General features: G+C 34.9%; 48 protein-coding genes and 2 tRNA genes (1 of these 50 running past the window's edge). 41 read left to right on the top strand and 9 right to left on the bottom strand.

What is annotated here, in order from left to right:
- The 7 genes from thrC to G634_RS0101940 form a co-directional block, all read left to right on the top strand.
- On the top strand, nucleotides 1-504 hold the final stretch of the coding sequence (gene thrC, locus G634_RS0101970) for a threonine synthase (RefSeq protein ID WP_026503884.1). It extends 993 nt beyond the left edge of the window; the window shows 504 of its 1,497 coding nt (coding positions 994-1,497); its start codon lies beyond the left edge, outside the window; its stop codon occupies nucleotides 502-504.
- A gap of 25 nt (nucleotides 505-529) precedes the next feature.
- Nucleotides 530-1,903, top strand: coding sequence for a citrate/2-methylcitrate synthase (locus tag G634_RS0101965; protein ID WP_330364731.1), 1,374 nt, complete (start codon nucleotides 530-532; stop codon nucleotides 1,901-1,903).
- Nucleotides 1,904-2,059: 156 nt separating this feature from the next.
- On the top strand, nucleotides 2,060-2,719 hold the full coding sequence (deoC, locus tag G634_RS0101960; RefSeq protein WP_026503882.1) for a deoxyribose-phosphate aldolase: 660 nt from the start codon (nucleotides 2,060-2,062) through the stop codon (nucleotides 2,717-2,719).
- 55 nt (nucleotides 2,720-2,774) lie between these two features.
- Nucleotides 2,775-4,595: an aminopeptidase P family protein gene (locus G634_RS0101955; RefSeq protein ID WP_026503881.1), complete on the top strand. Its 1,821-nt coding sequence runs from the start codon at nucleotides 2,775-2,777 to the stop codon at nucleotides 4,593-4,595.
- A 233-nt stretch (nucleotides 4,596-4,828) separates the two neighbouring features.
- Complete coding sequence (locus G634_RS0101950; protein ID WP_026503880.1) at nucleotides 4,829-6,412, top strand: zinc ribbon domain-containing protein; 1,584 nt, start codon at nucleotides 4,829-4,831, stop codon at nucleotides 6,410-6,412.
- Between the two features lie 577 nt (nucleotides 6,413-6,989).
- Nucleotides 6,990-7,063 (top strand) — tRNA-Met (locus G634_RS0101945).
- A 298-nt stretch (nucleotides 7,064-7,361) separates the two neighbouring features.
- Nucleotides 7,362-8,243 (top strand): patatin-like phospholipase family protein, encoded by an 882-nt coding sequence (locus tag G634_RS0101940; protein ID WP_026503879.1) that lies wholly within the window; start codon nucleotides 7,362-7,364, stop codon nucleotides 8,241-8,243.
- On the opposite strand, the gene G634_RS0101935 is transcribed toward G634_RS0101940, so the two are convergent.
- Nucleotides 8,218-9,081 (bottom strand): helix-turn-helix domain-containing protein, encoded by an 864-nt coding sequence (locus tag G634_RS0101935; protein WP_026503878.1) that lies wholly within the window; start codon nucleotides 9,079-9,081, stop codon nucleotides 8,218-8,220. The genes G634_RS0101940 and G634_RS0101935 overlap by 26 nt on opposite strands.
- Nucleotides 9,082-9,296: 215 nt before the next feature.
- On the opposite strand from G634_RS0101935, the gene G634_RS0101930 reads away from it, so the two are divergent.
- The 5 genes from G634_RS0101930 to G634_RS0101910 all read left to right on the top strand — a co-directional run bounded on the left by G634_RS0101930 (nucleotide 9,297) and on the right by G634_RS0101910 (nucleotide 13,171).
- Nucleotides 9,297-9,370 (top strand) — tRNA-Met (locus tag G634_RS0101930).
- 239 nt (nucleotides 9,371-9,609) lie between these two features.
- On the top strand, nucleotides 9,610-10,659 hold the full coding sequence (gene hflK / locus G634_RS17615) for an FtsH protease activity modulator HflK (protein WP_081676418.1): 1,050 nt from the start codon (nucleotides 9,610-9,612) through the stop codon (nucleotides 10,657-10,659).
- A 2-nt stretch (nucleotides 10,660-10,661) separates the two neighbouring features.
- Nucleotides 10,662-11,546, top strand: coding sequence for a protease modulator HflC (gene hflC / locus G634_RS0101920; protein WP_026503877.1), 885 nt, complete (start codon nucleotides 10,662-10,664; stop codon nucleotides 11,544-11,546).
- An 18-nt stretch (nucleotides 11,547-11,564) separates the two neighbouring features.
- The gene (locus G634_RS0101915) at nucleotides 11,565-12,464 is read left to right on the top strand and encodes a TIGR01212 family radical SAM protein (RefSeq protein ID WP_026503876.1); all 900 of its coding nucleotides are present in this window, start codon (nucleotides 11,565-11,567) and stop codon (nucleotides 12,462-12,464) included.
- Between the two features lie 116 nt (nucleotides 12,465-12,580).
- Complete coding sequence (locus tag G634_RS0101910; protein WP_026503875.1) at nucleotides 12,581-13,171, top strand: DUF6033 family protein; 591 nt, start codon at nucleotides 12,581-12,583, stop codon at nucleotides 13,169-13,171.
- 85 nt (nucleotides 13,172-13,256) lie between these two features.
- Here G634_RS0101910 and G634_RS20680 read toward each other — a convergent pair whose 3' ends face one another.
- Nucleotides 13,257-13,418, bottom strand: a complete 162-nt coding sequence (locus tag G634_RS20680) for a rubredoxin (protein ID WP_081676416.1) — start codon at nucleotides 13,416-13,418, stop codon at nucleotides 13,257-13,259.
- Nucleotides 13,419-13,604: 186 nt separating this feature from the next.
- Here G634_RS20680 and G634_RS0101900 point away from each other — a divergent pair, with 186 nt between their 5' ends.
- The 3 genes from G634_RS0101900 (at nucleotide 13,605) to proB (ending at nucleotide 16,367) form a co-directional block, all read left to right on the top strand.
- A complete protein-coding gene (locus tag G634_RS0101900; protein ID WP_026503874.1) occupies nucleotides 13,605-13,892 on the top strand; it encodes a hypothetical protein in 288 nt (95 codons plus the stop codon).
- Between the two features lie 125 nt (nucleotides 13,893-14,017).
- Nucleotides 14,018-15,277 carry a flagellar hook protein FlgE gene (locus tag G634_RS0101895; protein WP_026503873.1) on the top strand — a complete coding sequence of 420 codons (1,260 nt, stop codon included), beginning with the start codon at nucleotides 14,018-14,020 and terminating at the stop codon, nucleotides 15,275-15,277.
- 292 nt (nucleotides 15,278-15,569) lie between these two features.
- Nucleotides 15,570-16,367: a glutamate 5-kinase gene (gene proB, locus G634_RS0101890; RefSeq protein WP_026503872.1), complete on the top strand. Its 798-nt coding sequence runs from the start codon at nucleotides 15,570-15,572 to the stop codon at nucleotides 16,365-16,367.
- 87 nt (nucleotides 16,368-16,454) lie between these two features.
- On the opposite strand, the gene G634_RS0101885 is transcribed toward proB, so the two are convergent.
- Nucleotides 16,455-17,030 (bottom strand): hypothetical protein, encoded by a 576-nt coding sequence (locus G634_RS0101885; protein WP_026503871.1) that lies wholly within the window; start codon nucleotides 17,028-17,030, stop codon nucleotides 16,455-16,457.
- A 220-nt stretch (nucleotides 17,031-17,250) separates the two neighbouring features.
- On the opposite strand from G634_RS0101885, the gene G634_RS0101880 reads away from it, so the two are divergent.
- The 16 genes from G634_RS0101880 (at nucleotide 17,251) to G634_RS0101805 (ending at nucleotide 37,492) form a co-directional block, all read left to right on the top strand.
- Entirely contained in the window at nucleotides 17,251-20,493 is a 3,243-nt protein-coding gene (locus tag G634_RS0101880) for an FtsK/SpoIIIE family DNA translocase (protein WP_035798566.1), read from the top strand.
- A 68-nt stretch (nucleotides 20,494-20,561) separates the two neighbouring features.
- Nucleotides 20,562-22,232, top strand: coding sequence for a formate--tetrahydrofolate ligase (locus G634_RS0101875; RefSeq protein WP_026503869.1), 1,671 nt, complete (start codon nucleotides 20,562-20,564; stop codon nucleotides 22,230-22,232).
- Between the two features lie 38 nt (nucleotides 22,233-22,270).
- Nucleotides 22,271-23,611 carry a chitobiase/beta-hexosaminidase C-terminal domain-containing protein gene (locus tag G634_RS0101870; RefSeq protein ID WP_026503868.1) on the top strand — a complete coding sequence of 447 codons (1,341 nt, stop codon included), beginning with the start codon at nucleotides 22,271-22,273 and terminating at the stop codon, nucleotides 23,609-23,611.
- A gap of 147 nt (nucleotides 23,612-23,758) precedes the next feature.
- Entirely contained in the window at nucleotides 23,759-24,637 is an 879-nt protein-coding gene (locus G634_RS0101865; protein ID WP_026503867.1) for a sulfide/dihydroorotate dehydrogenase-like FAD/NAD-binding protein, read from the top strand.
- 39 nt (nucleotides 24,638-24,676) lie between these two features.
- Nucleotides 24,677-26,074, top strand: a complete 1,398-nt coding sequence (gene gltA / locus G634_RS0101860) for an NADPH-dependent glutamate synthase (protein ID WP_035798563.1) — start codon at nucleotides 24,677-24,679, stop codon at nucleotides 26,072-26,074.
- 236 nt (nucleotides 26,075-26,310) lie between these two features.
- Nucleotides 26,311-26,790, top strand: coding sequence for a hypothetical protein (locus G634_RS0101855; protein WP_026503865.1), 480 nt, complete (start codon nucleotides 26,311-26,313; stop codon nucleotides 26,788-26,790).
- 19 nt (nucleotides 26,791-26,809) lie between these two features.
- Complete coding sequence (gene rlmH, locus G634_RS0101850) at nucleotides 26,810-27,289, top strand: 23S rRNA (pseudouridine(1915)-N(3))-methyltransferase RlmH (RefSeq protein WP_026503864.1); 480 nt, start codon at nucleotides 26,810-26,812, stop codon at nucleotides 27,287-27,289.
- The gene (locus G634_RS0101845; RefSeq protein ID WP_026503863.1) at nucleotides 27,286-28,314 is read left to right on the top strand and encodes a PhoH family protein; all 1,029 of its coding nucleotides are present in this window, start codon (nucleotides 27,286-27,288) and stop codon (nucleotides 28,312-28,314) included. The genes rlmH and G634_RS0101845 overlap by 4 nt, the downstream gene beginning before the upstream one ends.
- A 14-nt stretch (nucleotides 28,315-28,328) precedes the next feature.
- Entirely contained in the window at nucleotides 28,329-29,537 is a 1,209-nt protein-coding gene (locus tag G634_RS0101840; RefSeq protein WP_026503862.1) for a hypothetical protein, read from the top strand.
- Nucleotides 29,521-30,024: an rRNA maturation RNase YbeY gene (gene ybeY, locus G634_RS0101835; protein ID WP_026503861.1), complete on the top strand. Its 504-nt coding sequence runs from the start codon at nucleotides 29,521-29,523 to the stop codon at nucleotides 30,022-30,024. Before G634_RS0101840 ends, ybeY begins: the two co-directional genes overlap by 17 nt.
- 46 nt (nucleotides 30,025-30,070) lie before the next feature.
- Entirely contained in the window at nucleotides 30,071-31,696 is a 1,626-nt protein-coding gene (locus G634_RS0101830; RefSeq protein ID WP_026503860.1) for a polysaccharide biosynthesis C-terminal domain-containing protein, read from the top strand.
- Between the two features lie 6 nt (nucleotides 31,697-31,702).
- On the top strand, nucleotides 31,703-32,998 hold the full coding sequence (locus G634_RS0101825; protein ID WP_026503859.1) for an aminoacetone oxidase family FAD-binding enzyme: 1,296 nt from the start codon (nucleotides 31,703-31,705) through the stop codon (nucleotides 32,996-32,998).
- A 37-nt stretch (nucleotides 32,999-33,035) separates the two neighbouring features.
- Nucleotides 33,036-34,727: an NAD(P)/FAD-dependent oxidoreductase gene (locus G634_RS0101820; RefSeq protein WP_026503858.1), complete on the top strand. Its 1,692-nt coding sequence runs from the start codon at nucleotides 33,036-33,038 to the stop codon at nucleotides 34,725-34,727.
- Nucleotides 34,727-35,311, top strand: coding sequence for a 5-formyltetrahydrofolate cyclo-ligase (locus tag G634_RS20050; RefSeq protein ID WP_026503857.1), 585 nt, complete (start codon nucleotides 34,727-34,729; stop codon nucleotides 35,309-35,311). The genes G634_RS0101820 and G634_RS20050 overlap by 1 nt, the downstream gene beginning before the upstream one ends.
- Nucleotides 35,311-36,384: a class II aldolase/adducin family protein gene (locus tag G634_RS20045; RefSeq protein WP_026503856.1), complete on the top strand. Its 1,074-nt coding sequence runs from the start codon at nucleotides 35,311-35,313 to the stop codon at nucleotides 36,382-36,384. The genes G634_RS20050 and G634_RS20045 overlap by 1 nt, the downstream gene beginning before the upstream one ends.
- A 40-nt stretch (nucleotides 36,385-36,424) precedes the next feature.
- Complete coding sequence (locus tag G634_RS0101805; RefSeq protein ID WP_026503855.1) at nucleotides 36,425-37,492, top strand: lactonase family protein; 1,068 nt, start codon at nucleotides 36,425-36,427, stop codon at nucleotides 37,490-37,492.
- A 220-nt stretch (nucleotides 37,493-37,712) separates the two neighbouring features.
- On the opposite strand, the gene aroC is transcribed toward G634_RS0101805, so the two are convergent.
- On the bottom strand, nucleotides 37,713-38,813 hold the full coding sequence (aroC, locus tag G634_RS0101800; protein WP_026503854.1) for a chorismate synthase: 1,101 nt from the start codon (nucleotides 38,811-38,813) through the stop codon (nucleotides 37,713-37,715).
- 190 nt (nucleotides 38,814-39,003) lie between these two features.
- Between aroC and G634_RS20040 the strand changes: the two genes are divergently transcribed.
- The 10 genes from G634_RS20040 (at nucleotide 39,004) to G634_RS0101750 (ending at nucleotide 51,901) form a co-directional block, all read left to right on the top strand.
- A complete protein-coding gene (locus tag G634_RS20040; RefSeq protein ID WP_051233624.1) occupies nucleotides 39,004-40,086 on the top strand; it encodes a M15 family metallopeptidase in 1,083 nt (360 codons plus the stop codon).
- A gap of 172 nt (nucleotides 40,087-40,258) precedes the next feature.
- Nucleotides 40,259-41,443: a tRNA guanosine(34) transglycosylase Tgt gene (tgt, locus tag G634_RS0101790; protein ID WP_026503853.1), complete on the top strand. Its 1,185-nt coding sequence runs from the start codon at nucleotides 40,259-40,261 to the stop codon at nucleotides 41,441-41,443.
- A gap of 91 nt (nucleotides 41,444-41,534) precedes the next feature.
- Entirely contained in the window at nucleotides 41,535-41,894 is a 360-nt protein-coding gene (gene yajC, locus G634_RS0101785) for a preprotein translocase subunit YajC (RefSeq protein WP_026503852.1), read from the top strand.
- Between the two features lie 272 nt (nucleotides 41,895-42,166).
- Nucleotides 42,167-43,261: a 3-isopropylmalate dehydrogenase gene (gene leuB, locus G634_RS0101780; protein WP_026503851.1), complete on the top strand. Its 1,095-nt coding sequence runs from the start codon at nucleotides 42,167-42,169 to the stop codon at nucleotides 43,259-43,261.
- Between the two features lie 35 nt (nucleotides 43,262-43,296).
- A complete protein-coding gene (locus G634_RS0101775; RefSeq protein ID WP_155830488.1) occupies nucleotides 43,297-44,964 on the top strand; it encodes a glycosyltransferase family 39 protein in 1,668 nt (555 codons plus the stop codon).
- Between the two features lie 18 nt (nucleotides 44,965-44,982).
- Complete coding sequence (gene ilvD / locus G634_RS0101770; RefSeq protein ID WP_026503849.1) at nucleotides 44,983-46,647, top strand: dihydroxy-acid dehydratase; 1,665 nt, start codon at nucleotides 44,983-44,985, stop codon at nucleotides 46,645-46,647.
- Nucleotides 46,648-46,669: 22 nt separating this feature from the next.
- Nucleotides 46,670-48,343 (top strand): biosynthetic-type acetolactate synthase large subunit, encoded by a 1,674-nt coding sequence (gene ilvB / locus G634_RS0101765; protein ID WP_026503848.1) that lies wholly within the window; start codon nucleotides 46,670-46,672, stop codon nucleotides 48,341-48,343.
- Nucleotides 48,343-49,836 (top strand): L,D-transpeptidase, encoded by a 1,494-nt coding sequence (locus G634_RS20035; RefSeq protein ID WP_051233623.1) that lies wholly within the window; start codon nucleotides 48,343-48,345, stop codon nucleotides 49,834-49,836. The genes ilvB and G634_RS20035 overlap by 1 nt, the downstream gene beginning before the upstream one ends.
- 106 nt (nucleotides 49,837-49,942) lie before the next feature.
- Nucleotides 49,943-50,293 (top strand): PilZ domain-containing protein, encoded by a 351-nt coding sequence (locus G634_RS0101755; protein WP_026503847.1) that lies wholly within the window; start codon nucleotides 49,943-49,945, stop codon nucleotides 50,291-50,293.
- Nucleotides 50,294-50,686: 393 nt separating this feature from the next.
- The gene (locus tag G634_RS0101750) at nucleotides 50,687-51,901 is read left to right on the top strand and encodes a GGDEF domain-containing protein (RefSeq protein WP_026503846.1); all 1,215 of its coding nucleotides are present in this window, start codon (nucleotides 50,687-50,689) and stop codon (nucleotides 51,899-51,901) included.
- A gap of 4 nt (nucleotides 51,902-51,905) precedes the next feature.
- Here G634_RS0101750 and G634_RS0101745 read toward each other — a convergent pair whose 3' ends face one another.
- The 5 genes from G634_RS0101745 to G634_RS0101725 all read right to left on the bottom strand — a co-directional run bounded on the left by G634_RS0101745 (nucleotide 51,906) and on the right by G634_RS0101725 (nucleotide 56,804).
- Entirely contained in the window at nucleotides 51,906-52,553 is a 648-nt protein-coding gene (locus tag G634_RS0101745) for a response regulator (RefSeq protein WP_035798559.1), read from the bottom strand.
- A 26-nt stretch (nucleotides 52,554-52,579) separates the two neighbouring features.
- Entirely contained in the window at nucleotides 52,580-53,176 is a 597-nt protein-coding gene (locus tag G634_RS21315; protein WP_196805271.1) for a sensor histidine kinase, read from the bottom strand.
- A 391-nt stretch (nucleotides 53,177-53,567) separates the two neighbouring features.
- The gene (locus G634_RS0101735; RefSeq protein WP_026503844.1) at nucleotides 53,568-54,734 is read right to left on the bottom strand and encodes an ABC transporter permease; all 1,167 of its coding nucleotides are present in this window, start codon (nucleotides 54,732-54,734) and stop codon (nucleotides 53,568-53,570) included.
- On the bottom strand, nucleotides 54,721-55,863 hold the full coding sequence (locus G634_RS0101730) for an ABC transporter permease (protein ID WP_026503843.1): 1,143 nt from the start codon (nucleotides 55,861-55,863) through the stop codon (nucleotides 54,721-54,723). Before G634_RS0101730 ends, G634_RS0101735 begins: the two co-directional genes overlap by 14 nt.
- Complete coding sequence (locus G634_RS0101725; protein ID WP_026503842.1) at nucleotides 55,863-56,804, bottom strand: ABC transporter ATP-binding protein; 942 nt, start codon at nucleotides 56,802-56,804, stop codon at nucleotides 55,863-55,865. The genes G634_RS0101730 and G634_RS0101725 overlap by 1 nt, the downstream gene beginning before the upstream one ends.
- Nucleotides 56,805-57,671: the final 867 nt, after the last annotated feature.

Genomic DNA, 57,671 nt, shown 5'->3' with positions numbered 1-57,671 from the left:
AGACTTATTTATCATATTGCAGGAAATGATGCAAAGAAGGATTCTGAGCTGATGACTAGTCTTAGTCAAGACGGTAAGTATTCTATTACAGATAGCATGAGAAGCCAGCTTGTAGATTTTTATGGAAACTACGCAACAGAAGAAGAAACAAAAGATGCTATTAAATCTTTGTATGAATCTACAGGTTATGTAATTGATACACATACTGCAGTAGCAAGTAAAGTATATGAAAAGTACAGAAAAGAAACAGGAGATGAAACTCTTACTGTTATAGCTTCTACAGCCAGCCCGTTCAAATTTACTCGTTCCGTTATGGAAGCTATTGACAAGGCAGACGATAACGCTGATGACTTTGAACTTGCTGATATTCTTTCACAAAAAGCTAATATCATGATTCCTGAGGCTGTAACATCTATTAGAAACGCTGAAGTTCGTCATGATAAAGTTGTAGAAACTCAAGATATGGAAAAAGCAGTTAAGGAGTTTTTGGGTATTTGCGACTAAGATTACATTGAGAAAGGAGAGTATATTGGCAGAAGACAAGAACATTTATTCAGAAATCACACCGGAACTTGAAAAATTATCTAATCTTTGTAGGAATTCAGACTATATTGAACCTGAACTATATACTAAGTTTGCTGTAAAAAGAGGACTTCGAGACCTTAATGGTAAAGGTGTTCTTACAGGACTTACTCATGTCTCTGATATTGTCGCAACAAAAGAGGTGAACGGTGAGTCAGTACCAGCAGATGGACAACTATTTTACAGGGGATATAATGTTGAAGACTTGATTAAAGGATGTGTAAGCGATGATCATTTTGGGTATGAAGAAGTGACTTATCTTCTTTTGTTTGGAAATTTACCCAATAGTGAGGAACTTGAAAACTTCAATAAGAGCTTGTATTTTTATCGTAGTCTACCTACTAGCTTTGTTAGAGATATAATAATGAAAGCTCCTAGTAGAGATATGATGAATACGCTGTCTCGCTCAGTTCTCACACTATATTCGTATGATGATAATCCTGATGATACCAGTCTTCCTAATGTTTTGAGACAATGCATGTCGCTGATATCTTTGTTTCCACTATTAGCTATATATGGATATCAGGCATATAATCATTATCATGAAGGAAATAGCTTATTTATCCATCCACCGAGAACCGATTTGTCTACAGCTGAACATATTTTGTACCTGCTTAGACCAGATTCACAGTATACAAAACTTGAAGCAAGACTTTTAGATATATGTCTTATTCTTCATATGGAGCATGGCGGTGGTAATAACTCGACTTTTACAACACATCTTCTTTCATCTAGTATGACGGATACTTATTCTGTCATGGCTGCAGCAATTGGCTCGTTAAAGGGTCCAAGACATGGCGGAGCAAATATTAAGGTTATGCGCATGTTTGATGATATGGAAAAAAATCTTAAGAATTGGGAAGATGAAGATGAAATATGCGACTATCTTGAAAAACTATTGAATGGTGAAGCTTTTGACAAGGCAGGACTTATCTATGGTGTAGGACATGCGGTTTATTCTAAATCTGATCCAAGAGCAAGAGTATTCAAGAAATTCGTTGAACAGATGGCTCATGAAAAAGGATTTGACAAAGAGTACGCATTATATGACAAAGTTTCGAGGCTTGCTCCTTTAGTTATTGCTAAACGTCGAAAGATGTATAAAGGAGTCAGTGTAAACGTGGACTTTTATTCCGGTTTCGTATACAAGATGCTTGGACTTCCGATGGAGTTATATACACCTTTGTTTGCAATGGCACGTATTGTTGGCTGGAGTGCACATAGAATTGAAGAGCTTGCAAATAATGGCAAGATTATTCGTCCTGCATATAAGTCGGTAGGACCACATCTTCACTATAAAGCGCTTGACGAAAGAATGTAAATTTCATTACTTTTATCCTGATTTAGAAAAAGAACCCTTATTTGGTAAGGGTTCTTTTTTTTGAACATTTGTGATAAAATTTTGTGTGGATGTTTTTGATCCTAGATATTACAAAGAAATGTAATAATGGTATTAAACGGAAATGAGGTAATAATTATGGAAAACAAGGATATTTTGAAGTACATCGACCACACACAGCTTAAAGCTTTTGCTACATGGAAGGATATTGAGGACCTTTGTGATGAAGCTGTAAGATATGGTACAGCTTCTGTTTGTATTCCTCAGTCATATATTAAAAGAGTAAAAGATAAATATAAAGATAATCTCACAATCTGTACAGTTATAGGATTTCCTCTTGGATATAATTCTACATCTTCTAAGGTGTTAGAAGCTAAAGATGCAATAAGAGATGGTGCAACAGAAATTGATACAGTTGTAAATATCGGAGATGTTAAAGATGGCCGATTTGATGAAGTCAAGAATGAACTTCTTCAGATTCGTGAAGCAACAAAAGGTTATGTCCTTAAAGTTATTATTGAAACTTGCTACCTTACCGAGGAAGAAAAGATTCGTTTATGTGAAATCGTATCAGATGTTAAAGCTGATTTTATTAAGACATCTACTGGTTTTGGTACAGCAGGTGCAACGGTAGAAGATGTGAAACTTTTTGCAAAACATATTAAAGATGGAGTTAAGATTAAGGCAGCAGGTGGAATCCGCACAATAGAGGATGCTAAGGCTATGCTTGATGCTGGTGCACTTAGACTTGGTTCTTCTGCTGTAGCTCAGCTTATCGGCAAAGAGTACAATATGTAATGCAATTGATAATTCGACGTTAAAATCTAAGATTTAAAAAACAGAGGATATAGTAATGGAAAACAGAACAATTATGAAACGTCTTAAAAAACTCCGTGCAAAGATGAAAGATCATGGTATTGATTATTATATGATGCCAACATCTGACTTTCATAATTCTGAATATGCAGCAGATTTTTTTAAAGCAAGAGAATACTTTACAGGCTTTACAGGCTCTAATGGTACAGTAGTAGTATCCGAAAACTGGGCAGGAATGTGGACTGACGGAAGATATTTTATTCAGGCTGAGAAGGAAATGGAAGGAACAGGAGTAACTCTTTATAAGATGATGAATGAGAATGTTCCTACTATTAAGGAATATCTTTCTTCTAATATGAAAAAAGGTCAAGTGCTCGGCTTTGATGGAAGAGTTATAAATACCGAATTAGGAAATGATTTAGAGAAGCTTCTTTCCAAAAAAGGTGCCAGCATTTCTTATAACAGAGACATAGCAGATGAAGTTTGGGAAGACAGACCAAGCCTTCCATGTCATGATATGTACATTATTACTGATGAATTATGTGGTAAAAGTTTTAAAGAAAAGCTTAAAGATGTTCGCTTGAAGATGAAAGAAAATAACTGTACATCATATCTTCTTTGCAAGCTTGATGATATTATGTGGCTTACAAATCTTAGAGGTGATGATGTGGAGTGCAATCCTGTAGCTTTGTCCTACGCTTTTATTACAGACGAAGAATTCCACCTTTTTGTACAGATGGAAGAAGTTACAGATGATGTATTTGATTATTGTAGCGATAATGATATGGTTCTTCATGATTATTTTGAAGTTGCTGATTTCTTAAAGAAAACAAGACTATCCGGCAATATCATGTATGATAAGAGAAATGTCAATTATTCTACATACAGGTCACTTCTTGCGTGTGCAAAAAGAAGTAATGTTGAACTGGAAAATGTTGAAGATCCAACAGAAATCATGAAGGCTGTAAAGAATGAGACAGAGCTAAAAAATATCCGTGATATCTATCTTAAAGATAGTGCTAAGCTTTGCGAATTCATCTACTGGCTTAAAAACAGCATTGGAAAAGAAGAGATTACAGAGTATTCTGCAGCTATGAAGCTTGATTCAATGAGAAAAGAAATTCCAGGATTTATTGAACTTTCTTTCCCAACAATCAGCGCCTATGGATCAAATGCTGCAATGATGCATTATGAAGCTACTAAAGATGATTTTGCTGTATTAAAGAACGAGGGAATGCTTCTTGTTGACTCAGGGGCAACATATATGGGTGGAACAACTGATGTTACTCGTACTATTGTTCTTGGAGAAATATCCGATGAAGTTAAGATGCACTATACAGCAACCTGCGTTGGAATGCTTCAGCTGGCTAATTGCAATTTTCTGAAAGGTTGTTACGGTAGAAATCTTGATATTATGGCAAGAGGCCCTATCTGGGCTATGGATCGAGATTATAAGTGTGGTACAGGACATGGAATAGGATATATGTTAAATGTCCATGAAGGTCCTCAGAATATCAGATGGGCTTCTAGACCGGGACTTTCAGATGCAGTACTTCAGGCTGGAATGATAGTATCAGATGAACCTGGAGTATATGTTGAAGGAAAGCATGGAATTAGAATTGAAAATATTCTTGAAGTAGTAGAAGGTGTAAAGAATGATGATGGACAGTTTTTGCACTTTAATCAGCTTACATTTGCACCAATTGATTTAGAGGCAATTGATACTAAGTATATGCAGCCAAAAGATATTGAGGCTCTAAATAATTATCATAAGATGGTATTTGAGAAAGTTTCACCTCTTATAGATGATGAGAAGATTGTTGAGTGGCTTAAAGAAGCTACTAGAGAAGTTGAGTAAAAGAAACAGGAATAGGGAAATAATTTTTCGATATACCACTTGTCATGTGGTTTTGTTTATTGGTCAGTTTTTGTACTATTTGAAATTTTGAGTAGTATTATTATATTAGAAAACGTCAAAAGTCAGAGTAATAGCCATAAAATGTTACTACTTTTGGTTTTTGACGTTTTTTATCTATTGATTTTCATTTTTTTATAATAAATAAGATATACGAGTGAGGGAAGGGAGTATTTATGTTTTGCGAAAAGTGTGGAAAAGAGTTGAAGAACGGAGCATTGTTTTGCGAGTTCTGTGGTACTAAAGTTAGTCAATCTGGAAATCCAAATATGCAGATGGGAGGGTATAATCAGTACCAGGGGAATGGAAACCCAAATATGCAAATGGGTGCGTATGTACAAAATGGAAATCCTGTAGATAACAAGCCTAAGAAAAAGAGCCATAAAGGAGCAATTATTGCATGCGTACTGGTAGTAACACTTTCTGTCTGTGGTGTTGGCTCTTTCTTTGGATATAGATGGTATCAGGGCAAGAAGCTTGAAACTGCACTTGAAACTGCTGCTAAAGATTATAAAGATGAAAAGTATAAAGAAGCAATTTCTGAGTATGAAAAAGCTCTTAAGCTTGATAAAGAAAATGATGAAGCTAAAAATGGTAAGAAGAAAGCAGAACTTGGATTAAAGATAGCAAATGCAAATAAGCTTGTTAAGGCTGGAAAGTATGAAGATGCAATTTCTGCTTTTGATAAAATTCTTGAAGATAATCCTGACAATGAAGATGCTATAAATGGAAAGAAGAATGCTCAGGATGGAAAAAAGTCCAAGCAGCTTGAATCAGATTTAAAGACAGCAAAAGGATATCTTGATAGCGGAGATTATGATAATGCTATTTCAAGTTTCCAGACAATCCTTAGCCAGCACAAAGATAATAAAGATGCAAAAGAAGGCATTACAAAAGCCTATAATGCCAAGGTGGATGCTGATATCGCAGCTAGCGATTTTGAAAAGGCAAATACTGATGCGCAGGATGCTCTTAATGCAACAGGAGATTCAAGCTTCCAGACACGTATTGATAATGAAATTGCTCCTAACATTGTTCCAACAGCTGAAGAGCTATGTAAGGCCGCAAACGATGCACTTACAGAAGCATCTTCTATTGAGACAAATATTGCTATTACTCAGGATTATGATATTACTTCTAGTTCGGCAAATCTTAGTACAACTCTTAAAAGCGATGGGAAACTTGTTTATCAGGTTGCAGGAGGTGAATATACACTTTCAGAGAATGTAAACGTTTCTGCAAATGAAAAATCTAAAAAATTTACAAATCTATATTACAGCGATGCTCAAGGAAAGGGCTATGCTAAAATGGATGGAAGTGATTGGAAAGAAAATGATAAACTTGGAAAAACCCTTACAAATTTTGAGGCGATTTACAAGGGAATTCCGAATGCAACATATACTTTATCAGAGAATACGGAAAATATAGATGGTAAAGAATGCTATGTTATTACAACTGATCTTCCCTATTCTGAAGCTAAAGATTTAGGCAAGATTGGATTATTATATAGCTCTTTCACAAAAGGAGTTAGCTCGGAAAACTGCACAGCTACAGTAAAAATTTACATTTCAAAAGAGACAAAAGAAGCTGTACAGGAAATTATAACAGTATCAGGAATTGATGCTTCTGGTGCAGCCAAAGAAATGAATTCAGCGCTTAAGGTAGATGATGTAAATATAACATTTAAAAGTATGGAATTTAAAATTGATTTTACTAAAGTAGGTGAACTTGAAAAAGTTGATGTTCCAGAAGGGTTTTAAAAAATAATTTCATTTTAATAAAAGTTTAAGTGATGAAAATGGGGAGTGGTTATTGAATCATTCCTCATTTTTATTAGCTGCAATTTTTTTAAAACTATATAGGTGGTTTTTACCTGATGTTCATGTTATAAGTGAATTATGGAATAAAAAACGCTAGCCACAAATGTGACTAGCGTTTTATTTCGAGTACATCCCAAGGTGCCGTCTCCTGTTTTTTGACTCCTAGCTAACGCCAGGTGGGTTACCGCAACTGTAGCCGCTGCCTTCCTCTCCCGTAGCTATCGTAAAAACGAAACCGAAGGCGTGACATTGGAAATACAGTGATCTAGGATTCCCGTTTAAAGTAAATGTAGGTTCAAAAATGTACAGGTTTAACGCACATCCCAGGTTCACTTGTTCCTCAGAACAAGATGTCTTCTTGATTTCATTATAATAAAAATCAGGAAAAATGCAACTATTTTTGGCGGGAAAAAACTTTTTTGAAAAAAATCCAAAAAAGTGTTGACAACTAATAGGGGTAGGAGTTATAGTATACGAGTCGGTTGCGACAAGCGCCGCAAATAACAAATGAATATATGGCGAGATAGCTCAGTTGGCTAGAGCACATGGTTCATACCCATGGTGTCGAGGGTTCGAATCCCCCTCTCGCTACTATTTGAAAGTGGTTTAGATGTTCTATTTAAACCACTTTTTTGTTGTGGTTTACGAATAAGTTCAGCTCAAAGACTCGAAAATAGAGAGTGAATTTTGCTAAAAGGTCTTTAAACTGAATTGATTGAAGGTAAATAGAAATGTCCAAAAAGAATATGATTATGAATTTTTTGAGTATAATAGGCTAATAGATTTAATAAAATATCAAATTTCGTGAGTAGATGCATCCTAAATCAAGTAATAAGTGCAACTTTTTTAACTTTGTAGTATACTGTTGAATATATTAGGGAGGTAGCATATGGATCAGAAAGTTAAAAAGGGTCTCATTCTTGAAGGCGGCGCCATGCGCGGAATGTTTACTGCGGGTGTATTAGATGTGATGATGAGAGAAAATATTGACTTTGACGGAACAATAGGTGTTTCAGCCGGTTCAGCTTTTGGCTGTAACATTAAGTCAAAACAGATAGGTAGAGTTATAAGATATGCGACGAAATATTGTAACGACTGGAGATTCTCTAGTTGGAAGTCACTGTTTAAAACTGGAGATCTTTATGGGGCAGAGTTTTGTTATAAGACTATTCCATATGAATTAGATCCTATGGATTTTGAAACTTTCAATAAAAATCGCATGGAATTCTATGGAGTATGCACTGATGTTGAAACTGGAAAGCCTTATTATCACAAATTTTCTAATGGTAAAGGCAAAGATATGCAATATTTTATTGCTTCTGCATCTATGCCTGTTGTGTCAAGGATTGTAGAAGTAGATGGAAAAAAACTGCTAGATGGAGGAGTGGCTGACTCTATACCTGTAAAATTTTGGGAAGGTAAAGGGTATAACCAAAATGTAGTAGTGTTAACACAGCCTCTAGGATATGTAAAAAAGCCTAACAAAATACTACCTCTTATTAAGCTTATGTATAAAAAATATCCAGAATTTGTTGAAACAGTAGGTCAAAGACATATATACTACAACCAAACACTTGAATATATCAGAAAAAAAGAGCTTACAGGAGAGCTTTTTGTTATAAGACCTCCACATGAACTTAATATAGGCAGTATGGAACATGAACCATCAGAACTTCGCCGAGTATATGAAATAGGCGTGCAAACTATGGAAGAGCGAATTAATGAACTTAAAAAGTATTTGTATCCTATTTGTGAAAAAGCAGCCTTTTAGAGAATGCGTTTCTGTATTCGCTAGGAGAAATTCCAGTTTGCTTTTTATATGCTCTTGTGAAGTTGTGAACATCGCTAAAACCTAGATTGAATGCGATTTCTTTTATAGGCATATCTTTATCTGATAACATGAAATTTGCAGTTTCTATTTTTCTTTTTAGAATAAATTGTTTGAGCGGAGTTCCGCATAACTTATAAAAAAGGTGCGACAAATACTTTGGATTATATTTAAAAGCATCAGCTATGTCCTGAACTTTTATATTTCTGCTTAAATTTTTTTCAATATAATCAAGCATGTCGTTGTAAATTTGCTTTTGATTAATAGGGACAGCGTTGGTAGAAAAAGTTTGGAGCTGTCCATATAGTTCTGTTATGATGCAGGTAGTCATGGTATTTACAGATATTTGAGGATAATGATTTTTAACTAGATCCTGTAGTTGCTTCATTAAAACGATAAGTTTTTCTGGTCTAGGTATAATTCCTGTTTGAGGAATTACTAACGTTGAATCACAATCAAGAGTGTTTATCATAGTTTTAGTGATTGTATATGGTAAATCTGTGGCTGGTGATATAAAGTGGAGCCAGTAGAACTCTGAATAGGCTTCTTTATATCCAAGACGAAAAGAACTGCTAGGCGGAAGTAGCAGATATTCATTCTTTTTTATATGAAAGTTTTGGTCTTGGTATGTTATATAAAGCTCGCCCTCAGTTAGAGTTATAAGTTCGAACTCATTAAGCGGAAAACGTTCGTGTTTCCATTTATCGGAAAGTGCTTTGAATTTTCCTGTATAAACATATTTGAATATTTGGTTTTGTGGAAGTGCTATATATTGTGACATGTAAAGCTCCAATTGATTATCTTACATTATTAAACACTGGTTATTGATTGGAAAATGGCTAATAATCAGTGCCTTTTTCGTGTTTTGAGGGTGATTTGCTAATTACTTTATTATTATAACAAAAAAATAAAAAAAAGTGTTGACAAATACATACGTTTCGGGTTATAGTATCTAAGTCGGTTGCGACAGGCGCCGCAAACAGCAAATGAATATATGGCGAGATAGCTCAGTTGGCTAGAGCACATGGTTCATACCCATGGTGTCGAGGGTTCGAATCCCCCTCTCGCTATTATGTGTAAGAGGTTTGAATATTTATTTAAGCCTCTTTTTTTATGCTGTTTTTTCCACGAGGATATCATTAGAAAATTTGTTGATAATTAAAACATCATTACTATAGTATAAAAATGATTTGGATTTAAGTATTGATTTTAGATTTAATTTACTGAAGTTTTTGCATAAAAATGGTAAATAAGTTAGAATATTTTATTGAAGGCTCAATTAGTTTGAACAAGGTATGGAGGAGAAACTATGGATTCGAAAAATTCAAAGAAATCCAGCAAAGAATATGAAAAGGTAGTACATTTCAGAGATCCTATCGACTTTAAAGGTTTTTTCAAGAAGAGGGGATTTGTTGTTGGAGCAGTTTTAGTTATTGCTGTTTTTTTTCTGGTCCAAAACTGCACTTATTCTGTAAAGGAGCAGGAACAGGCAATTGTAACAATGTTCGGTAACGTTGTAAGAACTGATACAGCAGGACTGTACTTTAAGATACCATTTCTGCAGCAGGTTCATATGGTAGATATGACTACTCACGGTTTTGGTATTGGGTATGTTATTGAAAATGGCCAGAATATTACAGTTGAAGATGAGGGAGTGATGATAACTTCTGATTTCAATTTTATTGACATTGATTTTTATGTTGAATATAAGGTGAGCGATCCGATTGCTGCTTACTTTAATTCGGAAGATCCCTATGCAGTAATGAAGAACATTGCCCTTGCTAATATAAGAAATACTGTAGTGAAATATACAGTAGATGATGTGATGACTACAGCCAAAGGCAAGATTCAGTCTGAAATAAAAGATAATCTGTCCAAAGAATTATCAGCTAAAAAAGTGGGTATTCAGATAGTTAATCTCTCTATACAGGATGCAGAACCACCTACCGATGAAATTGTTAGCGCCTTTAAATCTGTTGAAACTGCAAAGCAGGGAAAAGAAACTAATATAAATAATGCCAAAAAGTATAAGAACGAACAACTTCCAGGTGCAGAGGCAGAAGCTGACAGAATAGTCAAAGCAGCAGAAGCAGCCAAGGATGCGCGTATTGCAGAGGCAGAAGGCCAGGTTGCAAGATTTAAAGAAATGTACGAACAGTACAAGCTTACACCGGATATAACGAAGAAAAGGCTTTTCTATGAGACAATGGAAGATATTCTTCCTGATTTGAAGGTGATTATTACTGATGGGAAAACTCAGGAGATGTTGCCGCTTGAAAGCTTTTCGTCAGATTCATCTTCTTTAGATAAATCATCATCAGGCAAAAAAGAAGACAAAAACCAAAAGGATGGTGAATAATCATGGAAACTAAAAAAGTTAATCAGATGAAGTTTTATATTTTTCTTGCAGTTGTTATTGGCGTTTTGTACATTGTTTTTCATGGATGTCTTTTTTCAGTAAGTCCAAATGAATATGTAGTTGTAAAGCGTTTTGGTAAGGTTGTCTCTATTGAAAAAGAAACGGGTCTTCATGCAAAACTTCCATTTGTTGATGACGCTCAGAGTATCAGTGCTAAAATGATTTTGTATGATATTCCGGCTTCAGATGTTATTACAAAGGATAAAAAGTCTATGATTACAGATACCTATGTGATTTGGAAAGTTTCAGATCCTTTGAAATTTCTCAAGACTCTTAATGCAATTAATGAAAGGGCAGAAGAAAGAATAGAAGCATCAGTATATAATGCAACAAAGAATGCTATTTCTTCGATGGATCAGGATGAGGTCATTGAAGCAAGGGGTGAAGCTTTGATGCAGATTATAACTAAGGAAGCCAGAGAAGATATGGATGGCTATGGAATCGAAATTGTTCAGGCACAGATTAAAGCTCTCGATCTTCCAGATGATAACAAAGCGGCTGTTTATGATCGTATGATTTCTGAAAGAAATAATATCGCGGCTTCTTTTACAGCAGAAGGTAAGGCGGAGGCACAGAAAATAAAGAATGAAACAGACAAAGAAGTAGTTACAATTAAGGCTAATGCGCAAAAAGATGCAGAAAAGCTTAAGGCTGAAGGTGAAGCTGAATATATGAAGACTTTGAAAAAGGCTTACGATTCACCGGAAAAAGCTGATTTTTATAACTATCTTAGAGGTCTTGATATGCTCAAAAAGTCTTTGAAAGGCAATAAGACTATTATACTGGACAAGAATTCAGAGCTAGCAAGAATTCTTTATGGTAAGTGATTTTTGGATGTATGGATAATGAAATATACAAGTGCGTCAGAATTTTTTAAACAAAGATACGGGACAAAAGTTTATAGATTGTCTCTTTCAAGTGGGTGCAGTTGTCCTAATAGGGATGGAACAATATCTACAGGAGGCTGCACCTTCTGTTCAGAAGGTGGTTCTGGAGATTTTGCATCAAAAGGGGATGATATAAGAAAACAGATTGAAGATGCCAAAAAGAAAGTTGATGCTAAGTTTCCGAAGAATATTGGTATTAATGAACGGAAATATATAGCGTATTTTCAATCTTATTCCAATACTTATGGCGATGCAGACAGATTGAAAAAGCTATATATGGATGCATTTCATGAGCCTGGAATTGTAGCGCTGTCAATTGGTACAAGACCAGATTGTTTTAATGACGAAATATATGAAATGATTTCAGAACTTGTGGTACAGGGAGATGTTTATATTGAACTTGGACTTCAGACCATTCATGAAAAAAGTGCCAAGGCTATAAATAGAGGATATGAACTCTCTGTTTTTGATAAGACATACCAAAGATTAAAGCAGATAGGTGCAATTGTTATAGTACATGTTATTTTGGGGTTGCCTGATGAAACAGTAGATGAAATGCTTGAAACAGTAGATTACCTTGCAAGACTTACACCAAGACTTGATGGCATTAAGCTGCAGCTCTTGCATGTGCTTAAAGGAACTGAACTTGGAAGAAGATTTATGGATAATCCTTTCAAAGTTTTTACTTTGGAAGAATACTGTTATGTAGTTGGAGAGTGCCTAAAAAGGTTGCCAAAGGAAATAGTAATACACAGAATAACAGGTGATGGTCCCAAAAAGCTTCTTATTGCACCGCTATGGAGTGCTGATAAAAAAAGAGTTTTAAATACGATGAATCAGTATATTCAGAAATTATAATAATTGTCGATATATTTAATGAAGACTATTATTGTCTGATAACATCAAGTTACTTATTAGAAGAAGTAGTAATATTAGCACAAGGATGTGCAGTGTTTTTACATGGAGGTAAAAATATGACAAATTTTGATTCTGGAAAAATTCGTAAAGTATCTGCAGCCAGTAGGATATATGCGGCTAGTCCTGTTTTGTCTAGCGCCAATACCAAAGAAAAGTTTTCAAACGAAATGGACTCGAAGAGCGAAGATAAGAATAAGGACCAAAAGCAGTATTCTGATAATTCTGATTATATTCTTGGAAATTTTATTGGAATTCCCAAACTAAGTAGTCGGGCTGTTTCTTTTTATAATAAGCTTCAACAAAAGTATCCAGAGCTTTTATTTATTCTTATTCAGGAAAAGTACAAAGAAAAAGCCAAGAAAAAATCAGCCAATTTCGCAAGACAAGGCATAATGATGATTCTTCTTGAAGAAGAAATAGTGGAAAAAATGGCTGTAAATAGAATGTATGCATCTAAGATAGATGAGATACTACGTAAAAGTATTCACAGTATTGTTCCAAAGAAAACTCTTCCTAAAGAAAAAGTTAAAGGTTATGGAATACAGATAGAAAAAAGCGTTTCATTTACTCTTTTTGTAATATTAAATGAGGAAGAATTATTAGAAGAGGAAACCAAAATTGGTAAACACATTGATATATCTGGATGATAATGGTAAAAAATAAAAATGCGTGAATTTTTGAAGTTTGGAAACAAAAATTCACGCATTTTTTGAGTATAGTATTTTTATATGTTTATTCTTTCTTTTCGAACATATCTTTGCTTACACCACATACAGGACATACCCAGTCGTCAGGAAGCTTATCAAATGGTGTACCAGGTTCGATACCATGTTCAGGATCTCCTACAATTGGATCATATTCATAACCACACGGTCCACAAATATAAATATCCATACTATCTCCTTTCTAGAAAAGAATAAAAATCATATTCAGCATCAAAAGCTATATCGTCTTTTTTTTACAAACAATTAACTAATCTTTGATAAAAAAATAATGATTTAATGTATAAAAACTTTCCATTTTTTTGCCGAAAAATAAAAAGAGTTATTGTAAATAAAATAATAATAATGGGAGAAAACAATGAGTGCAAAAATACCTGCAGAAATGCAAATGTCAGTTTCTGGAATAGTAAGGAATAAGCAAGGTGAAAAATCTGTTTATGTAATTTTTTCAGATGGTAAGAGAGAGGCAGAAGGTGAAGTTTTTTCGGGAATTATTACTAGTAACAACGGATTTACAGATGAAGAAAAAGCTGTATTAACTGCATATATGCACAATCAGAAAGCAGTCATACTTGATATGGCCAAAAATGTCAATCCTTTGAAAGCTTTTCTTCAGGATGGAAAAAATTATAAGAAAAACAAATAATCTATCCGATAATTTGTATAGAGAGAAAGTATAGATGTTTTCAAGGATGATGACATAACTATAAAAGCATGGATGGCGACGCTACAAGGATGTACAGGCGGATGCATACAAGAAAAGAGGTTTTTATGCTTAGATCACTTTGGTCAGGCGTCTCCGGTTTGAATATTCATCAGACGGAACTGGACGTAATAGGAAATAACGTTGCCAATGTCAATACGAATGCGTATAAATCTAGTTCGACTACATTTTCAGATGTCTTATATCAGAACATGTCTAGAGCAACAGCGGCGACACCTAATACTGCTGCAGTTAATGCAAAACAAGTTGGTCTTGGAGGAAGAGTTTCTGCTATTAAGGCTAATATAGGTAAACAGGGTAATTATCAGACAACAGGTGAGCCTTTTGATATGATGATTAATGGCGACAGCTTTTTTGTAGTAGGAGATTTGGCTAATACAGAAACCTACTACACTAGAGATGGTTCCTTTAAAGTTGATAATGAAGGTTATCTTGTAAATTCAAAAGGATTATATCTAAAGCCTTTAGCCGGTGGAGGAATTGGTGACAGAATACAAGTAAAGAGTGAAGCACTGTTAAAGAGTGCAGGCGAAGCAACAGCATCAGTTACGCTCTATGGCAATATCGATGCAAGAGATGATAGCTTTGGTGCTGAAGGAAAAGATGTAGTCGGTTCGATGTATTATAATGGAGAAAGTGGACAGTATACACTGATTTTTAATATTAAAAAACAGGATGATAACCATTATACGTTGGAAGCAAAAAAGGCAATAGATCCAAAAGAACCAGGAGAAACAGTAGATGTTACTGGAACGGCTGAACTTGAATTTAGTCCAGCTACAGGAAAATTAACAAGTGCTGCTACGGCTAATTTTACGATTGGCACAACTGGACTTACGGTTAATTTAGATAAGCTTACCACATATGCTAATGGCGGAAAATCTGATTTATCGTTGATAAAAGGTACAAGCAATGATGATGGAGTATTTGAAGGAACTGGAAAACCAGAAGGAATTCTAACTAATATTGCTGTATCAAAAGATGGTACAGTATCAGCTGTATATTCTAATGGAAATAGCAACGATATTGCACAGATTGCAACGGCAGTATTTGCTAATTCAAGCGGTCTTATAAGCGAAGGAGATAATCTGTATTCGGTAAGTGCAGCGTCGGGTGAACCAACATATGGCACAGTTGATGCAGAAGGAGGATCGATTACAACAGGTGTTCTCGAGTCATCTAATGTTGATCTTGCAGATGAGTTTACAAAGATGATTACTGCTCAAAGGGCATTTCAGGCTAATAGCAGAGTTATCACAACGTCAGATTCAATGCTACAGGAATTGAAACAGCTTAAGAAAGCATAAAAAATCAAATGATTTGAATAAAAGATTGAAAAAATAAAAGAATAAAAGAATAGAGAACTCCCGCAAGTATATTGATATTTGCGGGAGTTTTGCAATGGACATAAATGTATTTATGCAGATTTCAATTCCTTGTTGCGTATAAATAAATATGTTAATATGAATAAATATGACTTCTTGCTAAGATTTAGGATAATCATCAGCAAGAATCCTGCTTCGAAGGACAAAATTTATCTGACGACAAATTTTGGTCTGTACGGTTATAGTTTTTAATTTGGAGCTGATGGAGGAAAAAATGGCACTTTCTAAAAAAAGAATTGTTGTAAAAGTCGGAACATCCACACTTACTAATGAGAACGGTGATATAAATATTCGCGAAATGGATCTTTTATGCAGAGCATTATCTGGAATGGAGAATCTTGGGTACGATCTTATATTAGTTAGTTCTGGTGCAATAGCAGTTGGAGCAAATAAGATGCGACTTGCGCAAAAACCAAAAGAACTTAGAATGAAGCAGGCAGCAGCTTCTGTAGGACAGCTTGAACTAATGCATTTATATGATAAGCTTTTTGGAGAATATAATCGAATGGTCGGACAGATTCTTCTTAGTAATGAAGATGTTCAGATTCCTGAAAGAAGAGAAAACCTAACGAATACTCTTGAGGCTTTGTTAGAAAACCATATAATTCCTATAGTTAATGAAAATGACTCTATAAGCCACACTGAGATTGAATCAGATCAGAAACTTTTTTCTGATAATGATAAGTTATCAGCTATAGTAGCAGTATTTGCCAATGCGTCCAAGCTTGTTATACTGTCGGATATTGAGGGCTTTTATGATTCTAATCCTCATGAGAATCCAGGCGCAAAGCTTATAAGCCGTGTAGAAGAAATAGATGATAATTTGATGAGAAATGCCGGAGGGTCAGGTTCTAACAGAGGAACAGGCGGTATGATTACCAAACTTGAAGCAGCGAAACTTGCAACAAGTCATGGAATTGATGTTTTGATAGTAAATGGTCAGAAACCAGAATTATTATATGATATTGCTGATAAGAAGGTAGTGGGAACACTTTTTGTTGGAAAGAATTAAAAAATCCCCTTATATTCTGTAGATAATACGAATATAAGGGGAATTTTTAATTTTAGGGTTCATACAAATATTATTTGCCAGCAATAATTAAATTTCAGGCTGTTCTGTATATTTGTCATAGATTTCAGCAAGATATGTTTTAACCATCTCAATGTTAGCCATCTTGCGAAGATTTTCATTTCCCATTGCAAGTGCAATTTCATCAGCAAGAAGAAGCATATTGTAAATTCCAAGCTTAAAGTCATTACGTGACATCTCGCCGATGTTCATGTGAACGAGAGGAGCTCCAAGCTTCATTGTGATGTTTTCATCTGAAATACCTGTTTCCATAACACATGTATTAGGATTGAAGTCAACGAAGAGGATAAGATTTTCCTTTTCATGCTTTTTGAGCGTAAGAGGTGTCTGATGGCTAAGTTCCATCCACTCGTAGAAATCAGCCACATCAGGATTCATTAAATATTCGGTGAGTTCTTCTCTGTGTTTCTCAACATATTGAAGATAGCTGCTAGCATTAGGACCGGTGTAGTTGAAATCGACCTTGATACCATTTTCAGTTTTCATAAGTCGGCACTTAGAAGCAACATCTCCGATTTTGAAGGCGGAAGTATCGTTTCCAACCTGTTTAAGTGCACTTGAATCAATAACCTGTTTAAATTCCATGTTTCTACTCCTGTTAAATCTGTAAAAAAACAATATATAGGATAGCAAAAAATCTATAGCTTTGCTACCTGCTTTTTGATATTAATAACAAACATATTCTTGTGGCGAACATAAGACAGTAAAAGTATAGCATAAGAATCTTTAAAATGATATACTAATCTGAGTGCATAAAAATTTATTTTGACGCTCTAAGAAAAATACAATTATGGGAGATGACAAATTGAGTGTTAATTCAAATAATCGGTCAACAACAGCCAGATCCTCGGCTAGAAAAAAGAGTGATGCTACATCAAGGAATTCATCAAGGAGAAAAGGAATTGAGTCAAAGGCTGCTCAGAGCAAGTCTGAAAGATCTTTTGGGGTAGTCAGCGAAGAAGGATATGAACTTAAAAGTGAAATACTTGCTCTTGTCCTTATTACGGTTGCTATTTATTTCTTTTTATGTAATTTCGGGATTTGCGGAGTAATTGGATCAGCACTAAGTCAGGTAATGTTCGGAATGTTCGGAGCGCTGGCATATCTTATGCCTCCAATTATTTCTTTTGCTGCTGTTTTTTATATTTCAAATGAAGGTTCTACACTTGCTGTACGCAAAATACTTGCAGGTCTTGGACTTGTTTTTGATATTGGAATTTCTTTTGAATTGTCTACAGGTAGGACACTTGAGCCTTCTTATGATATTGCAAGAATATTTGAAACTGCAGTTGAGAATAAAAATGGTGGAGGCGTTATTTTTGGTTCTGTAGCATATTTTTTGAGACATTCTATTTCTATAGTAGGAACTATCCTTTTACTACTTGTATTAGCAGCAATTTGTATAGTTATTTTGTCACAAAGATCTCTTATTAGCGAACTGAAAAAGGGCGGGATTATCCTTGGAGAAAGAGCTAGAGAAGATGCAATCTATTATAAAAATCAGGCTCTAGAACGTTGTTCAAGAATAGAAGAAAAGAGAAAGCAATTAGAACATCAAAAGAGAATGATGTCGCAGCTTAAAGAAGATGAAGTACTTCTTCGACTTAATAGAAAAGCACATGGAATAGGTGACATCAATCTGAAAATATCTGATGATATTGATGAAAATATAGATGAAGTATCATTTGAGAAAGCTCTTCAGATTTCCGGAAATGATGATTTGTTTATTCCAGATGGAAAAAGCGCCTGCGATGATATTCATGAGATTATATTAAATGAAGGTGAAGAATATCTTCCGCTTAAAGAGGAATCAAATGGACAAGAAAAAATCATGTTGGATGGTCCAAGAATTCATGGATATATGGACGATAGTTCAGACTTTTTTGACCAGGAAACTCGTAATAATGATGGCTTTAAAGAGGACTCTTATGATAATTTCTATGAAGAGCCAAATGAAAGCCAGGATGAGATTATACCAAGCAAAGATGTAAATAAAAATGAAGATGATTACGAAAAGATGCGTGATGTTTTGCTTGATGAAGTTAAGAAAACAAATCTACGAGGAACTTCTTGTTTTGAAAACACACCTTCTGATTATAATGGTAATTTATCAAAAACAGATGACGAAGAATTCGATGATTCTTACTTGGAAGAGGAATATGACATTCCGGAAATTTCAGAAGATATTGATTCAGACTATGATGATTATTATGATAAAATTCAGGATGTCGATGAAGATATGGTCGAAATCACAGATGATTTTACATCAAAAAAGCCTGTTGCAAGATTGGCTAAAAATGATGAAGCAGAAGAATTGCCAGATATTCCTATTCATGCAGGCGGAAAGACTATTATGAAGGATCAGGGTAATGGCTTTTCCGATGAAGGCTACGCAATTCATTCGCAAGATCATATCTCTGCAAGTTCGGAGAAACAGAAAATTTCTTCTTTGGCAAAGGCACCTTCATATATGCCTGGAGAGATTAGTTATAATAATGGCACAAAGATAGCTAATAACAATGATACAAAAGTAGTGCAATCACCTGCTAAATCTTTGGATGAAAGACCACAACCAAAAAGACCAAGGAAATATATTTTTCCTCCACTTAATTTACTAAAACAGGGAGACAAGAATGCTAACACAGATTCTGCGAAGGATTTAAAGGAAACAGCGCTTAAACTTGAGAAAACATTAAAGACTTTTGGTGTTAATGTAACGGTTACAGATATTAGTCAGGGACCGGCAGTAACAAGATATGAGTTGCAGCCAGAAGTAGGTGTTAAGGTATCAAAGATTGTTAATCTTTCTGATGATATTAAGCTGAATCTTGCTGCCACAGATATTAGAATTGAAGCACCAATACCGGGAAAACCCGCGGTGGGTATCGAGGTTCCTAATAAAGAAACAGTTACAGTTACTTTGCGCGAACTCTTGGAATCGAAAGAATTCAAAGAATCAAAAGCCGGATTGTCTTTTGCTGTTGGAAAAGATATTGGGGGAAAGACAATAGTAACAGATATTGCGAAGATGCCTCATGTTCTAATAGCCGGAGCTACAGGTTCAGGTAAATCAGTATGTATTAATACTATGATTTTGTCATTGATATATAAGACATCACCTGAAGATGTTAAAATGATTATGATTGATCCTAAGGTTGTTGAGTTATCTGTTTACAACGGAATACCTCACTTATTAATACCTGTTGTTACAGATCCAAAGAAAGCCGCAGCAGCGCTTAACTGGGCTGTGGCGGAGATGACCAAACGTTACAAACTTTTCGCAGATGCAGAGGTTCGTGACCTAAAGGGATACAATGAGTATGTTATGGCCAATGCTTCAGAAAATGAAAATTTGGAAAAATTGCCTAAGATAGTGGTAATAGTAGATGAGCTTGCGGATTTAATGATGGTTTCTGCCAATGAAGTTGAAGATGCTATATGTCGTTTGGCTCAGCTTGCTAGAGCAGCTGGAATTCATTTGGTAATTGCGACACAGCGCCCATCTGTTGATGTAATTACAGGACTTATCAAGGCAAATATGCCAAGTAGAATTGCATTTGCGGTTTCATCCGGTACTGATAGCCGTACCATCCTTGATATGAATGGAGCGGAAAAGCTATTAGGAAAAGGCGATATGCTATTCTATCCTCAGAGCATGAGTAAACCAATTAGAATACAGGGGGCATTTGTGTCGGATTCAGAAATTCAGAAAATTACGGATTTTGTCAAGAAAAATAGTGATGACAACTATGATGCTTCGATACAGGAACAGATGCAAAGTATCGAAGGAGGATGCGGTAGTATTTTTGGTAAAAATAATGATCGTGATGAATATTTTAGAGAAGCAGGCAATTTTATTATAGAAAAAGAAAAAGCTTCAATTGGTACTCTTCAACGCGTTTTCAAGATTGGATTTAATAGAGCGGCCAGAATTATGGATCAGCTTTGTGATGCGGGAGTAGTTGGAGATGGCGAAGGTACAAAACCAAGAAAAATACTTATGAACAGACAACAGTTTGACCAGTTTTGCAAAGATCAGGGGTTGTAAACAAAAATCTATGATTTTTTGTTCACATATATGTAACAGTATTTCTATTTGTAGGAGGAGCACTATTTATGAAAACAGACATTCAAATCGCACAGGAAGCAGTTAAGTTGCCGATAGGAGAGGTTGCCAGCAAAGTTTCCATTTCTGAGGATGATCTTGAAATGTACGGAAAGTATAAGGCTAAAATTTCAGAGTCTTTTTTGCAGAGTCTTGAAAAAAAGCCTAAGGGGAAGCTGGTGTTAGTAACTGCAATTAACCCGACACCGGCAGGTGAAGGTAAGACAACCACCAGTATAGGCCTTGCTGATGCACTTAACCGTCTAGGAGTTAAGACTGTAGCAGCTCTTCGTGAACCTTCACTTGGACCTTGTTTTGGAATCAAAGGTGGAGCAGCAGGTGGCGGATATGCACAGGTTGTGCCTATGGAAGATTTGAATTTGCATTTTACTGGCGATTTTCATGCGATTACTTCTGCAAATAATCTTTTGGCTGCTCTTTTGGACAATCATATTCAGCAGGGAAATGAATTGGATATTGATACAAGACAGATAGTTTGGAAGCGATGCCTTGATATGAATGATCGTTCTCTTCGTAATATTGTAATTGGTCTTGGTGCAAAAGTTGATGGTTTTGTTCGAGAAGATCACTTTGTTATCACTGTTGCAACAGAAATTATGGCTGCACTTTGCCTTGCAAACGATCTTAAAGATTTGAAAGAAAGGCTTTCAAGGATTATTGTTGCATATAATAGAAAAGGAGAGCCTGTTACTGCAAAGCAGTTAAATGCAGTTGGATCGATGGCAGCACTTTTGAAAGATGCAATGAAGCCAAATATTGTTCAGACACTTGAACATAATCCTGTTATTGTTCATGGTGGCCCATTTGCCAACATTGCTCACGGATGTAATTCTGTTCGCGCTACAAAGGCAGCTCTTGCTTTAGGTGATATTGCTATTACTGAGGCTGGTTTTGGTGCTGATCTTGGAGCAGAGAAGTTTCTTGATATTAAGTGCAGAGCTGCTGGCCTTGAGCCTGACGCTGTTGTTTTGGTTGCAACAATACGTGCTCTTAAATATAATGGAGGTGTGTCCAAAGATAATCTTTCAGAAGAAAATCTCGATGCACTAGAGAAGGGAATCGTAAATCTTGAGAAACATATCGAGAATCTCAAACAGTATGGAATTCCAGTTGTTGTAACTCTCAATTCATTTTTGACTGATACAGAAGAAGAAATAGCTTATGTAGAAAAATTCTGTAAAGACAGAGATTGTGATTTTGCGCTTTCAAATGTTTGGGCAAAAGGCGGCGAAGGTGGTGAAGATCTTGCAAAGATGGTTTTAAATACTCTTGAGAACAAAAAGAGTGATTTTAAACCAATATATTCACTTGATCTTTCTCTTGAAGATAAGGTGAAAGCAGTTGCTACAAAGATTTATGGAGCTGGAAGCGTATCCTACTCACAGACAGCCAAAAAGCAGCTCAAGCAGATTACTGAAATGGGATTCGGAAATCTTCCAATCTGCATGGCCAAAACACAGTATTCATTGTCAGATGATCCTAAGGCGCTTGGAAGACCTAGTGGTTTTGAACTTTCAATAAGAGAGGCATATGTAAGCGCCGGTGCGGGTTTTGTAGTAGTTCTTACAGGTTCTATTATGACTATGCCTGGACTTCCAAAAAGACCAGCTGCTTTCGACATCGATGTTGATGATGATGGCAATATTGTTGGATTATTCTAAATAATAAAAAACAATAATATATAGTTAAGGAGAAAAAAATGCAATGTCCCAAATGTGGAGATGAAATTCCAAAAGGTTCGCTTTACTGTCCAAAATGCGGTGAAGAGATTAAGATAGTTCCGGAATTTGATCCTGAAATAGAAAATCAGATAGATGAATCTCTCTTGGGACTGGCTGAAAGTATTGAGGATGCTAGAAAGCATTCTCTTGCTGAAGTCAGTAACGGTAAAGCATTAGACGTTGAAGAAAATGGCGATGATTTTACTGAAGATGACTTTGACAGCAATGAAGAAGGCCGCATTTTTAATTCAACCAAAATTACAGTAACATGTATGGTTGCGTTGCTTTTTGTTATATGCATATGTGGTTTTTTGTGTATAAAAAAACTCTTTGTACAAGAAGAATCTGAAGAAAAAAAAGTGGTTGTTTCTGATAGTTCGAGTCAGGCTATAACAGCTCCTAAAGGATTAAAAGACAAAATCAAGGAGCTTGAAGCTTTGGAAGACTATGAAGAAATTCAAAGAATTCTTAAGAAAACTACAGATACTGGGATATTAGATGAATATTCAGGAAAATATCTGCCCAATATGCCTGAATATTCTCTTGCTCAGGGAATATATGATAAGTCTCAGCTCATTCATATAACATCAGGTAAGGGGAAAATATATTATACAATTAATGAAGATGATCCGACTATAGAAGATAAAGTATATGATGATACAGAACCTATAGAGCTGGATGATGATGGAGTATATGAAATAAGGGCAGTATATGAAAATGAACTTGGGCTTTTTTCTGATGTTGCAACTATAAAATACGAGATAGCTCAAAACCTTCCATCATTAAAGATACTCGAGGCTAGTGGCAATTATACAACAGATACTCAAATTGTTGCTGCTACGGATAATGGATGTAGTATTTATTATACAGTTGATGGAAGTAAACCTTCGACATCGTCTAATAGATATACAGGACCTATCCATATGCCGTATGGTGAGAGTAAATTTAAATTTATAGCTTACAATGCACAAAACAGTAGATACTCGCATGTTGTAGAGTGTAATTATTCGCTTCATTATTCCGTTGAAGTATCGCATGAACAGGCTGTTTCAGCTTTACTTGAGAAATTGATTGAAAAAGGATATCTTTTAGATGGTTACGGTAGAGCTACCGGACTTGACGGATATTATCTGTACATTGTCGCTAAGTCTGTAACTATTAATAGTGGCGACTACTATGTCCTTGTTGAAAATCATGTTTATTCCAATGGAACACAGACTATGACAGGCCTTTTATATGGAGTAAATGTTCATACAAGAGAAGTTTACAGATTAGGCACTGACATTGCAGGAAACTATTTTCTTAAACAGCTAAATTAAAACTTTATTTCAAAAAATATTATTTTTAACACTTTAATGTGTTACACTGTTGCAATGATTTGATGTTTGTCGTATTATTAGAAGCATGGTTACTGTTTATTACAGTAAGATCAAATTGGCATTTTTTAAAAAAGGAGATTCAGCATTATGTTCAAAATTTTGGAAAGAAATGAGCTGGCTGCCCATATCTATCAGATGGTAGTTGAGGCTCCTCGTGTGGCTGCAAATTGCCTTCCGGGACAGTTCTTAATTGTTCGAGTAGATGAAGAAGGAGAACGTATTCCGCTTACTATCTGTGACTATGATAGAGAAAAGGGAACAGTTGAAATTGTAGTTCAGTCAATTGGTGCTGAAACAAATGAAATTGCAAAGATGCAGGCAGGAGATTCTTTTGCTGATATAGTTGGACCTCTTGGAAATCCTTCTGATATGGTTCACGAGAATCTTGAAGAGCTTAAGAAGAAAAAAATAGTTTTCATTGCTGGTGGTGTTGGTACAGCACCTGTTTATCCTCAGGCTAAATGGCTCAAGGAAAATGGAATAACAGCTGATGTTATTATTGGCGCCAAGAATAAAGATCTTGTTATTTTGGAAGAGCGTTTTAAAGAGGTTTCCAATTTGTATATAACAACAGATGATGGTTCTTATGGTAGAAGTGGTATGGTAACAAAGTGTCTTCAGGATCTTGTAGATGAAGGTCATCATTATGATCTTTGTATTGCAATTGGACCAATGATAATGATGAAATTTGTATGTAAACTTACACAGGAACTTAATATTCCAACAATCGTTTCTATGAATACTATTATGGTAGATGGAACTGGAATGTGTGGTGCATGTCGTCTTACAGTGGGCGGAGAAGTTAAGTTTGCATGTGTAGATGGACCTGAATTTGACGGACATAAGGTTGACTTCGATCAGGCTATGGTTCGTATGAAGCAGTATAAAACAGAAGAAGGAAGATTAAAGCTTGCCCAGGAGGAAGGAAAGACTCATAAGGGCGGCTGTGGTATCTGTTCTGATTGATTAAAAAAAGCTGCTATTAACTGAAAAAGGAGATAAATCATGGCTATAGAAGTTGATGTTTTAAAAAGAGTTCCGGTTCGTGAGCAGGAAGCAAAAGTTCGTGCTACAAATTTTGAAGAAGTATGTCTTGGATATAATGAAGAAGAGGCTATGGCTGAGGCTACAAGATGTCTTAATTGTAAGAATCCTCAGTGCCAGAAGGGATGCCCTGTTGCAATAGATATTCCTGCATTTATTCAGGAAGTTAAAAATGGTGATGTTGCAAAAGCTTATCAGATTATAAGTGAATCTTCTGCACTTCCTGCTGTATGCGGACGTGTTTGTCCTCAGGAATCTCAGTGTGAAGGAAAATGTATCAGAGGATTCAAGGGAGAGCCAGTTTCAATCGGTAAACTTGAGCGTTTTGTAGCTGATACAGCTAGAGAAATGGGCATTAAACCTGAAGGTGCAAAAGAAAAGAAGAATCATAAGGTTGCAATTATAGGATCTGGTCCTTCTGGACTTACATGTGCAGGTGATCTGGCAAAACTTGGATATGATGTTCATATTTTTGAAGCACTTCATGAGGCTGGTGGTGTTCTGGTATATGGTATTCCTGAATTCCGTCTTCCAAAAGAAAAAGTTGTAAAAAAAGAGATTGAAAACGTAAAATCCCTTGGAGTTAAGATTGAAACAGATGTTGTTATTGGACGTTCTGTGACAATTGATTCTCTTATGAAAGATGAAGGATTTGATGCTGTATTCATTGGATCTGGAGCTGGACTTCCTAGATTTATGCATATTCCTGGTGAACAGTCACTTGGCGTATTCTCAGCAAATGAATTCCTTACTCGTTCAAATCTTATGAAGGCATTTAGAGAAGATTCTACAACACCTATCATGCGTCCTAAAAAGTGTGTAGTTGTAGGCGGTGGTAACGTTGCTATGGATGCAGCTAGAACAGCGCTTCGTCTTGGAGCTGAAGTTCATGTTGTATATAGAAGAAGTGAAGAGGAACTTCCAGCTCGTAAGGAAGAAGTAGAGCATGCTAAACAGGAGGGAATTATTTTTGACTTGCTTACTAATCCAGTAGAGATTCTTTCTGATGAAGAAGGATGGGTAAAAGGTTGCAAGTGTATTCGCATGGAACTTGGTGAGCCTGATGCATCTGGCAGAAGAAGTCCTGTTCCAGTTGAGGGTTCCGAATTTGATATTGAATGTGATGCAGTTATTATGTCACTTGGAACAAGTCCAAATCCGCTTATAAGTTCAACCACGAAGGGGCTTGAAATCAATAAGCGTAAGTGTATTGTGGCAGATGAAGCAGGTGCTACATCTAAGACTGGCGTATTTGCAGGCGGAGATGCAGTTACAGGAGCTGCTACAGTTATCCTTGCTATGGGTGCTGGTAAGACTGCAGCAAAAGCTATTGATGAGTATTTGAAGACACTTGACTAATAAATATCTGATATGAACTATTAACGAAAAGGCATTGTTGCGATTTGTAGCAGTGCCTTTTTCGTAGTTATAGTTCTTAATTAACTAAAAATGTGATATGTAATATAAAAAATGTAAGCGCGCAAGCTGCAACGAATTAGAGTGTTTCACACTGTAATATGGCAAGTATTTGTGATAAAATAAATGTGTCGGGTTGTTAATTCCAAAGAAAAAATAATAGGAAGGTTAAATGAAAGATGTATCAAAGTACAGAGGAAAAGGCTCAAGATAATCATTCATCGGCAATTGTACTTTTGAGTGTAGGAGGAGTAGGCTTTATTCTTGACCTTATTTTTCTATTCAAAAATCCACTTGGATGGCCACTGTTCAACAGATATTTGACAACTGGTATCATGGGATGCTTGTTTGTGCTTTTTATGGTCATGGGAGTTTTGTCACTTAGAAATGCCAAGAGATTTCTGTTACAAGCTCAAAAGGAGAATAATTTAAAAAAAGAAATAGTCGGCTTTTGCGATAATAACCTGACTAAAGAAATCATTCTTGATGCGGTTTCAAAACAAGATGATAATTCACTTGAAGTTCAAGATAGTGAACAAACACACTATTTTGAACGAACACTTTTTATCAAGAAGAAGATATCAGAGAAATATTTAAATCTTGATGAAGGATTTTTAGATAGACTTGTAGATGAATATTATTCAAGATTATTTGAATGATATTTGGAAAGGAGATTTTATTAAGATTTCAATATTATGCGTCGGGAAGATAAAAGAGAAATATTGGAATGACGCAATTGCAGAATATAAAAAAAGATTAACTCGTTACTGCAAAATTGAGATAATCGAAGTGGCAGACGAGAAAACACCTGAAAATGCACCACCAGCATTAGAAGAACAAATAAAACAAAAAGAAGGGAAAAAAATTATTTCCCACATTGATTCAAAAGCAATGGTAGTGGCACTTGCAATCAATGGAAAAAAATATGATTCAGTTAGTTTTGCAAAAGAAATTCAAAAAGATGGAGTAAACGGCATTAGTCACATTCAATTTATTATTGGAGGTTCGCTTGGACTTTCAAATGAAGTATTGGGTTTGGCAAATAGAAAAATCAGTTTTTCAGATATGACATTTCCCCATCAGATGATGAGAGTTATTTTGCTTGAACAAGTTTATAGAGGTTATAAGATTATTTCGGGGGAGCCATATCATAAATGAATGAAACAGAGATTAAAATGGCATTAACAGTTGACGAGATGATGAATATCTTCGGTCAGAATGACAGCTATTTAAAAAAGATAGAAAAAGGATGCGGAGTTGAAATAATTGATAGAGATGGAGAACTTCGTATTATTGGTGAGGCAGCGGGCACTAGGAAAGCATCGGGAATCATAAGACAGCTTGCACAGTTGTCCAGTAAAGGCACCTATGTTGAAGAGCAAAGTGTTGATTATGCGATTTCTTTAAAACAGAGTGAAAATGAATCTGCTGATGAAGATAATGATAATGTTTTATTAGAAATAGATTCAGATTTGATTTGTCATACAACATCTGGAAAGCCAATAAAACCTAAGACTCTTGGTCAAAAACAGTATGTGGATGCAATTCGTAGCCATATGATTACATTTGGTCTTGGACCGGCTGGAACTGGTAAGACATACCTTGCAATGGCAATGGCAATAACAGCTTTTCAGAAGGAAGAAGTTGGCAGAATCATATTAACAAGACCAGCTATAGAAGCAGGAGAAAAGCTTGGCTTTTTACCTGGTGATTTGCAAAGCAAAGTTGATCCATATCTTAGGCCTCTATATGATGCATTATATGAAATAATGGGTGCTGAAAGATTTATGGCTAATATGGAAAAAGGTCTTATTGAAGTTGCTCCTCTTGCATATATGCGAGGAAGAACATTGGATAATGCGTACATTATTCTAGATGAAGCACAGAATACCACACCAGCACAAATGAAAATGTTTTTAACAAGAATTGGTTTTGGTTCGAAGGTTGTTATAACAGGTGATTCATCGCAAAAAGATCTTTCACCAGATACAAAATCAGGTTTAGAGGTTGCTCAAACTGTATTGAAAAATGTTGATGAAATTGCAGTTATGAATCTTACAAGTAGAGATGTTGTCAGACATCCGCTTGTTCAGAAGATTGTAAAGGCCTATGAAGAATATGAAAAGAAAGAAGAAGCTAAAAAGAAGAGAAAAAACAGTATAAAAAAACAATATAAAAATTAACATAGGAGCTTATAATGGAGCATCTGCAAAATAATAAAAAGCAATTGGTTTGTGTTATAGGTTTGTTTGCGATAATAGCATTTGTAATGTATACAGTATGTACGTTAACTGGGAAAAGCATGGAAGAAACTCTTAGAAATATTGTTACAGTACTTATAGGAACCGGAATTATTTGCTTTCTTCATGCTGATGCTGACATTAGAAACACATATTTGTTTAAAAATGAGAATCATAAAAAACGTTTTTTTGTGATTTACATAATATGCTTTGTTATTAGTATGATGTTTCCACTTATAAGTGTAGTATTTTGGCCATTTGTAGCCGTTTTTGTGTTGTTTTTTTTACTATCCAATAGACTTATTGGTTTTGTAACTGGGTGTTGTCTTTTGACAAGTTCATTACTTATGATAAATGCAGATAACTCTTTTCAGCCGTTTTTTATATATATGACTAGCGGTCTTGTTGCTATACTTTTGCTAAGTCTTTGTGCTGAAAGACTTCAATTCGGACTACCTGTATTTGTTTCAATGATGGTGCTTTTTTTACTGCTTTGTATTTACACAGTGTTATTTTCTGAGGGTAAAATAACTTTTGAAGTATTTATGATGCCTATTATTAATATTGTTCTTGAAGTGGTAATCTTGCTAGTTGTACTCAATTATTTCAGTCTTTTCATTATTAGAAGGGAAAATGACTGCTACATGGAGATAAACGATCCAGAGTTTCCGCTTATGATTTCGATAAAAGGAAAAAATGTAAAAGAGTATTATACCGCTATTCATACAGCATATCTTGCAGTTCGCGTTGCTGAAAGTCTTCATCTTGATAGTAAAGTTATTAAGACCTGCGTTTATTACCATAGAGTTGGAATAATAGAAGGAAAAAAGGATGATCCGGAAATTTCAGAAGCATATTTTAGAAGAAATAAATTTCCTCAAGAGTCTATAGATTTATTAATGGAATATATTCGAGGCGAAAGCAAACATCCTATTTCAAAAGAGGCAACTCTTATTAGTATTTGTGAAGAACTTGTTGAACGTATAATGGCAATATTTGAAGAAGACAGGACAGTAAAACTTTCTAGTGACTGGCTGATAGATACTATTTTTAAGGAACGTATCAAAGGAAACGGATTTATAAATTCAGAGATGACAGTAGCAGAGCTTTATGATGTTAGAAAGCTCTTAAAAAAGGAGAAATTGTATTATGATTTTCTGCGTTGAAAAAGAAGTTGAAGCAGAATTTGATTTTGATTTGGAAAGCGTTGCAAAACTTGTTTGTGAGGCAGTTTTAGAAAGTGAAAATTGTCCTGAAGAAGTTGAAGTCAACATGCTTATTACAGATGATGATGGGATATGGGAAATGAATAGAGAATTTCGCGATGTAAATAGACCAACTGATGTATTATCATTTCCTAATGTGGAGTATGATGAACCTGGTAATTTTGATGTTTTTAAAGGTAATCAGCGAAATGATATTTTAAATCCGGATACAGGAAAAATATATTTTGGAGATATAGTAATAAACGTTAACAGAGTAAAATCACAGGCATTAGAATATGGGCATAGCGAAAAAAGAGAGTTTGCTTTCCTTACTGCTCATTCAATGCTTCATCTGTGCGGATATGATCACATGGAAGAAGAGGAAGCAAAAGTCATGGAAGAAAAGCAGAGTAGGATTTTGGATAATCTTGGAATTACAAGAGATTAATGAAAACAGGAACCTATTATAGTGCTGTTTTTGGGAGGAAGAGAGCATGAGATTACTAGGTGATCAGAAAATGAAGCCAGATATGCTTATAAGAATCATGTTTTTGACTCTGGCGATAATGATGATACTTCGAATATTTCTGGTTCGTTTTATTAGATATGAAGGAGTCGGAGTATTGGCTGCTCCTATGGATATATTTTTGATATCATATGGGATGTTGTCTATTGCCTTTACTGTTGGAACTAGTAAGAGAATACTTTCTTATAAAAGACATAGACTTTTTTATAATGCAGTAGGCGATGCTAGAAGAATGATTATATATTCTATAGGAATTTCTTTTGGCTTTGGCGGATTTATTTTACTACTTAGTAAATTTGTTTCGCTTTACATTTTTAATAGCAGTGCAGGTTTTTTAACGTTTTGTGCAGTTGGAATCGCGATAGCTTTTTTGAGTTGTCAGGGTGCAATAAGGGGATTGTTTGAGGGCTTTGGAATGTCAGTACGAGCGATGATTTCTGAGCCTTTGTTTGCTATTTTGAGTTTTATGTTTTCGGGCACATTGTCAATAATAGGTTATCAATATGGCCTGAAAGCAAATGCCCTATTAAAACGTGAAGACTTATCAGCTGCTTATGGTGCATGCGGAGCAGCACTAGGTGTTGCTATAGCACTTCTTGTTTCACTTATAATTCTTTTTATTCAACTTCATTTTTCATTGAAGCAGATAACTGGAATTTTGCAGACGGGCGCACCGAGGTATTTGGGAAAGTTTGATGCTATGTGGAATCAAGTGGTAACAATTGCACTTATTGTTGCTTTTCCATTTTTCATTAATATTTTAGATGAACGAGTATTTATGTCGCTTAGCGGTGGGCATGAATCAGGAAAAAATCTTATTGAAAATTGGGGAGTTTTTTATGGTGGAGTAATACCTGTACCTATTGTAATTGCTTTGATTTTTGTTATTTTTTCGCTTAGAAGTGTCTATAAGATTTGTTCTGCATTTTCACGCAAAGAAAGAAAAGTTGTTATAGAAGAATATGACGAAAAGAGCAGATTTTTGATGATGTTTTTATTTCCTATGGGAATGTGGACAATAGTATTGTCTGATACCATATTAAGAGCAGTTTATGTTACACCTAAAGATGAAGCAACGAGGCTTTTGCAGGAGTATTGTGTTGTGATGCCGCTTCTTTCTCTTCAGATGCTTCTTGTGTGTTTTATGCTTAGATTGAAGAAAAATGCTATTGTCATTTTGAATTTTATAATAGGCTTGATTATTCATATTATTACTCTTGCCATTATTGGAGGTGCAATGCATAAGACGCTGGGGGCAGTAATAGGAGCTCAGGCTGTTACTTGTCTGTTTTTAGATATATTAACAATATGGGAGATAAAAAAGATTTTAAGAGTTCAAAGTAATATACTAAGAACAACAGTTTTTCCAATGATATGTGCGTTAGCGGCATCACTTATTGTTTATTTTCTTAATATAGCATTTATAAATTTAATTGGAGAAGTACTTACTATTGCAGCATGTGTATTTGTTGGCTCTTATTTGTACATAGCAGGGTTATTAATTACAGGAGCTGTTTCTGAGAATGAAGCAACTCAGTTTCCTGGCGGAGGCTTTCTCTGTATCCTACTATCAGGATTTCGTTTCGGAGATTGATTTATAATGAAAGATGTACGTATTAATAGAAAAGTTTGTGTTATAGGAGCAGGAGCTTCAGGAATGTGTGCTGCCATAATGGCAGCACGAAATGGCGCAAATGTTTTTATAATCGAGAAAAATGATAAAGCTGGAAAAAAGCTTTCTATGACAGGGAATGGTAGATGTAATCTGACAAATGAGGCAATGTCAAAAGAGGCTTTTAACGAGAATTCCAGGGAGAAAGTTGGAACTTTGCTCGAAAGGTTTGGAGTAGAAGATACTAAAAATTTTTTTAATTCGCTTGGAATAAGCCTTTTAAGCGAAGATGGTTATATTTATCCTTCTTCATGTCAGGCACAGCTTGTCGTTTCGGCTATGATAAATGAAATTAATCGTCTTAATGTTAAAGTCTACTATAATCAGCAATTGAAAAGAATTGATAAAAATGAGAATGATTCGTATTTAATAAAGACTTCTAAAGATATCTTTGAGGCAGATAGTGTTATCGTGGCAGTAGGTGGGATGGCTGGACCTAAAACTACTATGTCTACAGGTGATGGATATTATATATTAAAATCTCTTGGACTTGATTCTACAGAAAGATATCCTGCACTTTCGGCTTTGATTTTAGATGATAAAGAATTGGTGATAGATGGTGGTATACGCTTGCTTGCAAAAGTATCTATTGGCGATATATCTGAGATAGGAGAACTACAGCTTACATCTGGTAAGATTTCAGGAATACCTGTGATGCAGCTTTCAAGATATGTAAAGAATTCAAAAAACTGCATTCTTTTTGTAGACTTTTTTCCTGAATTGTCCAGCGAACAATGGAACGCTATGACTAAAAATCTGATTAATATTTCCAAAGATGGCAGGACAGTTGAAGAACTTTTAAACGGCATCGGTAATCAGGCTCTAACAAAACTTATTGCGCAGAGAGCAGGATACCCGTTATCTCTTGATTGTAGTAAATTGACTGAGGATAAAATCTTTGGATTATTGTCTATATATAGAAATTTGCAATTAAAAGTTAAATCTACATCTGATTTTTATTCTGCTCAGGTAACCACAGGAGGGATTATACCTGAATTATTGAATGATAATCTTGAAAGTATTGATAACAAAGGCCTTTTTGTTGTTGGTGAAATAGTAGATGTTGATGGTAAGTGTGGAGGTTATAATCTGCAGTGGGCATGGAGCAGCGCTGTAGTAGCTGCTCTTTCTGCATGCGGATTAAATGACGAGCAGATAGATAAGGCAATTGACAAACTTTCCAAATACAAGATGCCAACTCTTGGTCTTACTAAGAAAAATTGAGATTATGATGGTGTAGTTGTAAAAAAGGTTAAAGCTTATGATTAGAATAAATAATATAAAAATAAAAAATGGAACAGATACTAAAAGTTTTGAAAATGGAGTTCAAAATCCAGAAGTTTTAAAAAAGGCTATGTTTGTTCATGCAGCAAAAGCATTGAAAATAAGCGAAACTGCCATAGAAGATATTAAAATAATGCGTCATTCAATTGATGCCAGAAAAAAACCGGATATTTTTGATATTTATATGATTGATGTTTTTATTAAAGCACCTAATGAAAAACTTAAGAGTACTGAAGAGAAAATACTCAAAAAGGCAAGAAACAAAAATGCTCAGATTGAAATTGAAAAAAAATATATTTTCCCTGTTTCTAATGAAAACAATATGTATAATAGACCGGTTGTGGTAGGTGCAGGGCCGTGTGGATTATTTGCTGCACTTATGCTTTCTAAAAACGGATATAAGCCAATTCTTATTGAACGAGGAAAGAGTGTAGATAAAAGACGGGAAGATGTTGAAAATTTTTGGAAAACAGGAAAACTGGATATCTCTTCAAATGTTCAGTTTGGTGAAGGCGGTGCAGGTGCTTTTTCTGATGGAAAACTCAATACAATGGTCAAAGATAAGGATGGCAGAGGAAGATTTACACTTGAACTTTTTGTAGAAGCAGGCGCACCAAAAGAAATATTATATGAAGCAAAGCCGCATATAGGTACAGATAAACTTATAGGTGTTGTTGAGAATATTCGTAATCAAATAATTTCAAACGGCGGAGAAGTTTTATTTGAACACAAATTAACAAAGCTTTTTTTAGCTGAAAAGGATGGAACCAAATGTGTATCTGGGATTGAAATCGAAAGTTCAAAAGGAAAAAGAAGAATTGATACTAATCATGTTATTCTGGCGATAGGTCATAGTGCAAGAGATACTTTTGAAATGCTAGTAAGTGAAAAAGTTTATATGGAGCCTAAACCTTTTGCAATTGGTTTAAGAGTTGAACATCCTCAGAAAATGATTAATAAGTCACAATATGGAGTAGAAAGTTGCGAAACACTACCTCCATCGCCTTACAAGGTTGTTCATAATACTAAAAAGCAAAGAGGTGTATATTCTTTTTGTATGTGTCCAGGAGGATATGTGGTAAATGCATCTTCAGAAGAGAAGAGACTTTGCGTAAATGGTATGAGTTACTATGCAAGAGATAGTAGAAATGCAAATAGTGCTATTATTGTTACTGTAGATCCTAGCGATTTCGGAGGAAATGGTCCACTTTCTGGAGTTGAATTTCAGCGAAGACTAGAAGAAAAAGCATATGAACTGGGCAATGGCAAAATTCCGGTAGAGTATTATAAAGATTTTAAAGCTAATTATTTTGATGATTCTGAAGATAGAAGTACATGGAATAAGCCATGTACAAGAGGCGAGTATGTTTTTGCTCCTGTTCACAAACTCCTTCCATTAGATATTAAAGAAGCTATCGATGAAGGAATGGAGCATTTTGGAAAGATGATAAAAGGCTTTGATAGCGACGAAGCATTGATGGAAGGTATAGAAGCTAGAACTTCTTCGCCTGTACGTATTACTAGAGATGAGAATCTTGAAGCTATTGAAATAAAAGGATTATATCCAAGCGGAGAAGGTGCTGGATATGCTGGAGGTATCATGTCTGCAGCAATGGATGGAATAAAGAGTGCATCTGCAATTACATCTGTCTTTGGAAGGATTAAATAATGACCAAGCAGGATTATAGAGATTTAGCTTGTCGCAAAAGAGATGATTTAAGTGTGAATTATAGAAAAAATGCGAGCATAGCAATAAGCAAGAAATTATATGATTACATAGAAGAAAAAAAATATGATAATGTCTTGATTTATTATTCATACAGAAGCGAGGTTGAAACAAGAAATCTTATATTTCGTCTTATTGAAGATAAGATTAATGTTTTTTGTCCGAAAATAACTGATAGCAGTAGACATATCATGGAGTTTTTTACAGTTAGGAAGAAAGATGATATAGGTGAAGGTTTTCGTGGTATTCCAGAGCCATTGACCAATGAAATGTATTCAGAAAAAACTCCGGGAAAAACACTTGTTGTTTTGCCTGGAGTGGCATTTGACATTAATGGTAATAGAATTGGTTATAGAGGCGGGTACTATGATAGATATTTATCAGCAAAGAAAGAACTTGATCTTCTTGCAATAGCTTTCGATGAACAGATTTTTGATGATGGTTTTCCAATGATGGAATATGATATTCCTGTTAATAAGATAATAACACAAAGCCGTTTTTATAGCGTGGGAGGCACAAAATATTAATGGACAAAAGAGAAGAACTTATTGAAGTGGGGAAATGGCTTCATGAAAATGAATTACTAGTAAGAACTTGGGGAAACGTTTCTTGTAGAATTGATGAAAATCATATGCTGATTACACCTAGTGGAATAAGATATGAAGATTTGACAAAGGAAATGATAGTTAAGGTTAACATCAATGATTTGAGTTATGAAGGTGAGTATAAACCATCAAGTGAACTTAGAGTACATGCAGCCTGCTATAAAAATAGAAGGGGCTGCAATTTTATTGTTCATACACATCAGATGGCGGCATCTATTTCTGGAACTCTAGGATTAAAAATTGTAAAAGGTCGGCTCAAAGAGAAAGAATTTAAGATTCCATGTGTAAAATATGCACTTTGTGGAACGCAGAAATTAGCCGATAATTTAACAGAGACATTGAATCACTTTATAAAAAAGAATGGCTTTATTTTGTCTGGGCATGGTGTTATATGTCTAGGAGAAGATGCCAAGGCTGCTCTTAAAACAACTATAAATTTAGAAATGGCCTGTCAGGATTTTTTGCGAAAGTATTGCAGAATTGATTTTGACATAGGTTTTTATAAAGGCTATAATTCAGAACTTGTTGATGGTAATATTGTATATGAACAAGAAGATACTCCGCTTCGTGTAAAGAAAATTCATGAAGAGATATATAGTAAAAGACCTGATGTGAAGGCGATTTGTCATAATAAATCTGAAGCGTGTAGAATAGTTTCAAGAAGAGCAACGTATATGCGACCATTATTGGAAGATTTTGCACAGCTCATCGGGGTCGGTGTAAGAATACCACTAAATAATAGTGGAAGAGATGGTAAAAGAATTATAATAAAAAAGCATGTAAATGCTGTTTTTGTGCTTGATGATGGTGTATACTGTCTTGGGGATACTAAAGAAAACGCATTTGCAGCGGCACTAGTTATGGAGAAAGGCTGCATTGCTCAAATAGCAGCATTTAGATATGGAAGTGCAAATGTAATTTCGAGTTTTGATTGTATGCGCCTTAATCGCGTATATCGTTTATTTTATTCAAAAATTGCAGATGAAGTGCAATGATAAAGGAAAAATCCGTTTTTTAATCTGGAGGCAAGTTACTATGGAAAAAAAGACAGCAAATTATGTAGCATATGTTTCAAGTTATACAAATGGAACAGGCGATAAATTCGGTATTAGAGTTTATGATGTGGATGTTCAAAATGGAAGAATGGTTGAGAAAGAAAAAGTAAAAATTACTAACTCTTCCTACATTGCAAAATCTCATGATGAGAAAACTTTATATTCAATTACAGACTTTGGAGTTGAGTCATACAGAATAAAAGAAGACGGAACACTTCAGTTTTTGAATGAAGAATCTATAAACGGAATGCGTGGATGCTATCTTTCAACTGATTATGATGATAAATTTCTTTTTTCAGCTGGATACCACGATGGAAAAATAACAGTTCTTCGTCTTAAAGAAGATGGAAGTATAGGTGAAATCACAGATGAAATATTCTTAAGAGGTCTTGGCTTTGCGGCCGGACGTAATCATAGACCTCATGTTCAGTGTGTTAAGATGACAAGAGATAACAAGTTTTTGTGCGCAGCAGACCTTGGTATGGACAGAATCAATGTTTATCGCCTTGATCATGAAACAGGTAAACTTGAAAATGCGGATGTAATTCATTGTGATCAGGAATCTGCACCTCGCCATTTAAAGTTCTCCGAAGATGGGAGATTTTTATATGTTGTAACAGAACAGAAGAATTCTGTAGATGTATATCAGTATTTTGTTGATGAGGATGATATTCCAAGCTTTGAACTTATTCAGTCAAGCTCAACAATGGAAAGTGAAGATTCAACAGGTGTGGCTACTAGTGCACTTAATTTTTCAGAAGATTATGATTATTTGCTTTCATCAAGTCTTGGTGAAAATGATGTAGATATTTATAAGGTTGATAAAGAAAGTGGAAAGCTTGATAAAATCCTAGGACTTCCTATTGCTGGAACATATCCTAAAGATGCAGCGCTTTTCCCAGATAACCATCATCTTGTTTCACTTAATCATGAGTCTAATAGTATGACTTTTTTTACAGTTGATATGAAGAAGGGAACACTAGTTATGAATGGACCGGAGATTAAAGTGGATCAGCCTAATTGCATTGTATTTCATAAGCTCGGATGAAAAGCTTAGATAAGTGATTTTTCGCTTTAATATAGGTTATTGTTTTCATCAGGAAAATCAAGAACCGTACCAGACCAAAATTTGTCGTTAAGACAAATTTTGTCCTGCGAAGCAGGATTCTTGCTGATGATTATCCTAAATTTCAGCAAGAAGTCATAGATATATAAAAGATGTCCTCTATTTATTTGTAAAGGACATCTTTTTTATATGCTTTTATATATTATTTTTTATAAAAGGAAATGAGGTTGTCAGCTTTGGCACTCATATTTGAAATCATTGAATCAAGTAAAGTTATAGCTGTCATACATTCGACAACTACGACAGCGCGTGGAACAATCACTGGATCATGTCTTCCACCAATTACAACTTCTATTTGCTCATTGTTTTTGTTAATAGTTGCCTGTGGCTGGGAAATAGAAGGAGTGGGTTTGACATGACATCGCATTATAATCTGTGAACCATCGCTTATTCCTCCGAGAATCCCACCAGCATGATTACTTGTTTTTTCAATATTGCCATTTTTGAATGTAAAACCATCATTATCAGTTGAACCATTTAATGTTGATACTTTAATTCCATCTCCTATTTCAACGGCTTTTACAGCGCCAATGGACATTAAAGCCTTTGCAAAATTTGCATCAAGCTTATTAAATACAGGATCACCGATTCCCGCAGGCACGCCATTTATAATACATTCAATTACACCACCAGCAGAATCAAGCTTTTTTTTACATTCTTCAAGGTAGGAAATAGTTTTAGTGGAGGCATCTTTATCAGGCATGCAGGCAGGATTTTTCAGAATCTCAGATTTATCAAAATTTGACATATCACATTCAATAGGTCCTATTGATTTTGCATAGGCGCAGATTTCTATTCCCATCTGTTTTAAAAGCTTTGCACAGACAGCTCCAGCGGCAACCCTTCCAGCAGTTTCTCTGCCCGAAGAACGTCCACCTCCTCTGTAGTCCCTAAAACCATATTTTTGATCAAAAGTATAATCGGCATGGCCTGGTCTGTAATATGAGGCAATTTCACTATAATCAGCTGAATGTTGAGATGTATTGCGAATCAATAGTGTAATAGGAGTTCCAGTGGTTTTAGCGTCAAAAACGCCAGAAAGAATTTCAACTTTGTCATCTTCTTTTCGAGGAGTTGTGAGCAAAGAAGTACCTGGTTTTCTCCTGTCTAGATATTTTTGTATATCATCTGTTGACAGCTCCATGCCTGCAGGGAAGCCATCAATAGTCACACCAAGAGCAACTCCATGTGATTCTCCCCAGGTTGTAATGCGTAATTGATTCCCAAAACTTGATCCAGCCATAAAATGCCTCCTAAAATATTTTCAATACAAAAATGTAATAAACAGTAACCATTATAACATTTCTTTAATGAAAATAAATTTAAAAATAAAATAATCAAAAAAATCTTCAAAATATTCGAAAAAGTATTATAATAATATTATGTATTTCCGTTAATTTGAATAGATAATTCGAAAATAAGGGGAGCGGGAAATGAATAAAAGGGTTGATCAGTTTGAACCTACTTATAGGGAAAAGCAGGTTCGGATTATTAAAAATTTTGTCCGGGAGCATAAGAAATTTAAATTTCTTGGACAAATAGCTATAATTCTTGTTTTCTTTATAACTGCAATTGGAGGGAAAGTTATAGATAATAGAAAAAGAATTGTAGCTATATGCATAACGTGCCTTTTCTTTTTTGCATCAAGCAGTTTTTCGTATCCTACGTATGAATCAGATACAGGCGAGCAAAATCCAGTAGGCTTAAAAAAAGAGTTGGCAGAAAATCAAAAATCAATTTCAAAGTCAGATAATTCCAATAGAAACAATAATAAAAAAAATATAGACAGTGACAATTATGCTGAAGAACTTCTAGTAGATGGAAATGGAGAACTTCTCGGAAAAGTAGGCAAAGATGATCAGATTTCTTTTGATCAGATAATAATATCAGATGATCAAAAGGTAGATGAAAAAGCCAACAGTGATGAAGATGAGAAATTTTCTTCTAGTGACTGGAATTTAATTCTGGTAAACAAACAACATCCAATTCCGGAAGGATATCAATTTCCAACAGCAGAAGTTACAAATGGTGGTAAAGTTTGCGATGCAAGAATTATTGAACCAATGAAAAAAATGTTTTCGGATGCAAGGAAAGAAGGTATAAATCTAGTTATCTGTTCGCCATATAGAAGCCATGATAGACAAGAAATGCTATTCAATAGAAAAGTTGATTATTATTTGAATAATGGTTGCGATTATATGGATGCCTATACTCTTGCTGCTCAGGCAGTTACAATTCCTGGATCTTCCGAACATGAACTAGGACTTGCAATGGACATTATTTCTGATAATTATTGCATGCTTGATGAAGGCTTTGGAGATACTCCTGCGGGTAAATGGCTTGAGAATAACAGTTACAAATATGGTTTTGTAGTTCGTTATCTTAAAGGAAAGGAATCTGTTACAGGAATAGAATTCGAGCCTTGGCACATGAGATATGTTGGAACAGCCGCAGCAAAGATTATGCATGCACAAAACATCTGCCTTGAAGAGTTTTGGGATAAGTATATATTCTAAATTTGTTTTTTATGTGGTATTTGATTTAAAAAAGAAATACGTGTATAATGTATATGCTTTTATGATATTAGTTAAACAAATATTTGTTTTAACACATCATATGGAAATTTTGTTTAGAATCGAGTAGGGGAAATAATCCTACTCGATTAATTTTTCATAGAGGTTAGGAATTATGTATCATCTTTTAAAAACAGAAGGACGTGCCAAACGCGGAGAGCTTGTCACAGTTCATGGAACAATACAGACACCCGTTTTTATGAATGTTGCTACAGTTGCAGCTATTAAAGGCGGAGTATCTACAGAAGATCTTGAAGGCATTAACAATCAGGTTGTACTTTGCAATACATATCATCTTCATCTTCGTCCAGGAGATGAGACAGTTTACAGAATGGGTGGACTTCATAAGTTCATGTCCTGCAACAAGCCTATTCTCACAGATTCTGGCGGATTTCAGGTATTTTCTCTTTCACAGAATCGTAGAATTCGTGAAGAAGGTGTTTATTTCCATTCACATATTGATGGTCATAAACTTTTTATGGGACCAGAAGAGAGTATGAGAATTCAGTCTCATCTTGGATCAACTATAGCTATGGCATTTGATGAGTGTCCTTCAGCACGAGCTGATAAAGAATATGTTCAACATTCTGTTGATCGTACAACAAGATGGCTTGAAAGATGTAAAAGGGAAATGGATAGGCTTAACCAGCTTCCATATACAGTTAATCCAAATCAGATGCTGTTTGGTATCAATCAGGGAGCTATTTTTGATGATATACGAATTGAACATGCCAAGAGAATAAGAGAACTTAATCTTGATGGATATGCGGTTGGAGGACTTGCGGTTGGAGAGAGTCATGAAGAAATGTATCATGTTTTAGAACAGGTAGTTCCTTATCTTCCGCAGGATAAACCAACATATTTGATGGGAGTTGGTACACCTCAGAATATACTTGAAGGTGTAGAGAGAGGAATTGATTTCTTTGATTGCGTATATCCTAGCAGAAATGGAAGACATGGGCATGTTTATACTAATAAGGGAAAAATGAATCTTTTGAATGCCCGTTTTGAGCTTGATTCAAGACCAATCGAAGAAGGCTGTCAGTGTCCTGCATGTCGCAGATATTCAAGAGGTTATATCAGACACCTTCTTAAGTCAGGAGAGATGCTCGGAATGCGCTTATGCGTACTCCATAATCTTTATTTCTATAATACAATGATGAAGGAAATAAGAGAAGCGCTTGATAATGGAGAATTTGCTTCATACAAGAAGAAGAAGCTTGATGGAATGCTTGAATATGATAATGAGATTCTTTCTGCGCCTGGAAGCGATATAGCTAAAAACTGGCGAAAAGGATAAAATAAATACGCAAAAAACTTGTATCATAGTCTTTTTTTGTGTATTATGAATAAAGTGATTTTTTATCAAAAATGATTTTGGAGGAAGAAAAATGTCCGGATTATTCTTAAGCGCATTAGATAGTGCAGCAGCACCAGCAGCTCTTGGGACAAGCTACTATTTCATAGTTTTAGCAGTGATGATCGCTATCATGTATTTCATTACAATTCGTCCGCAACGTAAGCAGGAAAAAGAGAAGTCTGCTATGATGAATACACTTGCAGTTGGAGACAGTGTTCGTACAACAGGTGGATTTATCGGAACTTTGGTTGCAATTTATGATGATAAGGTTATCGTTGAATTTGGAAGCAATAAAAACTGCCGTATTCCTATGTATAAAGAGGCAATTGTTGCAGTTGAGAAACCAGAAGATGCTGTAAAGGCAGAGTCTGCCAAAAAAGAGAAGAAATAATTTTTAATGAGATTTTTAAACAGGAAGTTTATGTAAAATCATAGGCTTCCTGTATTTTTATTTAGTAATAAATTAATTGTTGATAGAATAAACAGAATAATGTTAATTTTGCACCTTGTATTTTGAATAAAATTAAGATAGTATTGAAAATGACTTTCTTGCAGTGACGCGTTAAAACGTAATAATGATTAATTTAAACTGTAATAAAGATTGTTGCTAAAGTTTAATAAGCTATGGCTAAAAATACGCAAAATGGGAAGGAGCAAAAAGTTATGAAGTTAAAGATAACATGCATACCGGGAGATGGCATAGGGCCTGAAATTGTAGATCAGGCTAAACGTGTTCTAGATAAAATTGGAAGTGTGTACAATCATGAAATTGAATATACAGATATTTTGATGGGTGGATGTTCAATAGATAAGTATGGTGAGCCGCTTACAGATGAAGCAATTGAAAAAGCAAAGAGCGCAGATGCTGTATTAATGGGATCAATTGGTGGAAATACAGTTACTTCTCCCTGGTACAAATTGCCTCCTGAAAAGCGTCCTGAGGCAGGCCTTCTGAAAATAAGAAAAGCGCTTGGACTTTTTGCCAATTTAAGACCGGCATATTTGTATCCAGAACTTCGAGAAGCTTGTCCGCTTAAAGAATCAACAGGAGAAAAAGGCTTTGACCTTTTGATAATGAGGGAATTAACAGGTGGTCTTTATTTTGGTAAAAGAAAAACCGAAGAAATAAATGGCGAGCAAGTTGCTACAGACACTCTTGTTTACAGTGAGCACGAAATAAGAAGAATAGCAGTAAGAGCTTTTGAAGTTGCTATGAAACGCAATAAAAAAGTTACAAGTGTAGATAAGGCAAATGTATTAGATTCATCAAGACTTTGGAGAAAAGTTGTAAATGAAGTAGCAAAGGGGTATCCTGAAGTCGAACTTGAACATATGCTTGTAGATAATTGTGCAATGCAGCTTGTTAAATCACCTTCTCAGTTTGATGTTATTCTTACAGAGAATATGTTTGGAGATATACTTTCAGATGAGGCATCTATGATTACAGGTTCAATAGGAATGCTTTCAAGTGCATCTCTTAATGAAACAAGTTTTGGACTTTATGAACCTAGTCATGGAAGTGCACCGGATATTGCAGGAAAAGATATTGCAAATCCAATTGCAACAATTCTTTCAGCAGCTATGATGCTTCGATATACTTTTAATTTGGAAAAAGAAGCAAATGCTATTGAAGATGCAATTAAGAATGTTCTTAAAGAAGGGTATCGCAGTCAGGATTTAAAAAATTCTGATACTTCGCAGGATAAAATATGTGGTTGTAAAAAAATGGGAGATTTGATTGTAGAAAGAATTCGATAAATAAATTGGATTCTTTTATAATCATAGATAGTTATATGAATACAAAAGAGAATCCAGTTTCAGCAAAGAATGCAGTATCATCTAATACGGCGACTACAGAAGAAAAAAGAAGTTTCATAGAAATAATATCAGATCCACAGAATATGGTATTTACACTGATACTTATTGCATTTTCCTTGTATTATATTTGGAGAATGTTTTATTTAAGTCCCTCATATAGAGAACTTCACGATTACTATTATTTTATTAGCAGGAGTCCATTTCGTGTAATGACACATTGGAGTAGTGAGGGCAATCATGTAGGGTACAATTTTATCAGTAGTTTTTTAAATTTAACAGGAAATTCTATGATAAGCCTAAGAGGCTTTAGCTGTATAGCAGCAATCAGCAATCTCATTCTTTTATACAGAATAATGAGAAGGTTGTCAGATACATGGCTTCCCATAGTTGCGGTAATCTTTTATTTGGGTTTTTATCAAGTTAATAATTGCAGTGTGCTTGGAAGAGGATACTGTTTCTCAACTTTTTATTTCCTGTTGTGTTTTTATATGCTTACAAGATTGAACGTAACCTATAGTTTTGACAGGAAACAATACATTATCTTCACGAGTATTATTGCATGCGCATTATATGTACTTCCCTGGAATGTATGCTGGGTTATACCTACAACAGCAGCCGTAGTGTTCTATCTTTTTCTTAATGGTTTTAGGACCAGAAAGGTTAGCGGAAAATGGTACAATAACAACTATTATTCTCAGCTGTTTAGTATCCTTTTATGTGCAATGATTGCATTTGCAATAGACGGATTTTTGTATCTTATATTGATTGTTTCTATAGGGACGCAGAGTATTTTAGGAAAAGATGCTGGATTTATCAAGACTATTGTAACCTTTCCCAAAAAACCTGGACGTATCCTAACTGTTGGAACAGATTTATTTCTTCAGCCTTTTGGAGCACAGAAAATTGAAGGTGATACCTATTCAAAGAGGTGGGTGAATTTTGTATACGGACTATCTAATGATTTTGCAAAGGGACTTGGATGGATTCTGATAGGATTTGGGGCAATAGCGCTGATTTTTCTTTTTCTTGAATGTGTCAGACATTTTGAAGAAAGTAGGACAATCATACGACTTATTCTGATATTTGTTCAGCTATGGATGCCTTTTGAACTTATTTTTACCAACAATATTCCGGAGAATAGCACCTTTATGTATATGGGGGTGTGTATGGCTATGTCTATAGTTGTTGTAATCAAAAATATTGTTGTTATATGTCAGGCTCTAAAAGCAAAGATAATTAAAAGTTTTTTTGCAAAGAAAAATAAAAAAGCAGATTCGGAAAAAGATTATATTATACCCGAAAAATACTTAAAAGCATCATTTTGGATTCCTATATTAGCTGCTATTTATTTTTTCTTTAGACTTGTATTTGGACAGATTTTTTATATTCCTTATGAAAATGACACAGATGAATTGTATCAGGCTTTTGTGATGGTGCGTTCTAATAAGTTCAATAAAGTATATGTTTTAGATGATACACAAAGATATATGATTGATTTTATGTATGGCAAAATACCTTGCAGCGATACAATACAGGATTGTGATTTTGTATTGTTAAAACAAGGTATGGATGAGAGTAAGGCACTAATAAGTGGCCTGCATGTAACGTATGAAAACAATAGTTATATTCTATTGACAAAATAGTTTTGGTAGGAGGTTTCTATGAATAGTGATCGTGTTTTGAGGGGATTGCAGCAGGCACCCCACAGAAGTCTTTTTAATGCATTAGGATTTACAGAAGAAGAAAAGAAAAAGCCGCTGATTGGAATAGTGAGCTCACAAAGTGAGATAATCCCGGGACATATGGAACTTGATCGTATTGCACAGGCTGTAAAAATGGGAGTTGCAGAGGCAGGAGGCATGCCAGTAATCGTTCCGGCTATTGCTGTCTGTGATGGAATAGCAATGGGACATATTGGAATGAAATATTCTCTTGTTACAAGAGATTTGATTGCAGATTCCACAGAGTGCCTTGCAATGGCACATGGTTTTGATGCTCTTGTAATGATTCCTAACTGTGACAAGAATGTTCCGGGACTTTTGATGGCAGCAGCAAGAGTCAACATTCCTACTATCTTTGTTTCAGGTGGTCCAATGCTCGCTGGTGTAGTTGATGGCAGAAGACGTTCACTTTCATCTATGTTCGAGGCTGTAGGTCAGGTAACAGCGGGTACACTTACAAAAGAACAGCTTGCAGAGTATGAAGAAAAAGTCTGTCCTACATGTGGTAGTTGCAGCGGTATGTACACAGCGAACTCTATGAACTGCCTTACAGAAGCAATCGGAATGGGGCTTAGAGGAAATGGTACAATTCCAGCTGTTTACAGCGCGCGTATCCGTCTGGCCAAGAAGGCAGGATATCAAATAATGGAGCTTCTTAAGAATAATATAAGACCAAGAGATATTATGACAGATAAGGCATTTGAGAATGCTTTGGCTGTGGACATGGCACTTGGATGCTCTACCAATACCATGCTTCATATTCCTGCAATTGCACATGAAGCAGGCGTTGAAATAGATATGGAATATGTAAATGAGATTTCAGCCAGAACTCCAAACTTATGTCACCTTGCTCCGGCAGGTCCTACCTATATGGAACAGCTTGACAGAGCAGGCGGCGTGTATGCAGTTATGAAAGAACTTACTAAAAAAAATCTTCTTCACACAGATCTTATTACTTGTACAGGTAAAACTGTTGGAGAGAACCTTGAAAATGTTGTTAACTTTGATCCTGAAGTTATCAGACCTATAGAGAATCCATACCTTCAGAATGGTGGAATTGCAGTACTTAAAGGAAACCTTGCACCTGATACAGGTGTAGTAAAAAGAGCTGCAGTGGCTCCTGAAATGCTTGTACATGAAGGACCTGCAAGAGTATTTGATTGTGAAGAAGATGCAATCGAAGCAATTCTTGGTGGAAAGATTGTTGATGGTGATGTTGTTATCATTAGATATGAAGGACCAAAAGGTGGCCCAGGAATGAGAGAAATGCTTAATCCTACATCTGCAATTGCTGGAATGGGACTTGGTTCAACAGTGGCTCTTATTACAGACGGAAGATTCTCAGGAGCCAGCAGAGGAGCATCTATTGGACATGTTTCGCCAGAGGCAGCAGTTGGAGGTCCAATTGCACTTGTAGAGGAAGGCGATATTATTTCTATTGATATTAATAACAACACTCTTAATGTGAAGATTTCTGATGAAGAAATGGATAGAAGAAGAGCATTATGGAAGCCTAGAAAGCCAAAAGTAACAGGAGGATATCTTTCAAGATACGAAAAACTTGTTACAAGTGGTAACAAAGGTGCGATACTTGAGAATAAATGATATAAGGTAAGGAGTATAATCAATGGTTTTAAACGGTGCAGAGATCGTGTTGAAGTGCTTGAAGGAGCAGGGGGTTGATACAGTATTCGGATATCCAGGAGGAACGATTCTCAACATTTATGATGAACTCTATAAACATCAGGATGAGTTTTTTCATATATTGACAAGCCATGAGCAGGGGGCAGCACATGCAGCAGATGGATATGCTAGAGCTACAGGAAAAGTTGGCGTTTGTATGGCAACATCAGGACCTGGATCTACTAATCTTGTAACAGGAATAGCTACAGCATATATGGATAGTGTCCCTATGGTCGCAATTACATGTAACGTTGTGCTTCCAGCTCTTGGTAAAGATTCCTTTCAGGAAGTTGATATGAACGGAATAACAATGCCGATTACAAAGCATGGCTTTATTGTTAAGGATATTAATAAGCTGGCAGATACTATTAGAAGGGCTTTTGAAATAGCAAGAACAGGAAGACCAGGTCCAGTTACTGTTGATATAACCAAAGACGTTACAGCAGCTAAATGTGAGTATATTCCAGAGCAAATTGCAGAAAAAAAGACTGTGAAAAAGTATACTAGGGAAGAAATCAAAAACGTTGCAAAACTTATAACAAGCTCCAAACGTCCGTTTATTTATGTTGGCGGAGGTGCTATTATTTCCGGCGCATCAAAAGAACTAAAAGAGTTTGCACATAAGATTCAGGCTCCTGTGTGTGATACACTTATGGGAAAAGGAGCATTTAATGGTCATGATGAGCTGTATACTGGAATGATTGGAATGCATGGCACTAAAACTTCAAATTTTGGCGTTAGTGAGTGTGACTTGCTTATAACCTGTGGAGCACGTTTTTCTGATAGAGTAATAGGAAATGCCAAAACTTTCGCAAAGAATGCCAAGATAGTACAGTTTGACATTGATGCTGCAGAAATAAACAAGAATGTTTTAACTGACGCTTCAATAGTGGGCGATTTGAAAGACATATTGTCTGATCTGAATGAAGAATTAACAGATCTTAACCATGATGAGTGGATAAGAAAGATAAAAGGATTGGAAGAAAAGTTCCCGCTTGAATATAACAAAGATGCTCTTACTTGCCCTTATATCATGGAGAAAATTGATGAACTTACAAATGGCGAAGCTATCATAACAACAGATGTAGGTCAACATCAGATGTGGGCAGCGCAGTACTATAAATATAAGAATCCTAGAAGTTTTATCACAAGCGGCGGTCTAGGAACAATGGGATATGGACTTGGAGCAGTTATAGGAGCTAAAGCAGGCAGACCGGATAAGGTATGTATTAATATTGCTGGTGATGGATGTTTTAGAATGAATATGAATGAACTTGCTACTGCAAGTAGGTATAACATTCCAATCATAGAAGTTATTATAGATAACCATGTTTTAGGAATGGTCAGACAGTGGCAGAATCTCTTTTATGGTAAAAGGTATAGCCAGACAGTCCTTGAAGATAAAGTAGATTACTGCAAAGTTGCAGAGGGACTTGGATGTAAAGCCATAAAGGTTACAACTAAAGAAGAAGCTGATGCGGCATTAAAAGAAGCTTTAGAGTCAAATGGACCTGTTGTTATCGATGTAGTTGTTGATAAAGATGAGAAAGTATTTCCAATGGTTCCAGCTGGTAAACCGATAAGTGAAGCATTTGATGCAAAGGATCTTAAAGATTGATGAAAACATTTGGTAAGTATTTTTTACGAACCATAATTTCAATCACGATTGTGATGGCGAGTGTATATTTTACACTTGCCTATCATTATCGCGACCGTTTTTTATTTGGAACATTTGCCAATGGGCAATACATCACAGGACTTACTCTTGATGAAGCCTCGAAGCTTTTATCTGAAACAGCTAAAGTTAATAGCTTGCAGGTTATAAGTAAGGATAAGCAGATATATGAACTGAATCTGCACAAATTTAACATTAATCTCGACTATTCCAAAAGTCTTCAAAAATTATTAAGAAATCAAAATTCATTTTCTTTTTTGGGAAATTTTACCAATAAACCCAAAGATAGTATTATAGTTCCAGACGTATCCATGAATGATGAGTTGTTGCTTAAAGAGGTGAGTTCATGGGATATTTTTCAAAAAAAATCCCAAAAAGGAATAAAAATAGTTTATCTGGTAGATGAAGGTTATAAGCTATTAGATACTACCAAAGATGTTCCGGACAAAGAACAGATATTTAATGTTATAAAAAAAGCAATAATAACAGGGAAAAAAAGAGTAGAATTAACTAAAAACAACGGATGTTATAAAAATTTACCTGTTTCTGCTAAAATGAAAACTGTTATGAATACCTACAAGAAGATAGAAAAAGCTCAAAGTACAGGTATAATCTACAAATTTGGGGGAAATGAGCAGGAATTGGATTCAATTCTTGCAGGAGCTATAGTAACTCAGGATGTGGTTGATATTGTTTCAAAAGAAAAGCGTAAGTCAAGGAAAGGTGAGGGCCTTTTTATAGTCAATAAAAAAGAAGTAAATTTTCCTAAAAAAATACATATAGAAAATGGTTTTGCAGTAGATGACAATTCTAACATCATAATAAGTGAATCTTTATTGTACGAGCAGATAGATGGCTTGTGTGGACACTATACAACAATTGACAAAAACAGAAATTTTAGAACTGCATTTGGAAAAATTATTCAGACAGATATTGGAAGCTATGGAAACATAATTGATACGGATGTTGAATTTAAATTTATAATAGATAGCATACTAAAAGAAAAAAAGGGTGTTCATGAGCCAAAATCTGTTATTCACACTTTTGCTGATTGTAATGATGATATTGGACAGACTTATGTTGAGATTGATATAAAAGGACAACATTTGTACTATTATGCTAATGCGCAACTTGTAATGGATTGCGAAATAGTGACAGGAAATGAAAAACTAAAAAGAAACACTCCAACAGGAGTTTATTATGTGTACTCAAAGAGTCGAAACAGATATTTAAGAGGACCAGGATATATATCCTACGTTAAATACTGGATGGCTGTATATAAAGGGGTAGGAATGCATGATGCTTCATGGAGACAGGATTTTGGAAACAAAATTTATAAGACAAGCGGTTCTCATGGTTGCATTAATATGTCGACTCAAAATGCTAAAACTTTGTATGGAATTGTAAAGATAGGGACTCCGGTTGTGATATACTAAAGATTTTTTATAGACAACAAAACTTATAAGCGATATAATTTAAATGTAATTTCGTTTTTGATAGTGCTGTTTTGGATATGGATTTTTCTAAGAAGGGAAATCGTGTATGGAAGAGAGAAGAAGAGTTAGACGCCTCGATCTTACCGGTTCAATTATCATAAAAGCGCTTGGTGATGATACTGGAGGCGAAGAAGAAGCTCAAATCACAGTAACGGACTGTTCACGTTTTGGAATAGGCTTTTTATGTGACAAACAATTGATGATTGGAGATATTTATGAAGCATCTCTGACTATATGGACTAAAGAAACACTGGTTGTTTTTTTACAGATTGTCAGATCAGAGAAACTTGAAGAAGGTTATAAATATGGATGTATCTTTATAGGAATGCCAGATACAGATAGAAAAAGGATTGAAGTTTACGAAACTGTTGAAATGTTGATTCCGCAAAATGAATAAAGTTAAAAGATAAAGACTACTGCTTACATATATTGTGTAAGCAGTAATTTTTTTGAATAAAATGTCGATATTTAAAAAAGAATGACTTCTTGTCACTTACATTCAGAAACTCGCATTTACTGCGAGTTTCGTGAGAACAAAAATCAAGTGGCAAACTGGTCCAAGGCGAAGCCTTTTTAAATGGCCAGTTTGCGTAGTTTTTGGAACGTAGTGACAAAAATCTATGACTTCTTGCTGAGATTTAGGATAATCATCAGCAAGAATCCTGCTTTGCAGGACAAAATTTGTCTTAACGACAAATTTTGGTCTGGTACGGTTATTGATTTTCCTGATGAAAACAATAACCTATAGATTTTCGGGAAGATTATTAAAGCACCCAGTGAGGATGTTTGTATGAATTTTGGAGTTGATAATTATAGACTTAATTTTATTAAATTATATACAGTAATAAGCATTTTGTGTATCGCTTTATTCGCTTTTGTTGCCTTAAGAGAACGTTATTCTTCTGTTTATACAAGAGGAAGGACATATGGGAAATATGTTTCGATACTTGGAAGCGGAATGATAGTGCTTAATACTATATGGAAGTGGATAGATGCTGGAATTATTATTTGTTCAGAAAGAGCTGCGCTTATAGTAAATTTTGTTTATTTTATTTTTGATATAATGATTTATTATAATCTGACGCTTTATTATGACTATTCTTGTGGGCAGATTTATTCAAAGAAAAAGAAATTATTATTATTTATACCATTTGGATTTACACTGTTTCTGGAAGTTCTCAATTTAAAATATAGATTTTTGTATAATATAGTGTATGATTCAACCATCCATGCATATCATTATGAAAGAGGAGAACTGTTTCTTTTAGGAAGTTTGTTTCCATACGGAATAATGATAGGGAATGTAATAATGCGTTTTTACTCATACATTAAAAATAATATGAGTACTAGAGAAAAAAATGAGTATCATGTTATATACATTATGTTTTTGTCTGCTGCTATAAGTATATCTGCTCTAATAAATACTCAGCTTGATCCTATTCCGGTATATTCTATAGTTCTTGCATTGGGCGTATATATGTATTATTTTCATGAAGTTGAATCACAGGTTTCGCTTGATTCATTGACAAAACTTTCTAATAAAAGAGAAATGTATTTTGTTATGGGAAGGCAGATTGAAAATATTAAAAATATTTCAGGAAAAAAATTATGGCTTATTATGATAGATGCCAATGATTTTAAAGCGATAAATGATGGCTTTGGTCATGACATTGGTGACAAGGCTCTTATAGAAATAGCAGATGCTATGCGAAAAATAGCCGGAATGTACAGAGAATACAGATGCTTTATTTTTCGCTTTGGCGGTGATGAATTTGGCATAATAATGGTTGCAGAGGATGAAGAACCAGTTAATAATCTTATTACTCAAATAAATAATTACCTTGAAGCATATACCAAAAATGAAAAAATCGAGTACAAGATATCTCTTTCGTTTGGATATTGCTTTTATGAATCATGGATGGATAAAAGTGATTTTATCAAAAAAGCTGATAATATGCTTTATGAAAACAAAAAGAAATATCATCTACTCAATCAAAAGAATTAGAAAATCAGTTAAGGTTGTTCTGCGTTTTGAGATAGAAAATTGCAAGCTGTGTTCTATCTCTTAGATTAAGCTTTTCAAGCATTGAAGAAAGATAGTTTCTGACAGTACCTTCAGAAAGAAAGAGTTTTTGCGAGATTTCTTTGTTGGAGAATCCGTCAGAGACAAGTTGCATTACTTCGAATTCTTTTTCAGTGATTTCATATTTTTTGTAGTCAAAAGAGTTGGAAGATTTTGCAGACATAAGAGTTGGAAGTTTATTGACAATAGCACCTCCAAAAACGCTCTGTCCGTCTATTGCGGCGTGAATAGCAGCAGGTAGAGCTTTATAGTCTTGCTTTAAAAGATATCCTCTTACACCTAGTTTTAATGCCTTAACAATGTATTCCTCGTCAGAAAAAGTTGTAAGGAATAGTATAGCGGCATCTTTATGGGTAGATAGAATCTTATCAGCAGCATCTAAGCCGTTCATATTCTCCATTCGTATATCCATTAATAGCAAATCAGGTTTTAGTTCTTCAAATAAGGATATAGCTTCAACTCCACTGCATCCTTTTCCAACAATCGTAAAATCAGGATCAGCAGAAATAATCATTTCCAGTGACATGGTAATAAGTTCATCATCATCGATTATTAGTATTCTTTTCTTGTCCATTATCAATCCTTTTATACTCCCAGAAATTATAGTTGAAAGGGAAGTCTTGCAAATACAGTGAAGCCGTTATTGCTATAAAAATAAGCATCTCCTCCTAGTTGCCTTGCCCTCTGTCTTATATTATTTAAACCAATACCATTGCAGTTTTCAAGAGATATTTTATCTTTTTCTTCACTTGTTAAAGTTCCATTATCATATACAGATAAACTGCAAAAACTGTAGTTTTGATGAAGGATTATTTTAACACAGTCACCATTGCTGTGTTTTAAAATATTATTGACAGCCTCTTTTAAAATTCCTATAAGAGCAAGTTTGACATTTTTGGGAATAGATTCGTCGCAGTCAATTTCGCTTAATATTGTAAATCCATTTAATTCGTTTATAATTTCGTTTATATTTTTTTCCAAATCAATAGAATCATCATATAGATCGTGGACAGATTCACGCATTTTTTTCATAGACTCATCTAAAGTGTCTGAAAGCATTTTTAATTGTGGATTGATTTTTTCGTCACTGTTAACTGTAGTAATCGCACCCAGCAAAAGGATAGATCTTGATAATAGATGACCGACATTATCATGAATTTCTCTTGCAATCCGGTTTCTTTCGGCTAATGTAGCCAAGTGTACTTGTTCATCTTGGCTTGATAACAATTTTTTGTTCTTTTCCTTTAGAATAGATTCCTGTTCTTTGCTTTCGTCATAGGTTTTGTGGAATCTTTTCTTGAATAAACACACTTTTTCGTATAGATAAAGCGAAATAAGAGTAAAGCATAAAACATATATGCAAGAAAAGCTGCGTAAAAGAACGTTATTTTTGCTGTAGATAATAAATGTAAAAGTTATCAGAAAAGGAATTAGAGTTAGAATTAGGCTTAGCTTTTTGTTCTTAAAAAGAATGCTGACTTCAAGAATAAAAAACATACAAAGAGACATTACAACTGTAACAGTTGTAACGCCGTTTGCGTTAATAAGAATCAAAAATCCTAGAAATTCAAATAATCTAATAACGATATCATACAGCATATTTTTCTTTTTTCCTTGAAATAATAAGACCTGCTGCGACAAAAATCAGTGCAAACGTAAATTGAATCACTAAATATAATACATATTTTGGACAAATAATGTCGCCTACAGGAGTTGTATCAACTAAGCGAGTAGCGGTTGTATACCAGTACAAAGGCAAAAAATGTGCTAATTTAATTATAGAGGCAGATAAAAATTCTACATCGACAAATACACCACACAAAAAGCTCATCGACAAAACTGTCATATTTGAAACCATATTAATGATATTGTCATTCAAAGAAATAGAGCTTATCATATATGCCATTCCCAATCCTGTTAACATAAGAACATAAGTGTTAATAGCATAGAATAATATTTTTCCATCTTTAAGTGCAGATAAATTGAAAAGAACAACAGATAAAATTACAAGTGTTGTTATTGCAAATCCGATAAGAGAAACGCCTCCGATAATAGCTACATTTCTCTTTGCAAAATGCATTCCGCTGACAGAAATACGGTTTTTTACATCTTTGTCTTTCATAAAGGTAAGTATAGAACCAATCGAAACGCATAAAATCATCAAAAGAGTATATCCGTTGAATCTGAACATTGCGCCAAAGTAAGAAATGTCATTTTCCTTGTTGGTATGTATTATTGACGGAGAGTCCTTAGTAATAGCTTCCATACTTTCTTTTGTGAGCTTTATTGCCTCCTCCTCCGAATAACCACTATCTAAATATATCACAACATCCTGCAAATATGTACGTAATTTCTCAGATAAAAGATATTCAGAAGCGTTATTTCCAGGAGAAATATATTCTACTGTGTTTTCGTTGTTGCCACTCTTTATTTTGCTTGAAAAATCTTTAGGAATAATAAGTGCATAGTTGTATATTCCAAAACGAATATTATCATTGATTTCTTTATAGTTAGAGGTCTTTATCATTTCGACTTCCTGAGTTGATGACAGATAGTCAATTAGACCTTTACTAATAACTGAGTTATCATCGTCTTTGATAGCAACATTAAGTACAGTTTCCTTGAAAATGCTGCTTGTATTTGTTGCATTTGCGTGTGCTGACATATTACCAAAAAGAATAAAGACAAATAAATAAATTATGATTGTAATCTTGTATTCTCTAACAGATTTTAAAATTGCTTTAAATACTGTCATAACTTCTCCTCCTAAGACAAAAACTGCTGATAAATAGTGAAAGAACAATTATCAAAACCATAATCAAAAGATTGGTATAGTATTCTTTTGTTTTTCCGTATGCAGAACAAATATATAAACTGTCAGTTATAAGGGCAGCAGGATTGATTTTATTAATAATTGGGCAATGGTATTGTATAATCTGCTTGATTTGTCCTACCATAAGTCCGCTGAAAAAAGAGCAGGTCATTGAAAATGCAAGCGGAATAGTAACACGTAAGGTTTGGTTTTTTATTACAGCTCCGATTAGAACACCCGTGCAGATTCCTACACCACTTCCCAAAGTAGTGATAAGAAGACTGTTCCACAATGAAATTCCAAAGTTTATACCTAATACATGTTCCATGTATAGAATAGCAATAGTGTTACTAAAGGACTGAAGTGTAAGTCCGGCAAGAATTCCAGCTGTGATTGCAGGCATTTTACGACTTGGCGAGCATTCAAAACGCATACCTACATTTGTCAGGTTGGCGCAAAAACCGTTAAGCATTGCTGTACTTATCCATGATGCAAATAGACATGACATGGATAATAATGAAAAAAAGTAGTTTAAATAAGGAGATACGTTATTTCCAAATTCATGTTCTTTTAAGAAAGAAACTGATTCGGTTAATTTTGCTATTGCATAATCCAGTTTTTGGGGATTATCTTTAGCGATATTTTTTATAACTATCTGAGTGTTGTCATATTCTCGGACTATCTGGTTTAATGTCGTAGATGTAATGCCATTTGAAGGAACAATTGTTTCAATGTCATCATTATTGTCAATGTAAAAACCATCTATTAGGCCGTCATTCATAGATTCTAAAGCTTTATCTTTGGAACAAAACTCAGTAACAGTTAGAATTTTTTTTCTATCCTTAGTATCTTTGGATAACTCATCAAGAACAGTCTTAAAATATGAGTTACTGTCAGCATTTACATAACCAACATTGATAGTAGAGAATTCATTTGGATCGTTTTTTATCATGTTTCCGAAACCAAGAAAAAAGGCAGTGGCAAGAACCAAAGGAAACACCATATTCCATCCGACAAGCCATGGCTTTTGGGATAATTCTTTTAATTTATAAAAATATATTCTCAAAAACATCAGTCTCTAAGCTCCTTTCCGGTAATTTCAAGGAAAACATCATTTAATGTAGGCAATTGAGTAGATACATGACCAAAAGGAATATTGTTATCTGTCAGGTAACTTAGTATATGTACGAGGTTGTGTTCGCCGCCATTACATTTGATAACAATATCATCCCCGTCTTCAACGATTTTATAAACATGGTTTATTTCCTTTAAATCAGACAGTATTTTAGGTGATTTTTCAGGAAGACCAATCCTGATTGATTCACGGTTGGTAAGCGAAGCTTTTAACTCGGCTGAAGTTCCATTTGCAATATTTTTTCCGTAATCCATAATGACAATTCTAGAACAAAGCTCCTCGACTTCCTCCATATAATGAGATGTATAAATGACAGTTGCGCCTTCTTTGTTCATCTTTTTAATACCTTCAAGAATTGCATTTCTGCTTTGCGGATCTACTGCAACAGTTGGCTCATCGAAAATTATAAGTTTTGGTTTATGTGCAATTCCGCAAGCAATGTTCAAACGCCTAAGTAGCCCTCCAGAAAGTTTTTTGGGCTTGTACTTTTTGTAATCGGTAAGTCCGGTAAAATCCAAAGCTTCTTCGACATATTGTTTGCGAAGCGATTTATCCTTGATATAAAGGCCGCAGAAAAAGTCAACATTTTCATATACGTTCAAAGTTTCAAGTACAGCCACATTTTGCATTACAACGCCAATTTGTCGTTTAATATCATATGCATCAGATTTCATGGGCTTTCCAAAAATCTTAATATCACCCTTATCGTATTGAAGAAGAGATAAAAGGCAGTTAATAGTAGTGGTTTTACCAGAACCATTAGGACCAAGAAGACCTAAAATTTCGCCTTCATTTATTTCAAGTGAAAAGTGATCAACTGCAACCTTCTCACCATATCTTTTTACGAGATTGTCGATAGATACAATATTTGAATTCATATACAACTCCTCCTGCGTTAAATGGTTGTGATTTGTAGTAGCTAACGAATCAGCTTGAATATATCATAGAAAAATTTTCCAAAAGGTGTTAGTGAATGGAGTCATTTATCCGATATGACATTTGTCACATGTTTTTGTGAAAAAGGTTATAGTATTTAATACACGAATACGTATTAAAAATGTAGCGAGTAGAGTTTGGAGACAGTATTAGTATATTTGATGTACATGTAGAAGTACAGGATTGTAAGAATGCAGGCATATTATATTGACATTACTTATATAAAAGCGTGATTATGACCGTGTTTTGTCCGATGATATTATGTTATAAAAAAGTTACAATGTTATCGCATTAACGATTTTTGAAAAAATATCAAAAAAAGTGTTGACGAAGAGGAAAAAAAGAGGTAATCTATAACACGTCGCAGCGAGCACCGCCGATAACAAATTAGCTCTCATGCAGTTGGTATCAAAAGTTGTCTCAAAAAAATTTTTTAAAAAGAGTTGACAAGCGACAGAAAAAGTATTAAAATTATTTTCGCTGTTGAACGGAACAGCACTAAGAACTTTGACAATTAAATAGTAATGCAACCCTGAAAATTCCAGCGTTTCAATTAAATTGAAACAAAAGAAATTCAGAGAACAAAACCTAACAAGGTAAATTATGATTGGTATAGTCACCAATCACCAATTGATTTTAAATCAATTGCGGAGCAGAATTATTCTGAGAAGTCAGTGTAATTCTGAACCAGAGAATAATTGGTATATAAAACTGAGAGTTCGATCCTGGCTCAGGATGAACGCTGGCGGCGTGCCTAACACATGCAAGTCGAACGGAGTTTGTAGAACGGAAGTCTTCGGATGGAAGAT

The sequence above is a fragment of the Butyrivibrio sp. NC3005 genome (genome assembly GCF_000424545.1).
Classification (GTDB): domain Bacteria; phylum Bacillota; class Clostridia; order Lachnospirales; family Lachnospiraceae; genus Butyrivibrio.
The sequence above is the reverse complement of the archived record's forward strand: the minus strand, read 5'-3'. Positions and strand labels throughout refer to the sequence as shown.

Excerpts from the sequence above, each read along its gene's own strand:
- ilvD (WP_026503849.1), top strand. The coding sequence starts at position 44,983 with ATGAATAGTGATCGTGTTTTGAGGGGATTGCAGCAGGCACCCCACAGA.
- ilvB (WP_026503848.1), top strand. The coding sequence starts at position 46,670 with ATGGTTTTAAACGGTGCAGAGATCGTGTTGAAGTGCTTGAAGGAGCAG.
- G634_RS0101750 (WP_026503846.1), top strand. The coding sequence starts at position 50,687 with ATGAATTTTGGAGTTGATAATTATAGACTTAATTTTATTAAATTATAT.
- aroC (WP_026503854.1), bottom strand. The coding sequence starts at position 38,813 with ATGGCTGGATCAAGTTTTGGGAATCAATTACGCATTACAACCTGGGGA.
- G634_RS20045 (WP_026503856.1), top strand. The coding sequence starts at position 35,311 with ATGGACAAAAGAGAAGAACTTATTGAAGTGGGGAAATGGCTTCATGAA.
- G634_RS0101910 (WP_026503875.1), top strand. The coding sequence starts at position 12,581 with ATGACAAATTTTGATTCTGGAAAAATTCGTAAAGTATCTGCAGCCAGT.
- G634_RS0101940 (WP_026503879.1), top strand. The coding sequence starts at position 7,362 with ATGGATCAGAAAGTTAAAAAGGGTCTCATTCTTGAAGGCGGCGCCATG.
- deoC (WP_026503882.1), top strand. The coding sequence starts at position 2,060 with ATGGAAAACAAGGATATTTTGAAGTACATCGACCACACACAGCTTAAA.
- G634_RS0101805 (WP_026503855.1), top strand. The coding sequence starts at position 36,425 with ATGGAAAAAAAGACAGCAAATTATGTAGCATATGTTTCAAGTTATACA.
- tgt (WP_026503853.1), top strand. The coding sequence starts at position 40,259 with ATGTATCATCTTTTAAAAACAGAAGGACGTGCCAAACGCGGAGAGCTT.
- yajC (WP_026503852.1), top strand. The coding sequence starts at position 41,535 with ATGTCCGGATTATTCTTAAGCGCATTAGATAGTGCAGCAGCACCAGCA.
- hflC (WP_026503877.1), top strand. The coding sequence starts at position 10,662 with ATGGAAACTAAAAAAGTTAATCAGATGAAGTTTTATATTTTTCTTGCA.
- ybeY (WP_026503861.1), top strand. The coding sequence starts at position 29,521 with ATGATTTTCTGCGTTGAAAAAGAAGTTGAAGCAGAATTTGATTTTGAT.
- G634_RS20040 (WP_051233624.1), top strand. The coding sequence starts at position 39,004 with ATGAATAAAAGGGTTGATCAGTTTGAACCTACTTATAGGGAAAAGCAG.
- proB (WP_026503872.1), top strand. The coding sequence starts at position 15,570 with ATGGCACTTTCTAAAAAAAGAATTGTTGTAAAAGTCGGAACATCCACA.
- leuB (WP_026503851.1), top strand. The coding sequence starts at position 42,167 with ATGAAGTTAAAGATAACATGCATACCGGGAGATGGCATAGGGCCTGAA.
- G634_RS20035 (WP_051233623.1), top strand. The coding sequence starts at position 48,343 with ATGAAAACATTTGGTAAGTATTTTTTACGAACCATAATTTCAATCACG.
- G634_RS20050 (WP_026503857.1), top strand. The coding sequence starts at position 34,727 with ATGACCAAGCAGGATTATAGAGATTTAGCTTGTCGCAAAAGAGATGAT.
- G634_RS0101735 (WP_026503844.1), bottom strand. The coding sequence starts at position 54,734 with ATGACAGTATTTAAAGCAATTTTAAAATCTGTTAGAGAATACAAGATT.
- G634_RS0101830 (WP_026503860.1), top strand. The coding sequence starts at position 30,071 with ATGAGATTACTAGGTGATCAGAAAATGAAGCCAGATATGCTTATAAGA.
- G634_RS0101955 (WP_026503881.1), top strand. The coding sequence starts at position 2,775 with ATGGAAAACAGAACAATTATGAAACGTCTTAAAAAACTCCGTGCAAAG.
- gltA (WP_035798563.1), top strand. The coding sequence starts at position 24,677 with ATGGCTATAGAAGTTGATGTTTTAAAAAGAGTTCCGGTTCGTGAGCAG.
- hflK (WP_081676418.1), top strand. The coding sequence starts at position 9,610 with ATGGATTCGAAAAATTCAAAGAAATCCAGCAAAGAATATGAAAAGGTA.
- G634_RS0101775 (WP_155830488.1), top strand. The coding sequence starts at position 43,297 with ATGAATACAAAAGAGAATCCAGTTTCAGCAAAGAATGCAGTATCATCT.
- G634_RS0101865 (WP_026503867.1), top strand. The coding sequence starts at position 23,759 with ATGTTCAAAATTTTGGAAAGAAATGAGCTGGCTGCCCATATCTATCAG.
- G634_RS0101950 (WP_026503880.1), top strand. The coding sequence starts at position 4,829 with ATGTTTTGCGAAAAGTGTGGAAAAGAGTTGAAGAACGGAGCATTGTTT.
- G634_RS0101825 (WP_026503859.1), top strand. The coding sequence starts at position 31,703 with ATGAAAGATGTACGTATTAATAGAAAAGTTTGTGTTATAGGAGCAGGA.
- G634_RS20680 (WP_081676416.1), bottom strand. The coding sequence starts at position 13,418 with ATGGATATTTATATTTGTGGACCGTGTGGTTATGAATATGATCCAATT.
- G634_RS0101885 (WP_026503871.1), bottom strand. The coding sequence starts at position 17,030 with ATGGAATTTAAACAGGTTATTGATTCAAGTGCACTTAAACAGGTTGGA.
- G634_RS0101875 (WP_026503869.1), top strand. The coding sequence starts at position 20,562 with ATGAAAACAGACATTCAAATCGCACAGGAAGCAGTTAAGTTGCCGATA.
- G634_RS0101745 (WP_035798559.1), bottom strand. The coding sequence starts at position 52,553 with ATGGACAAGAAAAGAATACTAATAATCGATGATGATGAACTTATTACC.
- G634_RS0101725 (WP_026503842.1), bottom strand. The coding sequence starts at position 56,804 with ATGAATTCAAATATTGTATCTATCGACAATCTCGTAAAAAGATATGGT.
- G634_RS0101840 (WP_026503862.1), top strand. The coding sequence starts at position 28,329 with ATGGAGCATCTGCAAAATAATAAAAAGCAATTGGTTTGTGTTATAGGT.
- G634_RS0101820 (WP_026503858.1), top strand. The coding sequence starts at position 33,036 with ATGATTAGAATAAATAATATAAAAATAAAAAATGGAACAGATACTAAA.
- G634_RS0101845 (WP_026503863.1), top strand. The coding sequence starts at position 27,286 with ATGAATGAAACAGAGATTAAAATGGCATTAACAGTTGACGAGATGATG.
- G634_RS0101730 (WP_026503843.1), bottom strand. The coding sequence starts at position 55,863 with ATGTTTTTGAGAATATATTTTTATAAATTAAAAGAATTATCCCAAAAG.
- G634_RS0101935 (WP_026503878.1), bottom strand. The coding sequence starts at position 9,081 with ATGTCACAATATATAGCACTTCCACAAAACCAAATATTCAAATATGTT.
- G634_RS0101870 (WP_026503868.1), top strand. The coding sequence starts at position 22,271 with ATGCAATGTCCCAAATGTGGAGATGAAATTCCAAAAGGTTCGCTTTAC.
- G634_RS0101900 (WP_026503874.1), top strand. The coding sequence starts at position 13,605 with ATGAGTGCAAAAATACCTGCAGAAATGCAAATGTCAGTTTCTGGAATA.
- G634_RS0101755 (WP_026503847.1), top strand. The coding sequence starts at position 49,943 with ATGGAAGAGAGAAGAAGAGTTAGACGCCTCGATCTTACCGGTTCAATT.
- G634_RS0101895 (WP_026503873.1), top strand. The coding sequence starts at position 14,018 with ATGCTTAGATCACTTTGGTCAGGCGTCTCCGGTTTGAATATTCATCAG.
- G634_RS0101915 (WP_026503876.1), top strand. The coding sequence starts at position 11,565 with ATGAAATATACAAGTGCGTCAGAATTTTTTAAACAAAGATACGGGACA.
- G634_RS0101855 (WP_026503865.1), top strand. The coding sequence starts at position 26,311 with ATGTATCAAAGTACAGAGGAAAAGGCTCAAGATAATCATTCATCGGCA.